At 49.7% G+C, this 57,671-nt stretch carries 39 protein-coding genes and 2 pseudogenes (1 of these 41 running past the window's edge); 19 read left to right on the forward strand and 22 right to left on the reverse strand.

The annotated features are described in order from the left end of the window. The 6 genes and pseudogenes from Q0R57_RS03640 to Q0R57_RS03665 all read left to right on the forward strand — a co-directional run. Positions 1–1,001: pseudogene (locus Q0R57_RS03640) on the forward strand (glutamine synthetase type III); the annotation flags it as partial. 355 nt (positions 1,002–1,356) lie between these two features. Continuing rightward, complete coding sequence (locus Q0R57_RS03645; protein WP_294744017.1) at positions 1,357–3,636, forward strand: endo-1,4-beta-xylanase; 2,280 nt, start codon at positions 1,357–1,359, stop codon at positions 3,634–3,636. Positions 3,637–3,826: 190 nt separating this feature from the next. After that, positions 3,827–5,167 carry a glycosyl hydrolase family 8 gene (locus Q0R57_RS03650; protein ID WP_294744019.1) on the forward strand — a complete coding sequence of 447 codons (1,341 nt, stop codon included), beginning with the start codon at positions 3,827–3,829 and terminating at the stop codon, positions 5,165–5,167. Positions 5,168–5,187: 20 nt separating this feature from the next. Further along, complete coding sequence (locus Q0R57_RS03655) at positions 5,188–6,705, forward strand: carboxylesterase family protein (protein ID WP_294744021.1); 1,518 nt, start codon at positions 5,188–5,190, stop codon at positions 6,703–6,705. A 79-nt stretch (positions 6,706–6,784) separates the two neighbouring features. Beyond that, the gene (locus Q0R57_RS03660; protein ID WP_294744023.1) at positions 6,785–8,248 is read left to right on the forward strand and encodes a methyl-accepting chemotaxis protein; all 1,464 of its coding nucleotides are present in this window, start codon (positions 6,785–6,787) and stop codon (positions 8,246–8,248) included. Then, complete coding sequence (locus Q0R57_RS03665) at positions 8,235–10,151, forward strand: ATP-binding protein (RefSeq protein WP_294744025.1); 1,917 nt, start codon at positions 8,235–8,237, stop codon at positions 10,149–10,151. The genes Q0R57_RS03660 and Q0R57_RS03665 overlap by 14 nt, the downstream gene beginning before the upstream one ends. Positions 10,152–10,155: 4 nt before the next feature. Here Q0R57_RS03665 and Q0R57_RS03670 read toward each other — a convergent pair whose 3' ends face one another. Then, a complete protein-coding gene (locus tag Q0R57_RS03670; protein ID WP_294744027.1) occupies positions 10,156–10,938 on the reverse strand; it encodes a radical SAM protein in 783 nt (260 codons plus the stop codon). A gap of 40 nt (positions 10,939–10,978) precedes the next feature. Continuing rightward, a complete protein-coding gene (gene pflB, locus Q0R57_RS03675) occupies positions 10,979–13,225 on the reverse strand; it encodes a formate C-acetyltransferase (RefSeq protein WP_294744029.1) in 2,247 nt (748 codons plus the stop codon). A gap of 356 nt (positions 13,226–13,581) precedes the next feature. On the opposite strand from pflB, the gene Q0R57_RS03680 reads away from it, so the two are divergent. Further along, complete coding sequence (locus tag Q0R57_RS03680) at positions 13,582–15,339, forward strand: glycoside hydrolase family 97 protein (protein WP_294744030.1); 1,758 nt, start codon at positions 13,582–13,584, stop codon at positions 15,337–15,339. 66 nt (positions 15,340–15,405) lie between these two features. Further along, the gene (locus Q0R57_RS03685) at positions 15,406–18,567 is read left to right on the forward strand and encodes a glycoside hydrolase family 98 domain-containing protein (RefSeq protein ID WP_294744032.1); all 3,162 of its coding nucleotides are present in this window, start codon (positions 15,406–15,408) and stop codon (positions 18,565–18,567) included. A gap of 92 nt (positions 18,568–18,659) precedes the next feature. On the opposite strand, the gene Q0R57_RS03690 is transcribed toward Q0R57_RS03685, so the two are convergent. From Q0R57_RS03690 to Q0R57_RS03750, 13 genes and pseudogenes are all read right to left on the reverse strand, one after another. Continuing rightward, on the reverse strand, positions 18,660–19,082 hold the full coding sequence (locus Q0R57_RS03690; protein ID WP_294744033.1) for a hypothetical protein: 423 nt from the start codon (positions 19,080–19,082) through the stop codon (positions 18,660–18,662). A 70-nt stretch (positions 19,083–19,152) separates the two neighbouring features. Then, positions 19,153–21,741: a BT4734/BF3469 family protein gene (locus Q0R57_RS03695; RefSeq protein ID WP_294744035.1), complete on the reverse strand. Its 2,589-nt coding sequence runs from the start codon at positions 21,739–21,741 to the stop codon at positions 19,153–19,155. Then, positions 21,726–22,268 (reverse strand): hypothetical protein, encoded by a 543-nt coding sequence (locus Q0R57_RS03700; protein ID WP_294744037.1) that lies wholly within the window; start codon positions 22,266–22,268, stop codon positions 21,726–21,728. The genes Q0R57_RS03695 and Q0R57_RS03700 overlap by 16 nt, the downstream gene beginning before the upstream one ends. Further along, positions 22,265–22,558 (reverse strand): hypothetical protein, encoded by a 294-nt coding sequence (locus Q0R57_RS03705; RefSeq protein ID WP_139261512.1) that lies wholly within the window; start codon positions 22,556–22,558, stop codon positions 22,265–22,267. Before Q0R57_RS03705 ends, Q0R57_RS03700 begins: the two co-directional genes overlap by 4 nt. A gap of 50 nt (positions 22,559–22,608) precedes the next feature. Beyond that, a complete protein-coding gene (locus Q0R57_RS03710; RefSeq protein ID WP_294744040.1) occupies positions 22,609–22,884 on the reverse strand; it encodes a hypothetical protein in 276 nt (91 codons plus the stop codon). After that, entirely contained in the window at positions 22,881–23,273 is a 393-nt protein-coding gene (locus Q0R57_RS03715) for a phage antirepressor KilAC domain-containing protein (RefSeq protein WP_294744042.1), read from the reverse strand. Before Q0R57_RS03715 ends, Q0R57_RS03710 begins: the two co-directional genes overlap by 4 nt. Positions 23,274–23,501: 228 nt before the next feature. Beyond that, positions 23,502–24,887, reverse strand: a complete 1,386-nt coding sequence (locus Q0R57_RS03720; RefSeq protein WP_294744044.1) for a hypothetical protein — start codon at positions 24,885–24,887, stop codon at positions 23,502–23,504. A 19-nt stretch (positions 24,888–24,906) separates the two neighbouring features. After that, positions 24,907–28,017, reverse strand: coding sequence for a type I restriction endonuclease subunit R (locus Q0R57_RS03725; protein WP_294744047.1), 3,111 nt, complete (start codon positions 28,015–28,017; stop codon positions 24,907–24,909). Beyond that, on the reverse strand, positions 28,014–29,243 hold the full coding sequence (locus Q0R57_RS03730; RefSeq protein ID WP_294744049.1) for a restriction endonuclease subunit S: 1,230 nt from the start codon (positions 29,241–29,243) through the stop codon (positions 28,014–28,016). The genes Q0R57_RS03725 and Q0R57_RS03730 overlap by 4 nt, the downstream gene beginning before the upstream one ends. Positions 29,244–29,689: 446 nt before the next feature. Continuing rightward, positions 29,690–31,201, reverse strand: a pseudogene (locus Q0R57_RS03735) (class I SAM-dependent DNA methyltransferase); the annotation flags it as partial. Positions 31,202–31,220: 19 nt separating this feature from the next. Then, on the reverse strand, positions 31,221–31,802 hold the full coding sequence (locus Q0R57_RS03740) for a hypothetical protein (RefSeq protein ID WP_294744051.1): 582 nt from the start codon (positions 31,800–31,802) through the stop codon (positions 31,221–31,223). 10 nt (positions 31,803–31,812) lie between these two features. Then, positions 31,813–31,995, reverse strand: coding sequence for a hypothetical protein (locus Q0R57_RS03745; RefSeq protein ID WP_294744054.1), 183 nt, complete (start codon positions 31,993–31,995; stop codon positions 31,813–31,815). A 20-nt stretch (positions 31,996–32,015) separates the two neighbouring features. Further along, positions 32,016–32,315 carry a hypothetical protein gene (locus tag Q0R57_RS03750; RefSeq protein ID WP_294744055.1) on the reverse strand — a complete coding sequence of 100 codons (300 nt, stop codon included), beginning with the start codon at positions 32,313–32,315 and terminating at the stop codon, positions 32,016–32,018. Between the two features lie 768 nt (positions 32,316–33,083). On the opposite strand from Q0R57_RS03750, the gene Q0R57_RS03755 reads away from it, so the two are divergent. Beyond that, positions 33,084–33,686: a DNA-binding protein gene (locus Q0R57_RS03755; RefSeq protein WP_294744057.1), complete on the forward strand. Its 603-nt coding sequence runs from the start codon at positions 33,084–33,086 to the stop codon at positions 33,684–33,686. 74 nt (positions 33,687–33,760) lie between these two features. After that, positions 33,761–33,862: a smalltalk protein gene (locus Q0R57_RS03760; RefSeq protein ID WP_294744059.1), complete on the forward strand. Its 102-nt coding sequence runs from the start codon at positions 33,761–33,763 to the stop codon at positions 33,860–33,862. A gap of 315 nt (positions 33,863–34,177) precedes the next feature. Here Q0R57_RS03760 and Q0R57_RS03765 read toward each other — a convergent pair whose 3' ends face one another. The 5 genes from Q0R57_RS03765 to Q0R57_RS03785 all read right to left on the reverse strand — a co-directional run bounded on the left by Q0R57_RS03765 (position 34,178) and on the right by Q0R57_RS03785 (position 38,195). After that, the gene (locus Q0R57_RS03765) at positions 34,178–35,713 is read right to left on the reverse strand and encodes a hypothetical protein (protein ID WP_294744062.1); all 1,536 of its coding nucleotides are present in this window, start codon (positions 35,711–35,713) and stop codon (positions 34,178–34,180) included. A gap of 47 nt (positions 35,714–35,760) precedes the next feature. After that, a complete protein-coding gene (locus Q0R57_RS03770) occupies positions 35,761–35,892 on the reverse strand; it encodes a hypothetical protein (protein WP_294744063.1) in 132 nt (43 codons plus the stop codon). A gap of 111 nt (positions 35,893–36,003) precedes the next feature. Beyond that, positions 36,004–37,728, reverse strand: a complete 1,725-nt coding sequence (locus tag Q0R57_RS03775) for a hypothetical protein (protein ID WP_294744065.1) — start codon at positions 37,726–37,728, stop codon at positions 36,004–36,006. Positions 37,729–37,775: 47 nt separating this feature from the next. Further along, positions 37,776–37,907 (reverse strand): hypothetical protein, encoded by a 132-nt coding sequence (locus Q0R57_RS03780; RefSeq protein WP_294744063.1) that lies wholly within the window; start codon positions 37,905–37,907, stop codon positions 37,776–37,778. A 144-nt stretch (positions 37,908–38,051) separates the two neighbouring features. Then, complete coding sequence (locus Q0R57_RS03785; protein WP_294744067.1) at positions 38,052–38,195, reverse strand: hypothetical protein; 144 nt, start codon at positions 38,193–38,195, stop codon at positions 38,052–38,054. 229 nt (positions 38,196–38,424) lie between these two features. On the opposite strand from Q0R57_RS03785, the gene Q0R57_RS03790 reads away from it, so the two are divergent. The 9 genes from Q0R57_RS03790 (at position 38,425) to Q0R57_RS03830 (ending at position 53,754) form a co-directional block, all read left to right on the forward strand. Beyond that, entirely contained in the window at positions 38,425–39,531 is a 1,107-nt protein-coding gene (locus tag Q0R57_RS03790) for a helix-turn-helix transcriptional regulator (protein ID WP_294744070.1), read from the forward strand. A gap of 108 nt (positions 39,532–39,639) precedes the next feature. Next, entirely contained in the window at positions 39,640–41,718 is a 2,079-nt protein-coding gene (locus tag Q0R57_RS03795) for a PP2C family protein-serine/threonine phosphatase (protein WP_294744072.1), read from the forward strand. A 334-nt stretch (positions 41,719–42,052) separates the two neighbouring features. Continuing rightward, positions 42,053–42,358 carry a 30S ribosomal protein S10 gene (gene rpsJ, locus Q0R57_RS03800; RefSeq protein ID WP_013064715.1) on the forward strand — a complete coding sequence of 102 codons (306 nt, stop codon included), beginning with the start codon at positions 42,053–42,055 and terminating at the stop codon, positions 42,356–42,358. Positions 42,359–42,538: 180 nt separating this feature from the next. Further along, positions 42,539–44,224 (forward strand): tetratricopeptide repeat protein, encoded by a 1,686-nt coding sequence (locus tag Q0R57_RS03805; RefSeq protein ID WP_294744076.1) that lies wholly within the window; start codon positions 42,539–42,541, stop codon positions 44,222–44,224. Next, positions 44,224–45,237, forward strand: a complete 1,014-nt coding sequence (locus Q0R57_RS03810; RefSeq protein ID WP_294744077.1) for a DUF4369 domain-containing protein — start codon at positions 44,224–44,226, stop codon at positions 45,235–45,237. The genes Q0R57_RS03805 and Q0R57_RS03810 overlap by 1 nt, the downstream gene beginning before the upstream one ends. A gap of 12 nt (positions 45,238–45,249) precedes the next feature. Next, a complete protein-coding gene (locus Q0R57_RS03815) occupies positions 45,250–46,794 on the forward strand; it encodes a YifB family Mg chelatase-like AAA ATPase (RefSeq protein WP_294744078.1) in 1,545 nt (514 codons plus the stop codon). A gap of 40 nt (positions 46,795–46,834) precedes the next feature. After that, entirely contained in the window at positions 46,835–48,670 is a 1,836-nt protein-coding gene (locus Q0R57_RS03820) for an ABC transporter ATP-binding protein (protein WP_294744079.1), read from the forward strand. A gap of 35 nt (positions 48,671–48,705) precedes the next feature. Continuing rightward, positions 48,706–51,237, forward strand: a complete 2,532-nt coding sequence (locus tag Q0R57_RS03825) for an endo-1,4-beta-xylanase (RefSeq protein WP_294744080.1) — start codon at positions 48,706–48,708, stop codon at positions 51,235–51,237. 6 nt (positions 51,238–51,243) lie between these two features. Continuing rightward, complete coding sequence (locus Q0R57_RS03830; protein ID WP_294744081.1) at positions 51,244–53,754, forward strand: glycoside hydrolase family 95 protein; 2,511 nt, start codon at positions 51,244–51,246, stop codon at positions 53,752–53,754. On the opposite strand, the gene Q0R57_RS03835 is transcribed toward Q0R57_RS03830, so the two are convergent. Both Q0R57_RS03835 and Q0R57_RS03840 read right to left on the reverse strand, forming a co-directional pair. After that, the gene (locus Q0R57_RS03835; protein WP_294744082.1) at positions 53,751–55,136 is read right to left on the reverse strand and encodes a prolyl oligopeptidase family serine peptidase; all 1,386 of its coding nucleotides are present in this window, start codon (positions 55,134–55,136) and stop codon (positions 53,751–53,753) included. The two genes, Q0R57_RS03830 and Q0R57_RS03835, sit on opposite strands and share 4 nt — an antisense overlap. Then, positions 55,133–57,671 carry the 3' portion of a glycoside hydrolase N-terminal domain-containing protein gene (locus Q0R57_RS03840; protein WP_294744083.1) on the reverse strand. The gene runs 125 nt beyond the window's last position, so 2,539 of the gene's 2,664 nt are visible here — the last part of the coding sequence; its start codon lies beyond the right edge, outside the window — the gene reads right to left on this strand; it ends in the stop codon at positions 55,133–55,135. The genes Q0R57_RS03835 and Q0R57_RS03840 overlap by 4 nt, the downstream gene beginning before the upstream one ends.

Raw genomic sequence — 57,671 nt, forward strand, 5'->3', positions numbered from 1 at the left:
CTCCAGCAATCGTATCTTCATTCCTGGGCAAGCAGGTTTCTGAGCTGCTCGACCACATCGAGACTGCCGATAAGGACTTCCTGGCTATGGCTGGCAAGCAGGGACTCAAGATGGATATCCCAGAGATTCCCGAACTGCTTATCGACAATACCGACCGTAACCGTACATCACCATTCGCATTCACAGGTAACCGCTTTGAGTTCCGTGCTGTAGGTTCTGAGGCTAACTGCGCATCGGCTATGATTGCCCTGAACAGTGCCGTTGCCGAGGCTCTGGTTAACTTCAAGAAGCGTGTTGACGCTCGCATTCCTGAGTTCGAGAAGAAGCTTGCTGGCACAGAGCACAGCGCCACCTTCCACGCCATCATCGATGTGCTGCGCGAGGATATCAAGACCTGTAAGCCCATCCGTTTCGATGGCAACGGCTATTCTGACGAGTGGGTGGTTGAAGCCGAGAAGCGTGGTTTGGACGTGGAGAAGAGCTGTCCGAAGATCTTCGAGCGCTATCTGGACAAGGAGAGCATCGCTATGTTCGAGAGTCTGGGTGTCATGACCAAGAAGGAACTGGAGGCTCGTAACGAGGTGAAATGGGAGACCTACACTAAGAAGATTCAGATCGAAGCCCGTGTGCTGGGTGACCTGTCGATGAACCATATCATCCCTGTGGCTACGCACTACCAGAGCGAGCTGCTGAAGAATGTTGGCAACATGGCCGTCATCTTCCCTGTCGACACCGCAGATAAGCTCTCTGCACGTAACAAGAAGATTATCGAGGAGATTGCTGAGCGCACCAGCGCCATTGAGAAGGGTGTTGAGGAACTGGTCGAGGCTCGTAAGAAGGCCAATAAGATTGACGATGAGCATAAGAAGGCTATCGCCTATCACGACAGCGTAGAACCTAAGCTCGACAGCATCCGCTATGAGATTGACAAGCTCGAACTCATTGTCGACGATGCCCTCTGGCCGCTGCCGAAATACCGTGAGCTGCTATTCATCAGATAAGAGAACTAAAGTTTATTGGGGGAATTTCGTAGGTTTTCGTGATGAAAACCTGCGAATTTCTCATTTTTATGTCCTTAAACAACTGTCCTATATCGTTTCGTTTAGAAATAATCTGGGTGTATTTCTGCTAGATATAGCGGAAGGATATCTTTCTTTGCGTTTCAAAAGGTTTTGAATTTGTCTTATGCGCGTCTGCCATTTCTTGTGGCGTCGCTGATTTTTTGGGGTGTTTGTCCCATTTTTATCGATGATGAAACATTTTTGAAAGAATGAGACACGAACGTAAATGCTTTTTGAATATAAAAGTTGTAATTTTGCACCCGATATAATAACTAAACCCCAAATTTAGCAAAAAATGAAGAAAGTTTTCAAGTCTGCCATCGTTGTGTTGCTGGCCATGAGCAGCACCTCCGTATGGGCACAAGGATTGAAGGACGTCTATAAAGACTACTTCATGATTGGTGTCGCTGTTAATCAGCGCAACGTGACAAATGCCGAACAGGCAGCTCTCGTAAAGAAAGAATTCAACAGTATGACTGCTGAAAACGACATGAAACCCGAGCCCACTGAGCCGCAGGAAGGCCAGTTCAATTGGGAGAATGCTGACCGCATTGCCAACTTTGCCCGTCAGAACGGCATCAAGTTGCGTGGCCACTGTCTGATGTGGCACTCGCAGATTGGCCGCTGGATGCTCGGCGACAACCCCACGAAGGAAGTTTTTTACGAGCGCATGAGAAAGCACATCCACGCCGTCGTTTCGCGATATAAGGATGTCATCTACTGCTGGGACGTGGTGAATGAGGCCATGGAAGACAATGTTAATGCCACCGACCCCTACCGCCAGAGCGCTATGTATAGACTCTGTGGTGACGAGTTTATTGAGAAAGCTTTCCAGTTTGCTCGAGAAGCCGACCCCAACGCTCTGTTATTCTATAACGACTACAGCACTGTTGATCCTCACAAGCGCGACCGTATATATAATATGGTAAAGAAGATGAAGGATAAGGGCGTGCCCATCGATGGTATCGGTATGCAGGCTCACTACAATATCTATTATCCTTCTGAGGCTCGCCTTGACTCTGCTATCACGCTGTTCAAGACCATCGTGAAACATATCCATATCACCGAGTTCGATATCCGTGTTAACGAAGAGATGGGTGGTGGCCTGCAGTTCAGCCGCGAAGGTGCTACCGTAACTGACTCTGTGAAGCAGCACCTGGCCGATCAGTATGCCCGTTGCTTCCGCGTGTTCCGCAAGCATAAGGATGTCATTGATTGTGTAACCTTCTGGAATCTGGGCGACCGCGACTCTTGGTTGGGCGCACGCAATTATCCTCTGCCTTGGGACGAGAACTATCAGCCTAAACTGGCTTATGAGTATATCAAGGATATGAAGGATCCTAAGTGGGATATGCCTAAGAAACCTGCTCGTCAGCCCCGTCCTCAGGGACAGTTTGGTCAGGGTGGCCAGCGTCAGGGCGGCTTCGGACAGGGTGGTCCTGGTCAGGGACAGCGTCGTCGTGGTCAGGGAGGCCCTGGTGGCTTCGGACAGCAGCGTCCTCAGTTTGACGCCAGCCGTGCATTCCCCGAGCAGCCTGGCATCAAGGAGGACTTTGTGCCTTCTGAGCTGAACCAGCCTGGTCAGCAGTATCCTCAGGTGAATTCTCAGGGCTATGCCCGCTTCCGTGTTGAGGCTCCCGATGCACAGGCCGTTAGCGTCAGCCTTGGTCTGGGCGGTCAGGGTGGCACCAAGCTGCAGAAGTCCTATGACGGTTCATGGGTAGGCACCACAGCCGGTCCTATGGACGAAGGTTTCCACTACTATCACCTCACCGTTGACGGTGGTACTCTCAACGACCCTGGCACCAACAACTACTATGGTTCTACCCGTTGGGAGAGTGGTATCGAGATTCCTGCTAAGGATAAGGACTTCTACGCTATGAAGAATGTGCCTCACGGAAAAGTGCAGCAGATTCTGTTCTGGAGTGAGAGCACTAAGCAGTGCCGTCGTGCATTCGTTTATACCCCGCCGACCTATGATAAGGATTCTAAGACCAAGTATCCCGTGCTTTATCTGCAGCATGGCTGGGGTGAGGACGAGACCGCTTGGATGAATCAGGGTCACGCCAACCTTATCATGGATAACCTGATTGCCGAGGGTAAGATCAAGCCCTTCATCATCGTGTGCACCTATGGTATGACCAACAACATCCAGTTTGGTGGTCTCGGTGGCTTCACTGCCCAGGATTTCGAGAAGGTGCTCTGTGATGAGCTCGTACCTTATGTCGATGCTAACTTCCGCACCATCGCCAAGAGAGACAGTCGTGCTATGGCAGGTCTTAGCATGGGTGGTATGGAGACCAAGACAATCACCTTGCGCCGTCCTGAGATGTTCGGCTCTTGGGGTTTGCTTAGCGGTGGCACCTATGCTCCCGAAGATATCAAGGACATCAAAGTGAAATACATCTTTGAGAGCTGTGGTTCGAAAGAGAACCCAGATGGAATTAAAACAAGTGTTGATGCATTGAAGGCTGCAGGCTTTAACGCTCAGGGTTATGTCAGTGATGGCACTGCCCATGAGTTCCTGACCTGGCGTCGTAGCCTTTATCAGATGGCACAGAGGCTTTTCCAATAAATCATTCAACCAGAGACTAACCTGTTTTAATGGTCGCCGGCTTAGGTCAAAGAGTATTATGACTTAAGCCGGCGAATTCTATTGTTTGGTGCAACAAAAAACAAACAGAACGAAACGAATGACACATAGGCTTATGGTGCTTTTTTCATATCTTTGCAACCAAAATAACTAAATTAAACAATATCATATCATGAATAAAAAAGTTCTTATTTGTATCTTGATGCTGACGACCAGCATGAGTGTAGTGGCACTGAACCCTTGGCGCAAGGGAGCCTTTGAAACCAATGAATACAGAAATGTGTTCGTAGAGATGGGATATGATGCCAGAACGGTGAATATCCGTCTGCAGCAGATATTTGCAGAAGTGTTCTATGGACCCAATAAGGTCTATTTTGAGGTAGGTGACTCAATGGGTTATATCTCCGATATTAAGAATCATGACGTGCGTACAGAAGGTATGAGCTATGGCATGATGATTGCCGTTCAGTTGGATAAGAAGGATATCTTCGACCGTCTATGGCGTTGGGGCAAGAAATATATGCAGCATCAGGATGGCAGTCGCAAGGGCTACTTTGCCTGGAGCTGTAAGACCGATGGCACGCAGAACTCGGCAGGTGCAGCTTCCGATGGTGAGCTGTATTACATTACGGCCCTGATTTTCGCATCTAACCGTTGGGGTGACGATACAGGCATCAACTACAAGGCAGAGGCACAGCATATCCTGAACTGTACGATGCCAAAAGAATATACTCCAGAGGCAAGACCTGGTTTTGGTGGCTTCGGAGGTTTTGGTGGCGGTCAGCGTCCTCAGCAGCAACAGGGACCTCAGAAAATGTTCCTCGTTGACCCTGAGACGAAGCTTATCACCTTTACCCCTGACGGCTTTGGACAGCGCTATACCGACCCCTCATACCATATCCCTGCCTTCTATGAGGTTTGGGCTAAGTGGGCTGACGACGGACGTTCTGACTATTGGAACGAATGTGCAGCCAAGAGTCGTGAGTTCCTGCATAAGTGCACCAACCCTGAGACGGGTCTGAATCCTGACATGTGCAACTACGATGGCACACTGATGGAAGGGTGGGGTGGCCGCAGAAACAGCAGCAACAACTTCCGTTACGACTCATGGCGCGTGCCTATGAACATCGCTTTGGACTATGAATGGAGCTGTGCCGATGGTGAGTGGCAGCGTCAGTATGGTGAGCGCATCCAGAACTTCTTCTATTCGCAGGGTGTGAACACTTTCGTTGACCAGTATCGTGTTGACGGCACGCTGCCTGAGGAGAACGAGATTCTGCAGGCTGGCGGTTTCCGCAAGCTGCGCCATAGCGTTGGTTTGGTGGCTACCACCGCTGCCGCCTCTGTGATGTGCTCTCACGATAAGAGCAAGGAGTTTGTCGATGCTTTCTGGAAAGCCGAGAACAAACCCTTTGAGGATGGCTATTTCGATGCATACTACGATGGTCTGCTCAGACTCTTCGCCTATATGCACTTAAGTGGAAACTATCGTGTAATTTTCCCTAATAAATAATAATTACCATTAACCATTTCATGATGAAAAAATTATTTGTATTATTGTTGCCGTTGATGGCAATGGTGGGATGCACTTCTAATGAGGAGCCTGCATGCCCTGTACTCAAAGTAGAAGGTGGTCAGATTCAAGGTGTTGCTGCCGAGAATCCTGGCGTGTTTGTCTATAAAGGCATTCCTTACGCCGCACCGCCTATTGGTGACCTGCGCTGGAAAGAACCACAGCCTGTGGTGGCTTGGGACAGCGTACGTCTCTGCGATAAGTTCGGACATCCGGGATATCAGTCTGTGCATTATCCTGGTGGCTATACCACAGAGTGGGGCTATGGCGACGAGGCACCCTATAGTGAGGACTGTCTCTATCTGAATGTGTGGACGAAAGCTGCTGGACAGTTGAATAAGAAGTTGCCTGTAGCACTATGGATACATGGTGGCGGTTATCGTGAAGGTTGGGGCTCTGAGCCTGAGTTCGACGGCCAGGAATGGGCCTCTAAGGATGTGGTGCTAGTGTCTATTAACTACCGTCTGGGCATCTTTGGCTTCATGACCTATCCGGAGTTATCGGAAGAGAGTCCAAACCATGTCAGTGGTAACTATGGCATCCTCGACCAGATCCAGGCGCTGAAATGGATCAATGAGAATATCACGCAGTTTGGTGGCGACCCCAACAACGTGACCATCTTTGGCCAGAGTGCTGGTGCTGGCAGCGTGCGTACCCTGTGCGAATCGCCATTGGCTCGTGGATTGTTCCATAAGGCCGTGATTATGAGTGGTGGCGGCATCAACGTGCCTGCTAAGGAGGGTGAGGAAGCCAAACCTGCCACACCGATGAATAAGTTCTTCACTTATAATCCTACCTTACAGGAGTCTGAGGCAGAGACCAAGATGGTGATGGACTGGGCTGGACTGACCAACTTGGAGCAGTTACGCCACGCCTCTACCGAGTTGCTCTACTCCATTCCTCAATTATATAATATGGTGAACAAGAGCGATGTGTTCCTCATGCAGCGTCCTATCGTCGACGGCTATGTGTCTAAGAAGAGCTTCGATGAGGCTACTCGTGAGGGTTCTATCGCCGATGTGCCCTATATGATTGGTTACACCCTCAACGATATGGGTAATATGTCTCCAGGCATTGCCGAGTTCTGTAAGGTACGTCAGGAGCAGGGAAACAAAGCTTGGGCCTATGAGTTTGCCCGTCCGTTACCTGATGACGGTAAGCACCCTGAGGTGACCAACCGTCTGAAAGGTGCCTTCCATTCGTCTGACCTTTGGTTTGTATTCAAGTCGCTGCAGCACTGCTGGCGTCCTTGGACACAGGGCGACTGGGACCTCTCTGAGAAGATGCTGACTGCTTGGACAAACTTTGCCAAGTATAGTGACCCCAATGGCGAGGGTGAGAACGCATTAGGATGGAATCCCTGCACTAGCGAGAGTCCACTGTTTATGCTTTTCAAGCTCGACGACAGCAACGCAGAGAAATCAGAGATGGGTGAGCCCATTATACCTGAACCGATGCCCTTGCCAGGAAGAGAGTAGAAGAAAGTGTAACAAAGACAACAATTTTGCGGAAAATCCTTTGTAATGTCAGATTAAATCATTACCTTTGCATCCGCAAATGAAAGAAAACTCATCCATAATCCGTCAGTCGCTCTCTACAAAGATGAGCTTCTGGTTGGTTGCATTTGTGGCAGTCATGTTGGTGACTGCCCTTTTTGTGATGTTTGTCTATGCAAGGAAAGCTGTGAAGTCGGAGGCATTGGCCAAGTCGGAAGCAGCACTCGACGGCATGGTGCAAAATATAGACAACAGGTTACGCGAGGTAGAGATAGCAGCCAGGAATTTCCATTGGTATGTAGAGCACCATCAGGACGATGCTCGTGCTCTGCAGGGACTCACACAAAGGATGCTCAACGAGAATCCCTCTGTCGTGGGTTGCGCTGTGGCTATTGATCCAGAGCTGTGGCAAGGCGAAGGCTCGCAGACATTGTTCTGTTCATACAGAGCAAAGGACTCTATAGCCGTATCCGACAACTTTGGCGATAAGCCCTATATTGAGCAGGAGTGGTACACGCATCCCATGACGACGGGTCAGACGGAGTGGAGTAATCCTACCATAGAACCGCTCAGGGGTGGCTATCCTATCATGGGTTATAGCATCCCCATCAAAAAGGATGGCCGTGTCATAGGTATCTTTGTCTCCGCCATCTCGCTGGAATGGCTGTCACGTGCTGTTGAGGCTACACGTCCGTTCCCTTCCACATTCTGCGCTTTGATGAATAAAAATGGCGATTTCATCGTACATCCTGATAGTACAAGTCTCTATTCCGGCAATATCTACGATCAGTTGCAGAACGATTATACTGACGAAGACTCCAAAAAACTGGCTCAGGCCATGTTGAGTGGTGAAAGCGGCTATATGTCGGTGAATATCTATGGCATGGATTGCTATGTGTTCTACCGTCCTTATAAGAACACAGGCTGGAGCGTCAATATCGTCAGTCCGAAGGATGAGGTCTTTGCTACCTATAACCGCTTGCTCAACTTTATGTTGGTCATCCTGGTGGTCAGCGTTCTGCTGTTGCTCATCTACTGCTTCCACGTCATCCACATCCTCTTCAAGCCTCTTCGCTATCTGGACCATTCCGTCCAGCGTCTTGCTGCGGGAAATTTCGATGAGCCCATTGCCGATAGTCTCCGTCATGATGAGATAGGTGGACTGCAGCGCAGCTTCAGGGCCATGCAGAACTCTTTAGTCAACTATATTGCCAAAATCCGTCAGCGCACCGCCATGCTTAGTGAGCAGACGGAAGCCCTAAACCATGCTCGTAAGAAAGCCCATGAGGCTGATTGCTTGGAAACAGCCTTTATCCATAATATGACTGACCAGATGGTAGTGCCTGTTAACCAGATTGTCTCAACGGTAGCAGTCATCCGCCAGAACTATGAGCATCTGGATCAGGTCGATGTCAACCAATTGACCAGCGACATGATGGACAATACAGAAAAAGTAACTACTTTACTCGACAAAATCATAGAAATATCAGTAAACAGGATATCTGAAGAAAATGACAATACGTAACCCTATCCATACCACAAACTACTCCCTCTCAACCAAAATCTGCCTCTTCCTGCTACCTTTTGTTGTGGGCGTCTTCGTCTATGCCCTTGGCGACCTCTTCCTTGAGTCGCGACGTATGGTACGTCAGGAGGCTATCGAGCGTGCCAATTGTGAATTAGAGAATACGGTGGCACGTGTGACAGGCTATCTGAAGGAAGCTGAGACCATATCGCGAAATACGAAATGGCAGGTGCTCGACAACCTGACTGCCGATTCCCTTCTGTCATATACACAGAGGGCTGTTGCGTTGAATCCCAATATTTCTGGCAGCTCCATCACGATGGAACCCGATATCTTCCCTCAGCAAGGCCATTTCTTCTCCGTTTATTCCTTGCGTTCTTCAAATACAATTCTGAATGAACGCGATACGGAGTATAGTTATTATGATAATGTATGGTATAAGACGGTCCGCAATACAGGCCGTGCAGCCTGGGTTGATCCTTACGATGACTATAACGAAGGTCATCTCTCCTCGCCCGAGATGCTTACTTCCTATTGCGACCCTATCTATACGGATGAAGGTGATTTCATAGGCGTCATCACCACCGATATTTCTCTGAACTGGCTCTCAAAGGTTATCACACAGGATATGCCTTACGAGAACTCCTACTGTATCATGTTGGGACAGGAAGGTCATATCTTTGTACACCCTGACTCTACACGACTGGTCCATAAGACTATCTTCGACGATGCCGACCCACTTACCCAGCCCGATATTATTGCTATGGGTCATGAGATGATGTCTCAGAAGAAAGGCTATATGCAGGTGGATCTTGATGGTGAGGTGTGCTATGTGTTCTATCAGCCTATGGTCCAAACCGGCTGGAGCATCGCCTTGGTATGTAAGGAGAGTGACATCTTCAGACGTTATAATAGGCTGGCGTTTGTCCTCTTCCCCTTGCTCACAGCGGGATTGGTGCTTATGTTTGTGCTCTGCAGAAAGATTGTGGCGATATTCATCAAGCCATTGGGACATTTGGAGCGTGAGACGCGCTGGATTGCTGATGGAAACTTCAATTTCTCTTTGCCCCATAGCAATCGCTCTGATGTGGTGGGACGTCTTCAGAACAGTTTCCTGGCTATGCAGCAGTCGTTGTCGCAACATATCCGTCACTTGGAAGATATGAATGTTGAGGCCGAGCTTCATAACACTGAGCTGGCACGTGCCAACAAGATAGCTGAGGAGGCTACTAAGCGTCAGACAGCATTCCTGCAGGATGTATTACATCAGATCCGCACGCCGCTCAACATCATGATGGGCTTTGTTCAGGTGCTTCGCGATGACTACACCATTATTCCTAAGGAAGAGATGGTGGAGATTGTCCACACCCTACAGCATAATGCCTCTACCATCACCCGTATCGTGGATATGCTCATGGCCTCGTCGGCTATCGATGGTAGGAAGACCATAGAGCTCGACGACGACGTCACATGTATAGGTGTTGTCACAGAGGCTGAGAAAATCTTCAACGAACGTCTGCCTCACATGTCCGACCTGCAGGTTGAGACCTTGGTCGATGACAGCCTGACTGTACTGACGCATAAGGATTATCTGATGAAGATACTGAACGAACTGCTCTATAATGCCAAGAAGTTCACCACCAACGGCTGGGTGAAGCTTAAGGTGCAGGATAATGGTGATGCTGTCTTGTTCAGTGTTGAGGATAAGGGTCCTGGCATTGCCGAATCCTATCGTCAGCAAATCTTCACCCAGTTTTCCAAGTTCAATACCTTTTCTGAGGGCTTGGGTCTGGGCTTGTCTATCTCCAAACAGTTTGCTCGTCTGTTGGGAGGTGACCTTTGGCTCGATACGGATTATACGCTTGGTGCCAGGTTCGTGCTGGAGATTCCTTTAAAGAGATAAGCCTTTAAAGCGAAAGAATCTCCTGTGCGCGCTTCACCTGTTCTGCGGTTGGGGTGGACACATCCTCCAATGTGTAGGGGATGCCCAGTTGTTTCCATTTGAAGGTGCCCAGTGTGTGATAGGGCAGCACCTCCACTTTCTTAATGTTTTTCAGTGTATCCAGCAGTTGGCGCAATTGCTTCAACTGTGCTTCGTCATCGGTGATGCCAGGCACCAGCACGTGACGAATCCATACGGGTTTCTCAATTTCTGAGAGATAGCGGGCGCAGTCAATGATATGCTCATTGCTGTGACCTGTCAGCCAGCGGTGCTTCTCTGCGTCGATATGCTTGATGTCGAGCAGCACCAAGTCTGTGCTCTTCATCAGTCTCTCGAACTTCGGGAAGAACGGGTCTTCGCGGGTAAAGGGCTGTGCGGCTGTGTCCAGACAGGTGTTGATGCCTCTGCGATGGGCCTCCTCAAACAGTTCAATGAGGAAGTCTATCTGTAGCAGTGCCTCACCGCCAGAAACGGTGATGCCGCCCTCTGGTCCCCAGTAGCTGCGATAGCGTTCTGCCTTGTTGAGGAGCTCTTCTACTGATGTGGCGGTGCCACATCCTACAGAACCACTTCCTACAGAACCATTTCTTGCAGAACCACTTCCAGCTGAAGCTACTTTCCAGGTGTCTGGGTTATGACAGTAACGGCAGCGCATGTGGCAGCCCTGCATGAAAATGAGAAACCGAATCCCAGGCCCGTCAACAGAGCCAAAGGATTCGGTGGAGTGTATATAGCCTTTAATTGCCATACAGTTTTCTAGTTATTCTAGAACATCTAGAGAATCTAGATTACAGACTCTCGTGAGACTGACGTGCAATCACGTCTTCCTGCTGCTCACGAGTCAGGTCGATGAACTTCACAGCATAGCCAGACACACGGATGGTGAAGTTAGCGTACTCGGGCTTTTCAGGATGCTCCATAGCGTCGCGCAACTTGTCAACACCAAACACGTTCACGTTCAGGTGGTGTGCACCCTTGGTGAAGTAGCCGTCCATCACGCGAACCAGCGTGTTGGCGCGCTCCTCGTCGTTGTGACCCAGTGCGTTGGGGCTGATGGTCTGGGTGTTCGAGATACCGTCGAGTGCATACTCGTAAGGAATCTTAGCCACAGAGTTCAGCGATGCTAACAGACCGTTCTTCTCAGCACCGTAGCTGGGGTTAGCACCAGGTGACAGAGGAGTGCCGGCACGACGTCCGTCGGGCAGGTTGCCAGTGTACTTACCATAAACCACGTTCGAGGTGATGGTGAGGATAGAGCAGGTAGGCTCTGAGTTACGATAGGTGTGGTGACGCTTGATCTTAGCGAGGAAGGTTTTCAGCACCCATACTGCCACCTCGTCGGCGCGGTCATCATCGTTACCATAGCGGGGGAAGTCACCCTCCACCTGATAGTCTACGTTGAAGCCGGTCTCGTCGCGGATAATCTTCACCTTAGCGTACTTCACGGCGCAGATAGAGTCGACCACATGAGAGAAACCGGCAATACCTGTTGCGAAGGTACGGCGCACGTCGGTATCGATGAGTGCCATCTCGGCTGCCTCATAGAAGTACTTGTCGTGCATATAGTGAATCAGGTTCAGTGTGTTCACATAGATGTCAGCCAGCCAGTCGAGCATATCGCGGAAGCGGGGCTCCAGCTCCTCCCAGGTGAGGTACTCGCTGGTGATGGGGCGGAACTTAGGACCGCACTGCTCGCGGGTCTTGGCATCCACACCGCCGTTGATGGCGTAGAGCAGGGTCTTGGCCATATTGGCACGAGCACCGAAGAACTGCATCTCCTTACCAGTCTGGGTAGCGCTCACGCAGCAGCAGATGCTGTAGTCGTCGCCCCAGATAGGACGCATCACGTCATCGTTCTCATACTGGATAGAGCTGGTCTTCACCGAGATCATCGAAGCGTAGTGCTTGAAGTTATCGGTAAGACGGGGAGAGTAGAGCACGGTGAGGTTGGGCTCGGGTGAGGGACCCATGTTCTCCAGAGTGTGGAGGAAACGGAAGTCGTTCTTGGTCACCATGTGACGGCCGTCCTGTCCCAGACCACCTACCTCCAGTGTAGCCCATACGGGGTCGCCAGAGAACAGCTGGTTGTAAGAAGGAATACGTGCGAACTTCACCATGCGGAACTTCATCACCAGATGGTCAATCAACTCCTGAGCCTCGCTCTCGGTCAGCGTGCCCTCAGCCAGGTCACGAGTAATATAGATATCGAGGAAGGTTGACACACGACCTACTGACATAGCAGCACCGTTCTGTGTCTTGATGGCTGCCAGGTAGCCGAAGTACAGCCACTGTACTGCCTCGCGGGCGTTCTGTGCGGGCTGTGAGATATCGAAACCGTAGATCTGAGCCATCTCCTTCATAGCCTTCAGGGCCTTAATCTGCATAGAGATCTCCTCACGCAGACGGATGATGTCCTCACTCATCTGGCGCTTTCCGCAGTTGTACTTGTCAATCTCCTTCTGCTCAATCAGGAAGTCGATACCATAGAGGGCCACACGACGGTAGTCACCCACGATACGTCCACGTCCATAAGTGTCGGGCAGACCGGTAAGGATGTGGTTATGACGCACACGCATCATCTCGTCGGTATAGGCATCGAACACGCCGTCGTTGTGAGTCTTGCAATATTTGGTGAAAATCTCGTGCAGCTTCTCTGAGGGCTTGTAGCCATAAGTGGTGCAGGCCTGCTCTGCCATCTTGATGCCACCGAAGGGCATGAAGGCACGCTTCAGAGGTTTGTCGGTCTGCAGACCAACCACCTTCTCCAGATCTTTCTTGTTTTCATCGATATAGGCAGGACCATAGGCGGTCATGCTTGAGACAATCTCTGTCTCCATGTCGAGCACACCACCTTTGGCACGCTCTTCTTTCTGTAACTCCTGCAGACGACCCCACAAAGTGTTTGTGGCATCGGTAGGTCCGGCCAGGAAGGACTCGTCGCCCTCATAAGCCGTGTAGTTGTTCTGAATAAAGTCTCTGAGATTGACCTCTTCGGTCCATTTGGTTCCTTTGAAACCACGCCATTCTTTACGCATACAAATATACTTTAATAATACCTATTAATAATTTCAAAAATAATACCTCGTTGGATACCTTTCTAATACCTTATTGTAAATTCGGGTGCAAAGGTACTACTTTTTTGTGATTCGTGCAACTTTTTCATTCAACATTTTGTTAATTAGGCATATAGAATAGATGCGATGAAATTATCCTTTGATAGGACAAAAGTGACATTTCCGACGTTCGTCTTTGCTAATAGAAATTATTTTCCTATCTTTGCACGCAAATTATAAGTAAAACTACGAAAATGATAATAAAAAGATTTTTTCTGCTTGCATTGACATTTATCTCATTGTCAGTGTCGGCTCAACAAAAAAGTCAGACCAACACAATGGTTTCTCCCGATGGTCACCTGTCTGTAACTACCCAGCAGCAGGGTATCACTATCTGCCGCGATGGTAGCGAGGCCTTGCAGATGCCTAAAATAGGTATCGAGGGTTGCGCTGCTACACCCCGTTTCACCTATGTTGGCAAGGTACAGTCCGACTATCAGATGCTGTCGGGCAAGCGCAGCCATTGCACCAACGAAGCCAATGAGTATCAGTGGGTTGTGGCCGACGGCAAGGTCATGAAGCTGCGTCTCTACAACGATGGTGTGGCTTTCCGCTATGAGTTCTCCAATATTACTGGCGACCTGCCTCGCGAGCTGTCAACCTATCGCATTGCCGAAGGCACCCGCCGCTGGATCATGCAGTGGGGCGATGGTGCCGAGGGCTTCTATCCTCTGACTACGTCGTATAAGACGAAGCCTGGCCAGTCGTTCAGCGGTGTGTGGAAGTCTGCCGATGGCTGGAACACCCGTTGGGGTTATCCTGCCCTCATCCAGTCTGCCGACAACGTGTTTGTGCTGATTTCCGAGGCTAATATCGAGCGTCAGCAGAGTGCTTCGTGTCTCTACAACGAGGGTGAGCTCTATCGTGTGGTTGCCGACCAGAACGAGTCAAAGGTATCAGGCGCCTGGCATACCCCTTGGCGTGTGGCCATCATTGGCAGTCTGGCCAATGTGGTGGAGTCAACGCTGATTACCGATGTCAGCGAGCCTTGTCAGCTGGCCGACACCAACTGGATTCACCCGGGTGTGGTGTCTTGGGTCTATTGGGCCTATAATCACGGCTCTAACGATATGAATATCATTCAGAAATATGTCGACCTCGCCGTAGCCCTGAAGTTGCCCTATGTCCTTATTGATGCCGAGTGGGATACGATGAAGGACGGCAAGACCGTTGAGGATGCTGTGAAGTATGCCCTCGACAGGGGCATCAAACCTATGATTTGGTACAACTCCTCGGTGGGTTGGATTGACGGCGCTCCCACGCCGAAGTTCCGTCTCAACAAACCCGAGGACCGTGAGAAAGAGTTTGCCTGGTGCGAGAAGATAGGTGTGGCCGGCGTGAAGATTGACTTCTTCTCTGGCGAGAACCTGAAGAACATGGATTTCTGCCTCGACCTGATGGAGAGTGCCGCCGCACATCATCTGCTGGTCAACTTCCACGGTGCCACTATTCCCCGCGGTTGGCAGCGCACCTATCCTAACCTGCTTTCTACCGAAGGCGTCTATGGTGCCGAGTGGTACAATAATGTAGGTACTTTCACCAAACAGGCCGCCAGCCACAACGCCACGCTGCCCTTCACCCGCAATGTCATCGGTCCGATGGACTATACCCCCTGCGCCTTCTCCGACTCGCAGCATCCGCATATCACCTCACATGGTCACGAGCTGGCGCTGACGGTGCTCTTCGAGAGTGGCCTGCAGCATCTGGCCGACCGTCCTGAGAGCTTCCTGGCACAGCCTAAGGAGGTGCAGCAGTTCTTGGGCAATCTGCCTGCCGCCTGGGACGAGACCCGCTTCGTCTCTGGCTATCCTGGCGAGAGCGTGGTGCTTGCCCGTCGCAGTGGCACTACCTGGTATGTGGCTGGCATCAACGGCAAGGATGAGGCCCAGACCCTGCAGCTGCCTCTTAGCTTCGTCAGTGGCAAGCAGATCCAGCTCTTTGCCGATGGCGAGCCTTGGAACATCACTACTCTGAAGAAGAAGCCTGCTTCGCTCAACTGCCAGCCCCGCGGTGGCTTCGTGATGATCATCAAGTAATTCAATCGTTATTTCGTTATCACGTTATTTCGAAAAATAGAAAAAAAACTCTGTAAATCCATAGCAATGAAAAAAGTAATCCAACAACTGCTTCTCGTGCTGTTCCTTTTGGCAACAGCCCAGACACTGACGGCCCAGCAGCGCCGTCCTATCGACAATGAGCACCCCCTGTGGATGGTACATGTCGACGTGTGGAACTCGGCCGATCCTCAGAAGATCATCGACCTCATACCCGAGGACCTGCGTCCTTTCGTGTGTATGAACCTCTCGCTGTCGTGCCAGTACGACAAGGATGCCAACATGTACCGCATGCCGCGCTGTGCTGTGCGCACCTATGAGTCGTGGGCCACGGTGTGTCAGCATAATAATATGTGGTTCACATGCCAGCCCGCATCAGGCGGTCATACCCATATCCAGGACTACGACCTCGAGACCTTCGAGTATTTCTTCAAGACCTATCCTAACTTCCTCGGCTGGAACTATGCCGAGCAGTTCTGGGGATTCGACGAGGCTGGCGACGAGAGCTCCAGCACACAGGCTTCACGTATCGCCCTGTTTGCCAAGTTGGTGCCCATGCACCATCAGTATGGTGGCGTGCTCACCATCTCGTTCTGCGGTAATATCTGGAGCCACCCGCTCAACCCTATGGGTATGATGAAGCGCAACAAGGACCTGCTCAACGCCTGTAAGCAGTATCCTGAGGCCATCCTCTGGCTCTATAAGTACACCACCAGCTCGTGCTTCTATAACAACGAGAGTGTTACCTTCGGTCCTTTCATCTCGGGTCTGGCCACCAACTACGGCGTGCGCTACGATAACTGTGGATGGAACGGTGCCCTCAGCGCCATCCTGGGCGATAATCACGGCAAGAAATACCCGGGTGCTGCAGGCATCGGCACGGTGATGGAGCAGACCTGCGTCAACGGTGGTGCCGTATGGGACGGTCCTGAGCTTATCTGGACCGAGGACTTCCAGAACCTCGACAACTCCACCGTCGATGGCTACACCCGTCGCAACTGGGGCATGTATCCTAACTTCAAGGGCATCTGGCTCGATATGTTCCGTCAGGTAGTCAACGGCACCATGTATATTCCTAGCCGTGAGGAGGTGGTGGCCAAACAGAAGATTGTGGTTATCAACAATGTCACCTCTGGTGGCGATGAAGAGAAGTATGCCGCCTGGGGCAACCTCTACGACGGTGTGTATAAGCAGACCGACCCGTTCAATCGCGGCAACGGACAGTGGATGGACAACTTCTGCTATTTCAAGAAGACGGGACGCTATGGTACCATTCCTATCGTCATCTCCCTCTACGACAGTATCGCCAAGACTATTCCCGTGCAGGTGAAGAAGTCCAACTATACCTCTCGCTGGAGCTCTATCACTAAGAAAACTGCCGATTTCAACGAGCAATATCCGCAAGTATCTACTGGCGACCTCTACGTCAACCGCTATCGCAACCGTATGGTCACCTACACCCCATACACCTATCTGAATAAGAAGAAGACGGCCTCTGCCGATATCCCCCTGCAGTATAACTCCTGCGACACGCTCAAGCTCACCTACGGCAAGCTGTCCAGCGGCTATATCCAGGAGTATGCCGATCATATCGACTTCTATCTCAACAACTACCGTAGCGACTCCACCGCTGCCCAGACCGACATCATCTCTATCGTGGGTGCTACGGCAAAGCCCACCTACGACCTGAAGAAACATACCACAGGTGCCAAGGGCTATTCGGCTTCGGCTACCGAGACCTACGACGAGACCACCCATCTCTACACCCTCAGCGTGAAGCACATGGGTCCCGTCGATGTCTCTATCGCCTGTGCCGGTGCCAACGACCGCTCTAATCCCGCCGAAGCAGCCATCGCACCGCAGCCTCTTGAGCAGCCTAAGCAGCCTGAGGCCTATGCCGGACGTGTCATCATTGAGGCCGAGAATATGGACTATAAGAATGTGCAGAGCGTGGCGCTGACCCACTCAGGCTGGTTTGCCTCCGACATGCAGGAGTTTGCCGGTATGGGCTATGTGCAGACCGGCACCAGCACCTCAGCCTCGCTGCGCCATCAGCTGAAGTTGGCTCAGGCAGGCGACTATAACATCTACATCCGCTATTGCGGCACGTCGAAGTCGGGCAATATCCGCGCCTCCGTCAATGGCACCAACCAGAACGTAGCCATCGAGAGCGCCAGCAAGAACACCTGGAAGAAAGCTGTGTTCCAGGCCTCGCTGAATGCAGGTACCAACGACCTCCGTCTCACCAACACCGGCGGCATCAACATGTATGTCGACCAGATCATCTACGAGCCCGTGGGCACGCCGGCCAGCAAGTACCATATCGCCATCCGCGATGCGGTCAACGGCAAGGTTACAGCCGATGTGGACTCTGCCGCTGAGGGACAGACCGTCACCCTGACCATCACCCCCGACGAGGGCTATGGCATCAAGGAGCTGCAGGTCATCAACTCCGTCTATTACACCATGGGCAAGAAGATCTCCGTGCAGAAGGGCGCCACCCAGGTCACCTTTAAGATGTGGGATTCTAACGTCACCATCCAGCCTGTGTTTGCCGACAACTCATCCGCTTATGTGCTCGACTTCACCAACGTGGTCAACGGCGCTATGCCAGAGGGATGGCGCACCACCGACGGCAGCGACGTACACGAGTATCCCAACACCTACGGCTCCGGCTCTCGCACCATGACGGGCTTCGGCGGCTATCAGGGCAAGGGTCTCTACTGGCGCACCACGTCGGCCGAGTATGGTCGTCAGACCAGCTATCCGCTCAACCTCGAGCCCGGCACCTATAAGCTGCAGTTCGCTATGGCAGCGTGGAAGGGCACGCCAGAGTATAAAGGTCGCATCCTCAATGCCTCGGGCAGTGTGCTCGCCGCCACCGACTTCCTCCAGGCCAAGCCTAATGCCAATGGCTCCAGCTCGGCTAACCTCTCTTCGGCAACCCTCGTCGAGCTGCCCTTCGAGGTCACCACTTCCGGCAAGCATATCATCAGTTTCATCAACAACGGTACGGGCTTCAGTGAGTTCCTGCTGCTGCATTGCCGCGTCATCCCCACCGGCACGCAGGGCATCAACAATCTCACAGCCACACCCACGCGTCCTGTTGGCATCTTTGCTCCTAACGGACAGCCTCGCCAGGCTATGCAGAAGGGTCTTAACATCGTCATTTTACCCGATGGAACCGTGAAAAAGATTATGCTGAAGTAATTTTTCCCCACGATAAAACTAAGGCGGACTCAACATCAGTTGGGCCCGCCTTTTCAATTACTAATTACTAATCTCCCTTCACCTTTCACCTCTCACCTCTCATCTCTCATCTCCCATCCACGGAGCATGGCGAAATAGTCGAAGACGTTGGTGCCGTTCTCCTGCACCGCCATAGCGGCGCCAAGCATCATCCAGCGGGCGGGACTCTCCGACGGTATGCCGAGTGGCTCGTCAGGACCGATGCCGGTGAGCTTCGACACATTGGCGATATACGCCGCCGTATCGTTATGGTCTGCTTCGGGTGCCCATCGACTCACGATGCCTCTGATGGTATAGAGACGGTACTTGTGATAGTAAGTCCGCGTCAGCAGATGGAAGGCGGCACGCCAACCATACTCTAATGATTTGAACTGGCAAAAGGCGCGGTCTGTCTGCACCTCTGCGAGACCTTTCCACTGATCCTTACTTCTCCGGATATTCAGTGGATTACAATTTCTAAATCCTCTTGGTAACATAACTTTAAACTTTAAACCTTAAACTTTAAACTATTAGGATGTCAGGTGTCAGGAGTTATAACTTTATAAGTTATGGCAACTCCTGCACCAATTTACGATAGAGACCGTACTTCACTTTCTCGACGATGCCCTCGCTGACAAAGCGGTTGATGGCCTTCCATGCCGTTGGCTGCGAAGTTCCGAAGCAGTCCACGAACTGCTGCGTCTTGAACTCATCAGGCAACTTACGGAAACACTCGTTATAGCGGGTACTGCGCTTCCTTACCACGAACTCCTTGTTCTGGTCGGCAAAGTAGTTGAAAGCCATCTCGCCGAAGAAGAACTGCTGGCACTTGTACTGTATCTCCATAGCCAGCCTACAGAGCCGCTTGTCGCGTTCATCCATTGTCAGCGTCTTCTTCTCCTGCCACTCATCCCAATGACGCATCAGGATAAACGGTAGAGAGATGCCAATTCCATAGTACGGAATACGCTTCAGCAGCGTTCTGTCTGCCTTATCGCCGTTAAACTCAGCAATCTCCAGGTGGCTTGTCTGCCACTCATAGGTCTCGTCATTTAGCGGTTCTATTGGCAATTCACCCTCCACCTTATCCAGGCGGTAAGCCCACGTCTTCAGCGTCTCGTTGGCATCGGGATCTACCTGCTGATGTCGCTTCGCCATACCCTTGTCGGGCAATGGGATGACAGCCAGTCGGGTGCTCATACCCGTACCGAAATTCCTTTGGTTCACCTTCCTGTGCAGGGCGTAGGGCGTACCCGTGTAGATGAAGTTCCAGAAAACGTTGAACATACCTGTAACAGACTCCTGATTGGCATACATCTGTCCGTCCTGCTCGTTGTGGAAAGCCTTCAACTCAAGGATTTCGCGGTCCTTCCAGTCGCCGCCCTTATTCTGCTTGGTGACGTTATCTAGCTCCGCATCGAACGAGAACATGTGCAGGTTCATAGGCTGGCCCTGAACCGACTCGATAGCCGCATTCATGTGGCGGATAAACTCACCAGTAGCGGTACGGGCTGGATGCACTCTGATGCCCACTACAGGCCTTTTCAAAGCCTCACCTTTCTGTGCCTTGGTAGAAGTGGTACGCTCTGTACGGCCCTCCTTGTAGCGGTTCACGGCATCAATCAGACACTGGTCAGCCTGAATCATCGGGTCGGCAATCTTTTTGTAGAATTTCTCCACAATGTTCTTACCGGCACCCGGGTCACCAATGATGAAGATGCAGTAGTTCAACCTACGTACCAACTCAGGCTCATACCAAAAATGGTAAAACGCCCTCGTCATCAGCGTCCCGAACAATGCCGCACTGGAGAACCACACCGCCGCCAGCTTATGAGGATGAACATTCAGGAACAACTCTTTCATGCAAGGGTAATACTCTGCCATCTCCAGCAGCTCTTTTGCCCATTCCTCCAAAGGCAGCACAGCGTAAACGTCGTTGTCATTCTGAGAGTTGAGAGTTGAGGGTTGAGAGTTTAGAGAAGCGTCTTGCGTTTCCGCCCCTGCTTTCCTCAAAGCCTCCATCACCTCGTCGGGCTTCTTCTGCTTGTACCGCCAGCCCATAATCGAACTCACGGTACCAGCCACATCCTCTCCCTCGGCAGCAAGGTCTTGCACCCAGGGCAACGTCATCACCACCTCGGTAATCTTGGTAGGGTTTTTCCCAATAAGATACCTCAAATGATCCGACAGCTCTACCAGCGTATCGTGCCGATGATTAGTGAGGTTCCTGCCCTCCATCCAAGCCTCGATGATTTTGGCGTATGGCACGCCGTTATACATCATAGACTCAGCATTTCGCAGGTTCTCTCCATCGCCTCCTGATACAGCAGGTTGGTTTTCTCCAGCACCTTGAACAGCGGCCAGATGAGTATTACCAGTACTATTCTCAGCAAAGTTAAGAGTAGGCTGAGACTTACCATGATGGTATTGTTCATTATACTTCTTACCAAATTCTTCATTCTCATACGTAAACAGTCTTTCGTTGTCAATAAATAAAATATCGTCACTCGTAGTCAGGAACGCACCCCTGCTGGCATCTTTGCAAGATTCATCGGGGTTAAGTCCCAGTTTCAGGGAAAACTCCTTTTGATTATCGATCAGGTTGCCTTTCACATCAGCTATGAAAATCACCTTCAATCCATGCCCCGAAGGAGTTACGAACACAAAGAGAATACGACGCTTATCCTCGTCGGACAGCTTCTCGTATGCCTCTTGCCACACCTTGCGGACATCGCCCTCGATGTGGTCAAAGTCTATCACACAGAGTCCATTCAACTGGCATGCCGCCTGTTTCCTCCAAGCCCCCCTCTTCTGACCCTTCGTAGAAGGAGTCTCGGCGTATGTGGCAATGAAAATCACAAACGGCAGACTCTTCTTCAGCGAGTCGCAGTAGGTCTGCATCTTCTTCACCAAAGGCAGGGCCTCGAAAGCCTCGGCCTTCTTCTTGCCGTCCTTCTGCTTACGCAGACGTGCCGGCTCGTTGATGCAAAACTTCTGAAACTCTTCATCCTTGGCCCACTCCTCCTGCAAGGCAGAATCCGCAACGATGGAGGGCATGGCGTCCCTCCATCTGCGGTGTTCCTGGGTGAGCCAACGAGTCTGTGGGCTGCCTACCAACTGGTAAAGCAATTGTTGCGTCACTACTTCAGTTGGCAAACCGAAGCTTCGTTGAAAGCTAAACATTTGTCTATCTTACTTATTAGAGTGTACATATCTCTCCTTACGTCTATCAGTCCTTTAGCCTCGAAGGTGAGCCACGCCACCACTTTCTGTTCTTTTGCCGCAAATTTCACCTTCACGTTGGTTTCGTTCAGCAGGAACTCACCCTCCGGCATCTGCGGCTCCTCAATCTCCATGTCCTTAGTCAACTTAGCCAGCTCCTTGTGAAAGAAAGCCGCCTTGTCAGGCACGTTGTCGGGACACTTCAACTCAATGCAAGTCAGCGGATTCTTACCCGATGTAATATACCGCTTCGACTTACCCACCTTCTTCACGTCTTTTTGTGACGGCTCTCCCTGAGCCTGTGGGTCAACCTCAATCGAACCGTCATCATAGATACGGGTGTTCGACTTAAACGACTTCTGCAACTTCCTACGAGTCGTAGAAGGAGTGGCAGAGGTCTGCTCTGCCATCTCCTGGGTCTTCTTAACGTCTTCCATAATCTCAAGATACTCTAAAGTCATACCATCCCGATCTTATCCACGTAAATCGTAGTAGCCTGCATAGCCTCGCCGGTCTGCTGCGAGTTCCACTCACGAACCACCATAGAGCACTGCACCTTGTACTGGTGCTGGGGGTCGAACTTAGGACAATTCACAGCCCTCTCGCCGGTAATCTCTCCGAGGAAAGAATCCGTTCCGTCCGTCAACTTGAGCATCACAGAGTTGATAACCTTCTGCTCGCCCGTTTTCTTGTCGGTGTACTGACGTGTAATCAGACCCGACTGATTCAAAATTCTTACTGTTGCTTCCATTCTTTTAAACAGCTTTTTGAATTTAAAAACCTTATCCTTAATCTTCTTTCTTACTTCTTCAAACTCTCCATCATCACCTTAGCTTGGATTTCAGCCTCCAGCAGGGTTATGAACTTTTCCATTGCGTCCTTATGACCTGCTGCCGTCTGAGCGTCCACCACGTCGAACACCGTCTTAGCCAGCGCATACAGCGCCACCATTGCCGATTCCTCACCAGTGCATTCCTCCACTATCTTCAGCGACAGCTTGCGGCTCAGATCGTCACTCTTAGTCATAATCGCATTCACACGATGGTACATTGCCATCATTTTCTTGTCTTTCTTCATATTGCTTTTGTTGTTTTTAAATTCCTTGCCTTTTCCTTATGTCGATTTCCTTGAATCAAGTTTTTAATGAACTCTTGCCCCTTCTTAGTCCACACAGGGAAGCGCGTCTCAATGAGGTCGCCCTTCGAGTTGTAGCGGAAGTGGCTTCGAGTCTTTGCATATCCAAGCCCTGCATATTCCTTGCAAAGCTTCAGTTCGTAAGTTGAACGCTCACGAAAGAGGAACCCCACATCTATCAGATAGTGGTGCAGATCCAGGGCGGTGATTCCCATATCCCTCCCCAAGTCGCTGGAGAGCATACAGTCCTCAGTGCCCGCATTACGTTTCTGTTGCAGCTTGCGTATGTATTCCTGCGCGGGCTGCATCATCCTTTTCTCTTCGGTAGTCATATTCCTTTATTTTTATTAGAATGTACGTGCGTATGGGTGCATGTGCGTGTGGCGCGTATGCGTTTGGAAGTTGTGTATGTAAACATTTCAAAGAGCACTGTCGGTTGTCCTTTCGAACTTTCGACAGTGCAAATTTAGATATATAAAATGAAAGCATCCCTCAGTCGCAAGTGCGGTACTGAAGAATGCTAATCCTTACTGAAGAATACTGAAAAACGTACTGAAAATCTACTCTTTTTTGTAGATTTCGTCGATGGTATCTTCTAAGTCTGAATACTTTCTGTAAATGTTGTCAATGGAGTTTTTAGAGGCTCTATTTCCTGTTGGCTTAAACTTCACATCCCAGATATCAGGTGACTTGTCGGTTAAAAAACCATAGGTATTGATTTCATTGGCGCTACACTTCTTATCAACGTTAGCGAACCATTCCTCATCATTCATCTGCTTCACAAAATCCTCCGTTGTACAATTCGTGAGGACACCAACCTTTCTGAGGATATAATACAAAGCATACCATTCATAGATAAACATCTTCTCTGTAATGAATCGGTCTTTTATAAAATAATAGAGAAGAAGGATATCTACTTTATATTTTGATTTAGAGGGCTCCAAATTAAACACCTTATTCGTTTTTAATAGCCTCTCTCTCTTCTGCTTGTCCTCGTCTGATTCTGGCGGGTTTCGCAACTCTTCTATCCAACGGTCATACTCATCTAATTCAAAAATTGTTTTAAAGAAGTATTTCCATTGTTCTTCATCCAGTTTTTGCTCCTTCATTTGAACACCCAGCTGACCTATATCTTCAGAATAATCACGCCAAATCTTCCCAGAGGGAGTTTTATATTCAAACTCATGAGCTGCTTCATCTCTCAAACGTTCAAGCCCGTTAATTTCTACACGACCTCTCAACCTCTTTCGCTCAATATGTGAGCGGAAATGTTCTGCGTGTGCTGGCCAATAGTTTTTTGCATAGAGCAAATAATTACGATTATAGATGTCTGGCAATGATGATGTGTCTTGACTATAAGAGATATTCTTCAATTTACTAAGACTGCCCCTGAAATCATCCATCAACTTCCAAATGCAAATTAGAAGCTCGGCGCCATTCATTTTTTCAACTTCTATTTCATTAATAAATATCGTACCTGTAGGAGAATTCTTTTTTGTATAATCTATGTTACCTTCTTCATAGTACATATTTGCGATTGTCATAGCCTCATCAGGCATTTCTACTCCGAAAATATTGCTTTCTTGAAGACTATTTGACAACTTTTGTATTCTCTGACTACATTCTATAAAACGCGACCAATAATCATGATTTTTTTCATAGCGTTCATCCATCAAATACTTTTCCATCGCATAATAATAATCTGTCACAGACTTGCACATTTGCTGCAGGATTAGGGTGAGGTTAAGAGTTATTCGGCAGATGACATTTACATTCATTTTATGCTCCAAGACAAACTTAACATCCTCTTCGAACTGCTTCAAGCGCACGAACATGTAATCCATATCTTTATCAAAATCTGCAATTATACGACGGCGATCTTCCAAGTCGTACAACAACTCAGATTCTTTGTATTCAGCTTCCAGTTCTGCTACTATGTCCTTCAACGGTCTGCACATACTTCTCTTATGCTAAATGACTTTCATCCTCAGCCCACCTTTCACATTGCTGCATTACGGTTGCTAATGCTTTCTCATAACCCTCTGGTGGATAATGATATTCTCGTAACAGACGTTTAATGATTCTGCGCATAGATGCTTGAGCAGATTTTTTCTTATTCCAATCTATTGTACGATTCTTACGCAATTGCTCAGTCAGGGCTACTGTTAGCGCTTTAAACTGCTCACTGCTGTATGCTTCTTTAATGCCTTCTGGTGAAGAAAGAGCATCATAGAACGCCTTTTCTTCTGCTGTCAATCCAAGTGCATTACCTTCCTCTTCATTCTGTTTGATAGCTTGTGCCATCTTCAAGAGTTCTTCTATCACTTCTTCGTTAGTTAGCATTCCTTTCAGATAATTGGATAATGCATTATTCATTAGGTCACTGAATCGCTGACTCTGAACAACATTTATATGTTCATAGTTCCTGATACGCTCTTTCAGCAGTTTCTCCAATAACTGAACAGCAATATTCCTTTCCTTCATATTGCGGATTTCCTTAATAAATCCCTCATCAAACAGGGAGAATTCTCTCTCATCCGCAAACAAGTTGATTACACCATCACTCTGAATACTCTGCTCTAACAAAGTGGAAATGCGCTCATTGATTTCCTTCTTGCTAATCTTGCCTTTCTGTGTATAGCGCACCAACAGAGTTCTTACAGCATCCATAAAAGCTACCTCTCTCTTCTGCTCTGAAGCTAAGAGTGAACGACACAGCGTCATCGCATTATGCAGTAACTGGCTTTCTTTTAAAAAGTCTTTTCGTTTCTGCTCCATAATAGGTGACAACATGAAGTTAACACCTCCTGTGATTATTGAGCCTCGTTCTGCATCTGTACCATTTATGAATTTCTGATAATCGTATCCGTGCATTAAATCCTGACATATTTCCAACTTCTCCTTAAACTTATTCAAGGCTGCCTCACGGATGTCTGGATTTCCAAAACGCTGGCGGTCACGATTGGTATAATCTTGCATTGCCTGTTTTAAGGCGCTTGCAATACCCACATAGTCAATAATCAAACCACCTTCTTTCTCTGGGAAAACTCGATTCACTCGCGCTATAGCTTGCATCAGGTTGTGTCCTTTCATCGGTTTATAGACATACATCGTTGCCAAAGATGGTACATCAAATCCTGTCAGCCACATATCAACAACAATAGCTATCTTCATTGGACTGTTATCGTCTTTGAATAGCGTAGCAAACTCTTTGTCTGTCCAGTAATGCACACCGTCCTCCTTCTTGGGCCTGATAACGTCAGCCCAGTCGGGATTATCTTTGTTGCTGCTGCTTACAACAACATGCATCATATCTTTCCATGAAGGACGCAGCTTCAATATCTGGCGATATATCTTCACAGCAGCCTCTTTGTCAAGAGCAACTATCATCGCCTTACCAGTAGTTATATGTTGGCGGTTTTCTTCATAGTGAGTAACAATATCTTTGCAAAGGCTTTCTATTGTTTTGTCGTTGTTCAATATGCCACGAATACCACTATTTGTACGCTTTGCATCTTCTATTTGTTCTGGCGTGGCTCCTTCCTCAGCTAATTTGTCAAACTCTATGTCGAGTTGCTTTAACGTATCATCATCAAGGTTTAGCTTGATAACTCTACTTTCATAATATACAGGACGTGTTGCTCCATCAGCAACTGCCTGAGTCATATCATAGACATCAATGTAATCACCAAATACTTCTTCGGTATCTCTGTCTCTTTCTGAAATAGGTGTGCCTGTGAAGCCGATAAACATTGCATGAGGCAAAGCCTCACGCATAATCAAGGCAAAACCCTTCTTCGTCTTCTGTGCTTTATTGTCAAAGTGTTCATCACCATATTGAGAACGATGCGCTTCGTCTGTTATAACAATGATATTCTTTCTGTCACTCAATAATCCTGTTCCTTCTCTAAACTTCTGAATAGTGGTAAATATTAAACCACCAGTTTGTAAATCTGTGAGTTTGTTTTTCAAATCAAGGTTTCCGCCACCTTCTGCTGCAACCAGCTTGCCGTTTTCGTTTAAGGCATAGCCTACACGTTGTGGTGACATTCGCAAGAACTTCTCGCAACCACAAAATTGTTCATAAAGTTGCAGGTCTAAGTCGTTTCGGTCAGTTACTACCATGATGGTACATGTTGGAAACTCCTGTATCAGTTTGTGAGCATAGAACACCATCGAGAGACTCTTACCGCTTCCCTGAGTGTGCCAGAAAACTCCTATCTTTCCGTCACTCTCTTGTGCTTTATGTGTTCTGGCAACAGCCTTGTTGACCGCAAAGTATTGATGATAGGCAGACATTATCTTGGCTGTCTTACCGTCCTTGTGGTCAAAGCAGATATAATTCTTGATGAGGTCACACATTCGCTTGTGACCAAATATACCCTCAAAGAATGTTTCGTAGTCTGCAACTGCTGTGCTCTCATTTGCTCCATCTTTTGTCTTCCATTCCATGAAGCGTTTCTCTGGTGCAGTGATAGTTCCTGCCTTTGTTGTCAGCATATCACTTGTAACGCAGAAAGCGTTATAGGCGAATAGCGAAGGACATTTCTGCATATATTTTTGCAGTTGATTGTAGGCATCATCCTCTTCTACATCTTCATTAGATGGTGACTTCAACTCTATTACCACTAAGGGTAATCCATTCACCATTACCACTATATCGCAGCGGATGGGTTCTATATCCTCTACGCGCCATTGATTTACTATCTTCCAAGTGTTTGCATCAGGATGTTCATAATCCATCAGATAGACGGTATCCGTTACCTCACGCCCTTCTACAACGTGAGGTACATTTATTCCATCTTGCAACCATTCAGTGAATGTTTCGTTACGCTGCACATATCCACCATCATTATTGCTGGTAAGCATCCTGATAGCTTCATCAATAACATTTGGGGATAGCTGAGGGTTAAGCCACTTAATCGATTTCTCCAAGTCATCACGATGAAAAGGCTCGCGATAATCACGTTCAACATCATAGCCACACTCATATTCATATCCTAATCTTTCAGTAAAAAGATGGATAAGAGTCTGCTCGTAGCTATCTTCTATGTATTTATCATTTTCGTTGCTCATAGAATATCGTCTATTTCATTAACTATTAACTCTCCCGACATCAGTTTGGGAAGGAGTGTGTCGCGAATCTCTGCAAGGCGACGGGATTCTTGTTCGAGAATTCTTTTTTTTTCGTACATTACATTTATTCGCGGTCTTATATTATCGACAATGTCTTTAGGCGGTATTGGTAAAGAGATTTTCTGCATATTCGCTTGACTTAACTTTGCCTGAACAGCACCTGTGACAAGATGTTGGATATTTGTCATTGATAGAAAGACATGAATCATTTCCGTACTAAATCCATTTTTACCTTGCAAAATATGTGCATGATTGTTAACCCAGAATTTACCCCAAACATATTGCATGTATGGGAAGCCGTTCTCTTTTGCAACACTGCCGTCTTCACCAATTAAAGTATATATACCATCAAACAGATAATTATCGACATAATCCATACAAGATGTGGCACCATAGTATGGATATATTTTATCCATATTTTCCCTCTCTTTGCCAGATAGTGGTTTTCTTTTTTTATCAAAAATTTCAGCAACATCAAAAAGACTTCCCACTCTCCACCCTTTAGGGATCATTCCCAATTCTGACTCCACAAACTCTCCATTTTTGAAGGGCTCAAAATCTACGAACCAAGACTTAAACAAAGTCTGCGCCTGCTGATCCAAATTCTCGTTTATCTTTCGATTTTCCTCAATCTTATCATCAAGGGATGATAGAATGGCAGCTATTTGATTCTGGGTTGACAGTGGCGGTAGTGTAATATTGTAATCATAAACCACATCAGGGGAAATGTTTGCCTGTCCACCAGAACTGTTTGAATGGTTTACAAAATATAATTGTGCATCCCAACAAGATAGGAGATATGCTAAGAAATGATAGTCAACAACATCTTTTCTCTTAACTCTTATAGCACTTACTCTTTGATTTAACATATATCTGCCATTTTGGTTAAATAGCGCAACTTTTCCTACCCAACTATCTGCTCCTCCGTCTTTCCTGTTTCCAGTCATTGTAATCAATATATCCGAAGGAAGGAGGTCAAAGCATTTTTTATTCTGTGCAGATTCTTCAGAAATGTAGCTCAAATCATCAAGAAGGATTCGGTTGGGTTTAACATTCTTTATTTTTATAACAGGAATACCGCTTACCACGAATTCGCCACTTTTAAAAGCAATTCCGTTTTTGAGTTCAACCAACTCCCCCAATCTATATTCTTTCCACTCTTCCATAAATGAGAATTTATTTATCGGTGATAAGATTCCATTTCCTCTGATGAATAATGTTCATCCAACATCTGGTAGAATATATTCTGAACTTTCACGAGAACATCTTTCTCCTCGTAATAATCAGAGTAACGAATAAAGAACTTTTCTTCAGCAGTAGCCTTCTCATATTCGGTTTTTAGGGCAGACAAAATATGTTCTTCAAGTCCGGGATGTATTTCATCATAAGTGTACGCACTACCTATTGCTTCTAAACTTAGTTTGTCGAAGAAAGTAAGATGCTGGGGATTATCATCAGCAAAGAAGGCAATGCCAGATTCTTTCTCAAATTTGTTCAGATCCTCAATTGCACATTCACATATACGGCGTAAAGCCCTATCAGAAAACTTGTCACATTCCCTGAGTATATTTCTCAATAGGCTTTCCTGTTCTTCTTGGAACGTAGGTATGTGAATATTAAATCCAATAGACTTCAGGTTGTTATTTACCTTTTCTTCTAAATAACGCCCTTCTTCAAACAACGCACCCAGCTCCTTTGTTAGGCGCTCCATCTTCTCATCAAATGGCTCGCCATCATCTTCTTGCTCAGCAATGCCTACATAGCGGCCTGGAGTTAGGATGAAATCTTGTGAAGCAATATCGTCTAATGTCTTTACTGCGCAGAAACCTTTTTCATCTTCAAGAATACCATTACGGAAACTCTCAAAGGTGTCGGCAATCTTCGAGATGTCTTCTTGCATCAGTTCACGGACAGCACGAGTCACCATAGTACCCATGTTACGAGCATCTATAAAGAGCACCTTGCCTGGTTGTTGTTTCTTGCGTGATAGGAACCAAAGCGATACGGGAATACCTGTACTGTAGAATAATTGCGAAGGTAAAGCAATAATGCCTTCTACAAGATCATTCTCCACTATTCGCTGACGAATAACTCCTTCACCGCCTGTTTGTGAACTAAGGGCACCATTGGCAAGCACCAGACCTATGCGGCCTGTAGGTGACAGGTGGTGTATCATGTGCTGCATCCAAGCAAAGTTGGCGTTGCCTGCTGGAGGCATTCCAAATTTCCAACGTACATCATTAGCCAACTTGTCTGCACCCCAGTCGCTGAGATTAAACGGTGGGTTAGCCATGATGAAATCTGCCTTCAATGTGGGATGCTGGTCATCAAAGAAAGTGTCTGCGTATGTTTGTCCTAAGTTTGCTTCCATTCCACGAATGGCAACATTCATGTGGGCCATCTTCCAAGTGCTGCTGTTGGCTTCTTGTCCATAAACGCTGATATCACGGAGTTCTTTCTGATGCTGATCTATAAACTTAGCACTCTGTACAAACATACCGCCAGAACCACAGCAAGGGTCGTAAACACGTCCTTTGAAGGGCTTGATAATTTCAACTATTGTGCGGACAATGCAACTTGGTGTATAGAATTCTCCTGCATTCTTACCTTCCATAGAGGCAAATTTCTGCAAGCAGTATTCATAGACTCTGCCTAACAAATCTTTTTCATCAGCAGAAGAATGCATCTTGATGTTTGAGAATAGGTCAACCACATCACCTAATCTACGCTTATCCAGTTCTGGACGGTTATAGTTATTGGGAAGAATACCTTTCAATGTAGGATTTTCTTTCTCAATCAACAAAAGGGCATCGTCTATCGTTTTTCCTATCTCAGGAGTATGTGCCTTCTGAAGAATATCACTCCAACGAGCACCTTGCGGAACGAAGAAAATACGTCCTTCTTCAGCACCTTCATATTCGTCTTTATCTTCAGGGTCAGCATATTCATCCTCCTTCAGTTCGTTATACTTTGCCTCAAACTTATCGCTGATATACTTCAGGAATATCAATCCAAGCACTACACCTTCATATTCTGATGCGCTCAGGTTACCACGCAGTTTGTCTGCTGCTCTCCAGATGATTTCCTCAAATCCTATCGAGGTCGTATTTTCTTTCTTTGCCATTGTATCTTATTTTTATTTATTATCGTTTATTCCCCATGGGGGTGTATATGATGTGTACCCAAGGCCTGTGCCCCTTAGTACTCTTGGGTTTTGCTTTCTTCTTCTCAACCTGCTTTGGGTGGGGATGTATTCTCTCGGTCTCACTCTTAGCCAAAGTTTTAGAAACCGTAGGTTTGGCAGCGTTAGCCTCTTTTCTTTTCTCCTGCTCTTGGATAACATCCTCCATGAATCTTTCACTAAGATATTTCCTTGCTATAAGCTTATATCTTCTGTGTTTGATTTGCTTTGTCTGGATGGCTTTGGTTAAGACAGATAGTACAATTGTCGTGATGCAGACATAGTAAATGACTTCTGGAGTTTTGTCGATATTTCTGTACAAAATGCAGGGGTCATCTACCTTTGTTGAGATACGCAGGTCTTTCATTGAAAAGACATAATCGTCGCCAAAGATGGGACTCAAATCCTTATAGAATCGCCTTTGGTGAATGCTATGCTCATATAGGGCATTAAGGGTAGAGATAGCAGTCCTGATAGACAGCTCCGTTGTCATCGCTTCTGCTATTCTTCCTTCATCGTATGCCTCTACAACCTTATTTGCCATATCTCTTACTTTATTCTTCAAACAACTTATAGTCTTCTGGGTAGAGCATATCCCAATCCTCCAGGGCCTCGATGGGACTGAGGCGGTGGCGGCGTGCCAACTTGTATTCGTAGGTCAAGCCGGAGCGGGCCGCAAGGCGCATGGCGATGCGGTCTTGATGGTAGAACTTGTTCTTTTTGCGTAAAGTGAACATCGATAGCTCCTCCCTCAAGGTTAGAATGTGATAAAGATTTCGCCATCCCATTCATCGTTAATGGTGATGCCGGTGGTGACAGTAGTTACCTTGATGTCGTAGCCATGCAGGGCGGCAGCGGCGCGGATGTTCTGAATGGTGGGGTCGAAATATTCGTCCTGTTGGCTCTGGGGGTGCTGATTGATGTAGCCGCTGAACTTGGTGCAGAAGTTAGAGATGCTATCCATTTGCACCTTCGTCAGATTGGCACTCTCGTTGTACATCTGGTGCATCGGCGTCAGGGGCGCTACATCAGCATCGTCCTGGCTGCAACTACCCATAAAGAGGGGCAGCGCGGCGAGGCATAGACATAAAAGAGCCCTGCCGACACGGGTATAAGCCGTGTGCAGCAGGGCGTAGGGGGTAGCCTTACTGGTAGACGAAGAATTTATGTTAACATACGTTAATGGGGGGGGGTAATTTTTGACCCTTTACCGTTGTGTTATGTTTGCTATACATGATGCCTTAAGTTATTAATATGCTGCAAAGATACGAATTTCCTGCGAAAAAGTTTCTTTAAGAAAGAAAAATCACCTTATTATATGTGTAAAAGAAAGGTTTTTTAACAGATTGTTCCTTGGAATGGCGAAATATGGGAGGTTATAAAGTTATAACTTATAACTCCTGACATTTATACATTTCGTAAGTTATGGGATGCCTTGGACGGTGATGAAGAGAGGTATGGGTAGAGAGAATCATAATTATATAATTTATTATTATATATTATATATAATATATAATAATAAAAATTACTGTTTCAAGTAAAACGCTGGAATTAAGATGTCAGGTGTCAGGAGTTATAAGTTTATAACCTGCATTTTTTTGAAAAATAATTGCCGTTTTTCTTGCACAATTCAGGAAAAATTTGTACCTTTGCAACATAGTTGCAACAATGACATTAGCGACTAAAATTTGCGGCATAGCCAACGGGAAAATTTTTGTTAACCATGGAGCAAGTTTTTCATAGGCAAAGCGCATTTCTAAGGAAGCAAGGAATAGGTTTTAAGGAAGAGGAAAAATTTTTACAACCCTTAAAATTTATAACAATTATGGCACTTAAGGTAAAGGCAGTGGAAAGACTGCTGAAGTTTGACAAGGAATCGGCGGGCAAGTACCGCTATGTGATGAAGCCTGAGATGTACTCTACGCTGACCCAGGCTAAGGTCATCAAGGAGGCTGCCCTTCGCAGCGGCGTGAGTCAGGGCGTGATGAAGGCTTGCTGGGATGCAGCCGGCGAGGTAATCAAGGCATGGGCTACGGAAGGCCACTCAGTGGCTCTGCCCGGACTGGGAAGCATGCGCTTCGGACTGCGAAGCAAGGCTGTGGAGAACGTCAACGACGTGAAGACCAGTCTGATCTCAAGCCGTCGCATCATCTTCACCCCCAGCGTGGATCTGAAGGACGAGCTGGCCAACACCGCCATCCAGATTTCCTGCATCGACCGCAACGGCAAGGAAGTGAAGCGTGTGACCTCAACCTCTGGCGAGGTGGAAGACCCCGAGGAGAACGGTTCTACGGAATCTGGGAACAACGGATCTACGGAGAACGGAGGCACCCAGAACGGTGGCGACAACTCAAACACGAATCCCTCGAATCCCACGAATGGTGACAACACCGGAGGTGGTGGTGACAACGGCGATGGGTACAATTAAACGAAGTACGAGGGCTGAGGTCTGACGGCTGAGGCCCTCTTACTTCTAACAATAACCATTAATATTAATAAGCTATGAAAAAAGAAACTTGGAAGACAGTTATTCAGATCATCGTATCGATACTGACAGCAGCGCTGACGGCGCTGGGAACGACCTCCTGCATGGAATGCATGTAAGGTGAAACTTGAAAGTTGAAACTTGAAAGGTGGAAAGAGGAAGGATGCGAGTAAGCGAGAGGAGAGCCAAGCTCGCTTGAGCTCTACCGAGTGTGAGCAGACTAGACCGGAGGTCAAAGTGGATAGACTCTTTCCTACCCGTCCGCTTCACTAGAACAGAACGAAGGCACCGACTCAGAAATGGGTTGGTGTCTTTGATGTATAGAAAAGAATTCACCTAATTATTTAAGGAAAATCTATGAGGTCGGAGAATTTGATTACTTTCTCCGACCTCATTAGTATTTCACTTTTGTCGCTTATACGTTACCTAACAGATTAGAAAGCGAGGCAGGGACGGACACGGTTGGTGCCGGTCTTAGTAGTGTTAGCAAAGTAGCCAGTTTCGTTGAAGAAGTAGAATATCCACGCGCTGCCAGCACACTCCGTGGATGTCCAATAGCGACGCGCCATAATATCCGTGCCCCCGACACTGCTGAATCCGTCGCGCAGAGCGGTATAGCTTCCTGCAGTGGTAATCATCTTATCCAACTGACCGGCGCTCGGCAAGAACCATTCACTTGTACCCGTGGGATGAGTACCACTGTTGTAGCTTCTTGCTTTAGTGGCTGCATCATGGGTATGCGAACCATGATTTACAAGCGCATCGGTATTGGCAATGCCTGCCATGTCAGTCGTCTCGTTATTATCATACCATTTGGGCAGACATTGACCACCATTAATAGTACACCACTCAAAATAGTTATCGCGATCATCAAGGTTACCGGCATTGACCAATGCGTCCGTCAACGCCAGGGCAAGACCCTTATACGATGCGCTGCTGGCATCGGCACTGCCGGCTGCACCCACATAGGTTATCATGGCCACTGCGGTCTTGCTGGCGGCGGTCGCATCGGATACCGTAGCATATACATTGCCGTCGGTAGTGATGACGCTGCCGACATAGGCACTTGTCACAGAACTGAGGGCGATGGGGTAAGTGAGGGGTCTGTTGATATTATACACATGACCTGCTTCGAGCGTTTTACTGCTTCTCAAGAGGGTGTAATCATTTCCGCCCACTGTCAGGGAGAGAGAATTCAAATTAGTACCACGACTTACAGCCATAGCAAATGACGCTTCGCCAGAAGCATTAGTTGTTACATCTCCACTAATCGTAAGTGAACCTCCATTTGTTAATGTTGCTGTGACCTCAGTGCTGGGTGTCAGTCCGCTGATGGTGAAGTTTAGAATGGCATTAAGAGGGTGAAGGGCAAAACCGCTGGAATATGTAGATGCTTCCTCTAAGCTGAACTGCTCTACAGCCGTAGCCTTCGAGGTGGCAAAAGCTTTGGCACTAGCAGTATTAAGAACATCGTCATAACCGTTACCACCAGTTGTTTGAATATAGATAAAACGATAGTCTTCGTGGTCGGCAGGCAGCAAGTCGGCTGTGAGATATTCACCGCTCGAGCTGGTCGCCGTGAAAAGTGCGTCGGCAGTGCCAGTGTACACTTTCTGGGTAGTAATGATGCCGGTGAATTGTCCTGACGCAGGCACATAATCCAGCGTGCCCGCAAAGTAACCTGCTCCTCCGTCAACCCTGGTATCATTACCCCACACAAACAACTTGTCGCCCGAGCTGAAGGAGAGTTTCATGGTCGATTCGTTATACGTGGCGCGGGTAATGCGGCTATTGGCTGCCTCGTCGCCCTCGCGGGTTACGTTGACGGTTACGGGAATGGTGTAGCCTTTCTTAGCGGTCGGTTCGTTGTTAACGATAGCGTCGTCGTCGCTGCTGCAAGCGGTGGTCAGCAGCATGGCTGGCATCAGCAGGGCCATTGCCAGCATCTTGAAGATATTCTTTGTTTTCATTGTTCTTCTTCTGTTTTTGTTGTTAATACTCGAATCGCTGCGGGGCATTAGATTTCCTCCTCTTCAAACGTGTCATTCATTGTGGCACCCACATTGTCGCCGCCGCTCACCATGAGCATCCCGGTGTGTTGTAACTTGACGACCTTCATCGTCGGTTTCTGATAATCTTTTTTGTTCATTTCCTTTTTGATTTTTAATTTGTTAATGAATAATATGTTTGCAAATTATTGTACACAGAAGTACACAAAAGGAACCGTCCCTTCTGTGTACTTCTGTGTACACATTCTTTCTTATTCCACGTCCTTCACCAAGCGCACGGCGTGCCCGTTACAGCGGTAATCGCCGATATTCGACAGAAACAGTAATTGATTGCTAAACATTAATCTGATGGCTTTGGTCTCTTCATTATTCGCGGGTGTTGACGACCAATAGTGGCCTACATACGTGGCTTGTTCAACCGTTGTACCGCTACGGTAGCCAGTAATTGGCAGGAACACGCAACCTTTGGCAGCAAGAGCAGTCCACTGGGTCGTGGTACACTTCGTTGCGTCGTTCCATTGGCTGACGCTGTTGAGAGCGCCCCACGAGGTAGCCTCGCCATTAGCAATAGTCACACCGTCGGGGAACAGGATGGCACCTCTCACACCTCCACTACCGTTATTGGTGTTGATGGTGGCAAGGGTGTAGCGGACATTGCTGGTGCCTTTAACGGTAGCACCGCTGCGGGTATTGAACAAGTAATCCCACTCACTGCTGGTCAGCGTGCGCCAGCCAGAGTTAGCTGTGTTGCCGCCATTGCTGATGGCCAGCGTACCCCAGTCGTTCCTCAGAGTTTCGCTGGCGCTATTGGAGCCGTAATAAGAATGACTTGTGACTTGATTATTATTGTTGGTGACAAAAGTGCAGAGGCCATACGTGTTGTAAGCGGCGGTATAGCCTACCCAGCCGAAGAGGTCGACCGTAGAGCCTGCGGCAAACGAGGTATTACCAGCAGCATTGCCGATGAAGTCCCACTGGTGCTCGGCAAACTGCCACGAAGAGGCCGCGTAGTTGTATGTGTTGGTAGGACCGCCATCCGCAATCACTGCCTGGAGGTTGCCCTGCGAGAAGCGCACTTTGTGGCCGCCAGCGTTGATGGCGAACTTGCCAGGGAGTGCACCCTCGGGCAGATCTACAGCACTTCTGTTGATGTTATAAATCTTGCCAGATACGAGCGTTTTACTGCCGCTGCCGAGGACGATAGCATTACCGCCCACTGTCAGGGAGAGAGAATTCAAATTAGTACCATATGGTACAGCAACTGCAAATGTAGCATTACCTGAACCGTCAGTAGTGACATTTCCACTAATCGTAAGTGAACCTCCATCGGTTAATGTTGCTGTAACCTCAGTGCTGGGTGTCAAGCCAGTGATGGTGAAGTTGAGAATGGCATTACAGGGACTCAGCTCAAAGCCATCGGAATATGAACCTGCCCACTCCATGCAGAATTGCTCTACAGCTAAAGCCTTCGTGGTGGCAAAAGCGTTGTTATTATTATAAGCCAATTCAGCGTTATAACCTTTATTTTCAGTAATAGAGAAATAGCCATAGGTTCCATAGTCGTTTGGCAGCAACGAGGCCGCAACAGTTTCAGCAGAGCTGAAAAGTGCAGCGGCAGTGCCAGAATATGGATTCTTGGTAGTAATGGTACCGCTGAATGTTGTGCCACCATCATATGTCAGCGTGCCACCAAACAGGCCTGCATCATTATGTGCACCAATCACAAACAACTTGTCGCCCGAGCTGAAGGAGAGTTTCATGGTCGATTCGTTATACGTGGCGCGGGTAATGCGGCTATTGGCTGCCTCGTCGCCCTCGCGGGTTACGTTGACGGTTACGGGAATGGTGTAGCCTTTCTTAGCGGTCGGTTCGTTGTTAACGATAGCGTCGTCGTCGCTGCTGCAAGCGGTGGTCAGCAGCATGGCTGGCATCAGCAGGGCCATTGCCAGCATCTTGAAGATATTCTTTGTTTTCATTGTTCTTCTTCTGTTTTTGTTGTTAATACTCGAATCGCTGCGGGGCATTAGATTTCCTCCTCTTCAAACGTGTCATTCATTGTGGCACCCACATTGTCGCCGCCGCTCACCATGAGCATCCCGGTGTGTTGTAACTTGACGACCTTCATCGTCGGTTTCTGATAATCTTTTTTGTTCATTTCTTTTTTGATTTTTAATTTGTTAATGAATAATATGTTTGCAAATTATTGTATTGTCCAGCACGTGGTGATGTAGAACATGGCTGCTACTCCATAATAATAATACTCATTCATAGTCTTTCCTCGTAATATCTTTGTGTTTGTTTATTTCTTGTTGTTTTTGTTAAGTCTGCGCTGTCTCCAATTGCTGTGGTAATAAATGGTGTAGATGAACCCCGCCCACGCTAGGATATAGGTGACGGCGAGGGGGATGGAGAGCCACAGGGGCATGTCGAGAAATTGCTTCATGTGCGTCTGTTTTCTAATTTGGCGCGAAGGTACAAAAAATAATGCAATCGGGGCCCGATTTTTGGTGGGTAGGTGTCTCACAACTTGATTTTGATATATTTTTTGTTGTCTCAAAACCAAGTTGTGAGATTTTTTTTTGCCCATTTCATCGGAAATATATACTTTTGCAGGCGAAAATGAAAAAACCTCATCGATTCATCGTTCGATAGGCTGTGTAAAGGGAAAGGAAATGATTGGAATATCGGAAATGCAATGTGGCGGAATGCTGACGATGGTGCTGCTGGCACTGACGGTGGCTTTCCAGCTGCCCCGACGAGCGATGAGAAACAAGGTGTTTGGCAGGGCACGCTGGCTGATGGCGGGCGGACTGGCGCTGATAGCGGCGCAGTTTCTGCTGCAGTACATAGGCGGCTACCGACAGATGGGCGTGACGCAGGCCGTGTTCTGGAACCTGATATTCTTCATACCTTGTACTGTTACCATCAATCTGGCTTTGCTCTACGTACAGCAGAAAGGGCGCATTGCCCTTTTGAACTGGTGTTTCGGCCCCGTGCTGTATGTCATAGCGCTGATTCAGCTGGTGGCTACGGCGCTGGCCGACGGCATTCCCTTTGAACAGGAGTCGCAGGCGCTGAGAATAGCGGAATATGTGGGGTCTGGCCTGCTTCTGCTGATACAGAGTCATTATTTCCTGTCGCTATACAAGGGCTACCGCCGTATGCAGCGTGCGGTGGACGAGTATTTTGACCACGAACGTAAGGACCTGTTAGGATGGATGGGACGTAGTGTGACGATGCTGGCCGTCATCACCCTGTTCGTGCCTGTCGTGATATTCCAGGAGGGCTGGATGCTCTCTGCCTTTGCCTGCACGTTCTTCGCTATCATCTATTATTGCGCCAGCTGTTTCCATAGCTACGGCATCAGTCAGGACTTGCAGCGTGTGGAGGAGGCTGAGGCTATCATGGAGGAGAATGATGGCGACACAACGCTGAGCGATGAAGACTTACAACGCGTAGAGCAGGCCATCGAGAAATGGGTGGAAGCAGGTAACTACCGCAAGTCGAACCTCACGCTGACCATCGTGGCCAACGAGATGGATGTGCAGCGCTATCTGCTGAAGGCGTGGCTCCAGAAGTCGGAGTATGGCAGGTTGACACAATGGCTGAACCACCTGCGCGTGGAGGAGGCGCAGCGTCTGATGAAGGAGCACCCGGGATGGTCGGTAGATGCGGTGGCCGACCAGTGTGGCTTCAGTCTCTCCAGCTTCCATCGTGTGTTCCGGCAATATACAGGTATGACGCCCTCGCACTTCCAGCGCTCCTGCGCCAAGTCGTAAGAGATAGCGCATCTCCTCCGTTAAGAAACATAAAAATTATGAATTATGCATTATGCATTATGAATTATTTTGTATCTTTGCACACGGACAATCTCCAAAAATGGATATATGAACACAATCAGACTTCGCTATTTGACGCTGGTGGTGACGCTCGCTGCCGTCATTTTCCTGTCTGGATGTGGAGGCAGCTCCAAAGAACGGGAAAGGCTAAACAGAGAAGCAGAGGACATGATCTACGAGGCCTATATGGCCAAGGACTATCCGCGTATCATAGAACTGGTGGACAGTTTCAAGCTGCAGGGATGTCTTTCCGAAGGTAAAGCCTGCTACTGGCTGGGCTACGCCTATGACCGTATGATGCAGAAACGCATGGCCGAACTGTACTGGAAGACGGGTATCGCCGCTGTAGAGAACTCTACTGACGACGAGGACGTGCGGGTGTATGCCGGCATTGCCAACCGTTTGACGGGTCTTCTGAGTACATGGACTGAATATGAAGACGCCCTGAAAGTGGCCATACCCGCTACAGAACGGTTGAAAAGCCTTGGGCGTGACACACTCAGCGAATACACCAACATGCTCATCTATATCGGCTGTAGTCAGAGCCGTCTGGGGTTGAGTGATGACAAGACCGACAATCGTCTGGAAGAGGCTTATCGCGCCCATCTCGACAATATCAGGAGACACCCGAATGCCATCAGCTACCGCGATGCTATCGTGGGCGTGATTAACATCAGCTACAACTATCTGGAAATAGCCGACTATAAGAAGGCTGTATTATGGCTTGAGCGCCTGAACCAGTTGATCGACGGATATGAGAAGCAGGCTGACGCGCGACCTGACTATAGCAACAAACAGCGGGCTCGCTACAACATCTATTTAGCCAGAGCCTTAGAGGGTATGGGGCGCAAGGACGAAGCCGCCGAGGCCTACAGGCTGTTTTGCCAGACAGATTTCTTCCAGACGGCAGAAGGCAAGATACTGGCCAGCGACTATCTGCGACTGGCAGGACGTTGGCAGGATGCTGCCGACAACTTCGGAAGCCTGGATGAAATGATGAAAGAGTTCGGCACCAGCTATTCGTTGGAGAACATACAGAAAATGCTCCTAAAGAAGTATGAAGTCAATAAGAAGGCCGGACGAATCGACACGGCCCGTGCCGTGAGCTTAAGTATCACCGAACGGCTCGACTCGGCCATCACCCTCTCGCGCATCGCCGAAGCCCGTGAAGAGGCGGCTGTACACCAGAAGGAACTGGAGATGACAGCCGAGAATGAGCGTTACGTTCGCCAGCGCCACATCGGACGAGTGATTGGTATGGCGGCAACCATTCTGTTCCTCCTCGTCTACATCATCGTGCGCCACCGCATGGGAGTCCGTCTGAGAAAGGCCCACAACGACCTGAAGACGGCCTACGACCAGCTCGAAGAGACCACCAGCGCCAAGGAGCGCATGGAGAGTGAGCTGCGCATTGCCCGCGACATACAGATGTCGATGGTGCCCAGCGTGTTCCCCAACGTAGAGGGTCTCGATATGTATGCCTCGATGACACCCGCCAAGGAGGTGGGTGGCGACCTGTACAACTTCCTCTGGAAAGGCGACATGCTCTATTTCTGCATCGGCGATGTCAGCGGCAAGGGTGTGCCCGCATCGCTCTTCATGGCCATCGTCACACGCGGATTCCGCACACTGGCATTGACAGGAAGAACACCAGCGGAGATAGCCACCCGATTGAACTCCGAACTGACCGAGAGCAACGAGGAAGGCATGTTTGTCACCATGTTCATCTGCAGGTACGACCTGAAACAGCATCGGATAGAATACTGTAATGCCGGGCACAATCCGCCCGTCATCGGCAATGCCGAAGGACAATTCGCCTTCCTCGATGTCAAGGAGACCAATGCCCCCATCGGGCTTTGGCCCGATCTGGAATATGTGGGCGAAGAGATGGAGCTATCCAGCGGCAGTATAATGCTGCTCTACACCGACGGCCTGAACGAAGCCGAGAACCGCCAGCAGGAACAGTATGGCGAAGACCGTATCATCCAGTTGATGACGTCGCACGCTTCTCTAAGTATGCGCGACATCATCGAGGCCCTCAAGGCCGACACCGACCAGTTCCGCGACGGCGCCGAGCAGAACGACGACCTCACCATGCTCGCCTTCCGCATCACCAACAGACAATAGAACTCATCCAATGCAAAAAAAAATAATATGAGAAAGAACGGGTCACCAGCAAAACCCTGTGTCCTTTCAAGTTTGTCTTCTTCCTGCCATTTTACAGGTAGTGGAAAAAGCATTCAGGGTCAGCAAAGGGAATCTGGAGATGCGCCCCATAGGAATCTTGTTGGAAGAGTATTAAATAATCTTAAATTTTGAAAGGCGCGTATATAAGAAGTTGTGTATGTCGTGGAATATACGTACCTTTGCAGCCCGGAAATGAGAAAAGGCTTGCCGCTGAGCAAATGACTCTTTAGCGGCAGCAAATAGTAAAATTCAAAATTCAAAAATTTAAATTACAATGAGTCAAAAAATTCGTATCAAGCTGAAGAGCTACGACCACAAGTTGGTTGACAAGTCAGCAGAGAAGATTGTGAAGGCCGTGAAGGCTACAGGTGCTATCATCAGCGGTCCTATTCCCCTTCCCACCCACAAGCGTATCTACACCGTGAACCGTTCTACCTTCGTTAACAAGAAGGCTCGTGAGCAGTTCCAGTTGTCAGACTACAAGCGTCTGATTGACATCTACAGCTCTACTGCAAAGACTGTTGATGCCCTGATGAAGCTCGAGCTCCCCAGCGGTGTTGAGGTTGAGATCAAGGTGTAGTTTCTGATTGAAACCATCGGATAAGAAGAAAAATGCGGTGCTTTCCTTTGTGGAGGCACCGCTTCTTTTTATTTTATCTTAATAAAACAAAAAAAGGGCGGCAAAGGCGATGTGGTATAGTTTTTTATCACTATCTTTGCAGATTAATAGGAATACATAACATTTTAATAAACAACAACAATGAAAAAAATCACATCACTACTCTTGGTGGGTGCTGCCGTGCTGATGACTGCATGCTCGGGCAAGCTGGCACCGCTGACACCTGACAACTTCAACGTGACTCCCAAACCCCTGGAGGCTCAGGCCGGACAGGTAGAGGCTACCGTCAACGGTATGTTCCCCGAGAAATATATGAAGAAAAAGGCTGTGGTAAAGGTAACACCACAGCTGCGCTTCCAGACCGCACAGGGCGAGAAGGTGCTGAACGGCAGCACCGCTGCCTTCCAGGGCGAGAAGGTGCTGGGCAACGACCAGGTGATATCGTATCTGGTGGGTGGCCGCTACACGATGAAGAGCACCTTCGACTATCAGCCTGAGATGCAGAACGGTCAGCTGTATATGACCTTCGACGCCAAGGTGGGCAAGAAGAAGGTGCAGATTCCCGATGTGCTCGTGGCTAACGGCATCGTTGCCACCTCGGAGCTCTATCGCCGCACCATCCTCACCGCCAATGCCGCTCTGGCACAGGACGAGTTCCAGCGTGTGTCGCAGCAGAAGCAGGAGGCTAACATCAAGTTCCTCATCGGTCAGGCTCAGTTGCGCAAGAGCGAGCTGCAGAACAATTCCGTGCAGGAGTTTGTGAGACTGCTGAAGGATATCGTGAACAACCAGGAGACGATGGTGTTCGACAACCTCGAGGTGTCGGCATACGCTTCGCCTGATGGCGGCTACGACCTGAACGAGAAGCTGGCAAACAAACGTCAGGACGTGACCAGCGACTATGTGTCGGGTGAGATGAAGAAGGTGAAGGCTAAGGCCCCCGTAGATACGAAATACACCGCTGAGGACTGGGAGGGATTCCAGCAGCTGGTGGCTGCCAGCGACATTCAGGACAAGGACGTGATTCTGCGCGTGCTGTCAATGTATCAGGACCCCGAGGAGCGTGAGCAGCAGATCAAGAACATCTCTGCCGCCTTCCGCGAGCTCACCGACGGTATCCTGCCTCAGCTGCGCCGTTCGCGCATCACCATCAACTACGAGCTGATTGGTCGTGACGACGAGCAGATCATGCAGCAGCTGAAGGACGACGCCTCACAGCTCTCGGTAGAGGAGCTGCTCTATGCCGGTACACTCTATGACGACCTGGCAGGACAGGAGAACGCCTATAAGAAGGCCACACAGCTGTATCCCAGCGACCCACGCGCCTTTAACAACCTGGCCCGCATCGCGTTGGCTCAGGGTAAGGACAGCGAGGCTAAGGAGTGGGCACAGAAGGCCCTCAACATAGACCGCAACCAGGCTGAGGCTAATGTCAACATGGGCCTGATGGCTCTGAAGCAGGGCGACATGCTGGCTGCCGAGAACTATATCGCCAAGGGTGCTACCGCCAATGGTGTGAACGAGGTGCTGGGTAACCTGCATCTGGCACAGGGTAAGTACGCACAGGCTGAGCAGGACTTCGCCAAGGTGCAGTCGAACTCTGCCGCCCTGGCTCAGATACTTAACAAGAACTACCAGGCTGCCGCCAACACGCTGAAGGCTGTGAAGAACCAGGATGCCACCACCGATTATCTGCGTGCCATCCTCCTGGCTCGCACCGGCAACAATGCAGAGGCTGCCAACGCCCTGAAGCAGGCTGTGGCCAAAGATCCGTCGCTGGCTACCTATGCCGCCAACGACCTGGAACTCACAAAGGTTCAGAAATAATGAAGCGAGCCCACATCTTCCGCTCGTCGGTAACAATTCTCTATCCCCTCTTTCTGCTGTTCCTAACGGCCTGCGGAGAGAGGGGTGGTGACTGTCTGGTGGAAGGTAAGTTTAAGAATATCAATCAGGGCGAGTTCTATATCTATAGCTTCGAGACGGGACAGAAAGACACGATAGCCGTGCGCGAGGGTAAGTTCATCTACAGAACGCCCGCCAACGACACCACCGTGCTGTTACTGCTCTTCCCCAACTTCTCGGAGTTGCCCATCGTCACCGAGCCTGGCGGCAAGGTGAAGATTGAGGGCGACGTATCGCACCTGAAAGAGACAGAGGTCACTGGTACCGACTATAACGAAGAGATGACCGCCTTCCGCCTGCAGTCTAACGAGATGATGCCACCCGAGGTCAAGAAAATGGCCAAGGACTATATCATGGAGCATCCGAAGTCGGCGCTGGCGCCCTATCTCCTGCGTCGTTATTTCATCCTGGCTGTCGATGCCGACCTGAACGAGGCCTTTGAGTTGTGCGGCCTGATGATGAAGGCCAAGCCCAACGACGTGCCGATGATTCAGCTCTATAACCGACTGAAGAACGTGGCGAAGATAGGCGACAACAAGAAGTTGCCGCATTTCGAAGCCGTAGATACCAAGGGCAAGAAGGTGACTGACAGTCTGCTGAATGCCAAATACAACGTCATCACCGTCTGGGGCTCGTGGAATAGTGACTCGCAGACCATCATGCGTCGTCTGCGCACCTTGCAGAAGGACCATCCCCAAGACCTGAAGATTATCTCCATAGCCCTTGATACCGACTCGTGCGAAGGCAAGAGGATACTGAAGCGTGACAGCATAGAGTGGCAGAACATCTGCGACGGCAAGCTGTGGGACTCACCCCTGCTGGGTACGCTCGGTCTGGCCTTCGTGCCTGATAATATCGTGACCGACGCCAAGGGCAACATCAAAGGTCGCTCGATGAAGTTTGAAGATATCAAGAAAATAGTGGAAACGCCATAATTATTCATACCGATGCTTGTAAACACGCATTCCGCAGCCGTCATGGGTCTTGAGGCCGTTCACGTCACCATCGAGGTCAACATCGCCAGAGGTACCATGCTTCACATGTCGGGACTGGCCGATGCCGCTGTGCGTGAGAGTATCGACCGCATCAAGGCCGCCCTGGGCAACAACGGGTTTAAGTTCCCTGTGGCTGACATCACGGTGAACATGGCTCCTGCCGACATCAAGAAAGAGGGTAGCGCCTACGACCTGCCCCTGGCCATCGGCATCCTGGCTGCCAACACGAAGGTGAGCACCGAGATGCTGAACGACTATATGATGGTGGGCGAGCTGGGACTCGACGGCAGGCTGTTGCCTGTGCGTGGTGCCCTGCCCATAGCTATCATGGCACGGGCCCAGAAGTACAAGGGACTGATAGTGCCTTCGCAGAACGTGCGCGAGGCGGCGGTGGTGAACAACCTGCAGGTCTATGGTATGGACTCGCTGTTGGATGTCATCAAGTTCTTCAACGACGGTCCTATCTTTGAGCCTACCGTTGTCGACACCCGTAAGGAGTTCTACGAGCAGCAGACACACTTCGACTTCGACTTTGAGGATGTGAGAGGGCAGGAGAGCGTGAAGCGTGCCCTGGAGGTGGCTGCCGCTGGTGGTCATAACCTGATTATGATTGGTCCGCCAGGAAGTGGTAAGTCGATGATGGCCAAGCGTCTGCCGTCGATACTGCCGCCGCTGTCGCTCAGCGAGAGTCTGGAGACCACACAGATTCATTCCGTAGCAGGCAAGCTGAGTCGTGAGACCAGCCTGATCAGTCAGCGTCCGTTCCGTTCGCCGCATCATACCGTGTCGCAGGTGGCCCTCGTGGGTGGCGGTAACAACCCTCAGCCTGGCGAGATATCACTGGCGCATAATGGTGTGCTGTTCCTCGACGAGCTGCCTGAGTTCAGCCGTAGTGTGCTGGAGGTGCTGCGTCAGCCGTTGGAAGACCGCACCATCACCATTGCCCGTGCCAAATACAATGTGATGTATCCCTGCTCGTTTATGTTTGTCGCCTCGATGAACCCCTGTCCTTGTGGCTATTACGGCGACCCCACGCACCACTGTGTGTGTACCCCAGGGCAGATACAACGTTATATGAACAAGATCAGCGGTCCGCTGCTGGACCGTATCGACATACACTGCGAGATTCAGGCAGTACCCTTTGCCCAGCTCTCGCAGTTGCAGCCTGGTGAACCCAGTGCCGTTATCCGTGAACGTGTCATCAAGGCACGAAAGATTCAGGAGGAGCGCTTCAAGGATCAGAAAGGTATTCATTGTAATGCGATGATGACCGAGAAGATGGTGCACCAATATGCCGAACCCGATGCTGCCAGCTTGGATATGCTCCGTATGGCAATGGAGCGTCTGAAACTATCGGCTCGTGCCTATAGTCGCATCCTGAAGGTGGCTCGTACCATTGCCGACCTCGACGGCTCGGAGAAGGTGCAGAGCAACCATATCGCCGAGGCTATCGGCTACAGGAACCTAGATAGAGGTGATTGGTCGGAGAGAGGATGAAAATTGAAAGGTCAAAGTTGAAAGGATAAATAAAGAATAGATGCTGAAACAGTTTTTATCAGTGATGGGGCGCTACTTGAAGCCCTACAGGAAATACCTCGCAGGGAGTGTCGTCCTGAACTTCCTGGCGCAGTGGTTGAACGTGTTTTCATTTGTGGTGTTGATACCTATCCTCAACATCCTGTTTAAGATAGATACGCAGGTGTACACGATGCAGCCTATTGACTGGAGTCATCTGAGCAAGGATGTGCTGCAGAACAACGGCTATGCCTATGTGCAGGAGCTGATTGCTGCCCACGGAGAGTTTACGACGTTGGTGATGATGGGTCTGACGCTGATTATCATGACGGGTCTGAAGACCTTCTTCTACTTCGCCTCGTCAGCCGTGATGGTGCCGCTGCGTACAGGTATCGTGAGAGACATCCGTGTGGAGGTGTACCGTAAGGTGCTGAGTCTGCCGCTGAGCTTCTTCTCTGAGGAACGTAAGGGTGATATCATAGCCCGTATGTCGGCCGACGTGCAGGTGGTGGAGAACTCTATCACCAGCAGTGTGGATATGCTGATACGTCACCCGATAGCTATCATCGTGTGTTTCGTCACCCTGTTTGCCGTCAGCTGGCAGATGACCATCTTCGTGTTGGTGGTGGCACCGCTGGCAGGCTGGATCATGGGTAGCGTGGGACGTAAGCTGAAGAGCCAGAGTGCCGCTGTGCAGAGCCAGTGGGGTAACCTCATTGCCCAGTTGGACGAGACGCTGGGTGGTCTGCGTATCATCAAGGCGTTCATCGCAGAGAAGAAGATGGAGAAGCGCTTTGCCGATGTGAACGAGGAATATCGTAAGGGCATGAATGCGATGGTGATTCGTCAGAGTGCCGCACACCCCATGAGTGAGTTCTTAGGAACTGTGATCATCGTGGTGGTGCTGTGGTTTGGCGGTTCGCTGATTCTGAGTGAGTCGAACCTCATCGATGCCTCTACGTTTATCTTCTATATGGTGATTCTCTACAGCGTCATCAACCCCCTGAAGGACCTGTCGAAGGCTACCTATCAGATTGGTCCGGGTCTGGCCTCGATGGACCGTATCGACTTCATCCTGAAGGCTGAGAACCCCATCCAGGAGCCTGAGCATCCTGTGGAGAACTTCCAGTTTGAGCAGGAGATAGAGCTGCGCGATGTGGACTTCAGCTATATTGCCGAGCGTCCCGTGCTGAAGCATATCAACCTGAAGGTGCCCAAGGGCAAGACCATCGCCCTGGTGGGACAGTCGGGATCGGGTAAGTCAACGCTGGTGGACCTGATACCGCGCTATCACGACGTGACGGGTGGTGAGGTGCTCATCGACGGTAAGAATATCAAGGGTCTGCGTATCTCCGACCTGCGAGCGCTGATAGGTAACGTCAACCAGGAGGCTATCCTGTTTAACGACACCTTCTATAATAATATCACCTTCGGCGTGGATAATGCCACGATGGAGCAGGTTGTCGAGGCCGCGAAGATTGCCAATGCCCATGAGTTTATCATGGAGAGCGAGAACGGCTACGACACGATGATTGGTGATAGGGGAGGCAGACTGTCTGGCGGTCAGCGTCAGCGTGTGTCTATAGCCCGTGCCATCCTGAAGAACCCGCCTATCCTGATTCTCGATGAGGCTACCTCGGCCCTCGACACGGAGAGTGAGCGTCTGGTGCAGGAGGCTCTGGAGCGTCTGATGAAGAGTCGTACCACCATCGCCATCGCCCACCGTCTGTCGACTATCAAGAATGCCGACGAGATCTGTGTGCTCTATGAGGGTGAGATTGTGGAGCGTGGTCAGCATGAGGAACTGATTGCGAAGAACGGATACTATAAGCGGCTTTATGACATGCAGCAGCTGTAAAATTGGTGAAAGGTGAATGGTCAATGGTGAATGATATGATAAGATGGATATTTACGAGCTTACTGGTGATGTTGAGTGCAACAGCTGCGAATGCACAGGTGGATACAATCGATATCAGCGGTAATAACAAGTCTGACAATTACGTGACCTATAGTCAGAATATTTCGTTGCCTGCTGGGAAGACGGTCAACGTGATGATGGCGCGCTACTGCTATTTCTCGTCAAAGATTACGGGTAGCGGCGTGCTGAATCTCTATGCAGGTGGCGAACGAAGCTATCTGGGAACTTCCAAGGGTGCTGCTTGGCCTGTCTGGACGGGCTATAGTGGCGATATCCACATCTATCCCTTTAAGGCGAATGCCCCTAATGCGGGCTTCTGGGGTGTGGTGCTGGCTCATGGCGGCAAGTCCTCGTCGCCAGAGAATGCCCTCGATGATGCGAAGTCGGGTAAGGTGAACCCCTCAATGGCTAATAATAAGGTGACATTGCACAGCGATGCCACCATGTGTTGCGAGGCCAATACCAGTGGTGCTGGCTTCCGCATTGGCGAGCTGCAGACGGAGGAAGGCTCTACGCTGCTGGGATATATGAAGAACCAACGTGCAGCCTACTATCTGCTGGGCGGCTTGAATACCGATGCTACGCTGGCAGGTACCATCAAACCCTCTGACTATCGCGATGACACGTCATTAAGTATCGTCAAGGAAGGTACTGGCACCTTGCGTATCACGGGCAACCAGAATTACCTGAGTGGTGCGTTGCGTGTGCTGGAGGGTAGGGTGATGATTAATAACAATCGTGCTGAGGCCGAGAAAAAGAAATGGCGTGGTGGTCTTGGTGCCCGTCCTAATGTTAACGAGCCCGTGGCCTATGTCTTTAGCAAGGGCGTGCTGGGTGGCACAGGCAGTATTGGTGGCGCGGTAGATAACTATGGTACCATTGAGCCAGGCGACGATGCTATTGACACGCTGACGCTGAAGAATTACGTCTCGCTCTCCAAGAATGCCAATCTTATCTTGCATCCTGCTTCTGTGCTGCGTTTCAAGGTGGCCTCTGCCAACAGCTGCGACCTGTTGAACGTGGCTGGTGTGCTGAGCTATTCGAATATGTGCGAGGACTTCAGTACCAGCGACGTGATGCCCATTATCGAACTGAAGGTTGAGGGCAATGCCCTCGAGGTAGGGCAGGAGTTTACGCTGCTCACTGCCAAGAGCAAGAGCGGCGACTGGCAGTTTAAGTTGAAAGTGCCTAAGAAATATACCTGGAAACTGGAGGAGCGTACAGACAACGGATATGCTTTGGTGCTGGTGCTGACATCGCTGGAGAATCAGGACCCAGACGATCCTGACAACCCCGATATCCCTGACCCAGAGGATATGATGGGACCCTTCTATGATGACGGCATCGATGATAATACCGACAATAACACGCTGCGCTACTATGCCGAGAAGAACGGCAAGAAGATTGGTGTGGCCATGAGTACCTATAAGGGTCTGCAGAGCGATCGTGATGAGGCTGGCAGGCAGTTTAACATGATGGTGGCTGAGAACGAGATGAAGATGGAGACTCTTCAACCTTCACAGGGAACCTTCTCGTACGGCAGTGCCGACCAGCTGGTGACCTTTGCCAAGAACAATAATATGACGGTCAGGGGCCACTGTCTCGTATGGCACACCCAGCAGCCCACCTGGCTGAGTAGCGACGGCAAGAAGAACGATAAAAACTGGAGTCGTCAGCAGGCCCTCAAAATTATGAAGGATCATATCACCAACGTGATGCAGCACTTCAAAGGTAAAGTAGTGGAATGGGATGTGGTGAACGAGTGTCTCGATGATGACCAGAGTGCCATCCGTACCAATCCTGAGGGCTACAAGCTTCGTGAGAGCGTGTGGCAGCGTGCCATTGGCGACGACTATATCGACTCGGCCTTCGTCTATGCCCATAGGGCTGACCCTAACGCCATCCTCTATCTGAACGACTACGATGTAGAGCTGCAGGGCAAGGCCAAGGCGGTGGCGTTCTATAACCTCGCCATGCGTCTGAAGAACAGCGGAATACCCATCGATGGTGTGGGTCTGCAATGCCACTTCTCCATTGGTGAGGTCGACTCTGTGAAGCTCGAGTCTACCATCCGTCGTTTTGGTGCGGCTAACATGAAGTGTATTGTTACTGAACTTGATATGGGTATCCCATCGACCAGTGCTGCCGACCTGCTGGAGCAGGCGCGTAACTATCGTGTGATAACAGATATCGTGCTGAACAACGACAACTGTCCCAATATGTTGATATGGGGCATCAAGGACAACGACAGCTGGCGCACAGCCTCTAACCCGCTGCTCTATACTTCTGGCTTGGGTAAGAAGAAGGCATGGTATGCCGTACGCTCTGCCCTGCGCCACAGATCGTTGCAGACGACGTCTGTTAACCCTTCACCACTCACCCTTCACCACTCACCCTTCACCACTCACCCTTCACCAATATTTGACCTGAGTGGCCGACAGGTGAATGAGGAGAGTCTGCGTCCAGGACTCTATATCCGTAATGGTAAGAAATTTATCAAAAACTAAATAGAAATGAGAAACAGATTATTAACCATCGTGCTGCTCGCTGCAACAGCGTTGACAGCATCTGCACAGAACCATCGTTTGTGGTACGCCCAGCCTGCCAAGCATTGGCTGGAGGCTCTCCCAGTAGGTAACAGTCACATGGGCGCCATGATTTATGGTGGAACTGAGACCGAAGAAATCCAGTTGAACGAAGAGACGTTTTGGAGCGGACAGCCCCATAACAACAACAGCAACGAGTCGCTGGACAAACTGCAAGAGGTGCGCCGCCTGATCTTCCAGGGTAAGGAACGTGAGGCTGAGAAGATCATCGACAAGGCTTTTGTGAAAGGGCCTCACGGCATGCGTTTCCTGCCGCTGGGTAGTGTGAAGCTGAAACTGGGACATAAGGATGTGACGAACTATCGCCGTGAGTTGAGTCTGGGTGATGCCCTGGCCACCACATCGTATGTCTATAATGGCGTGAAATACGACCGCACGGTGTTTGCCTCGCAGGCCGACAGTGTAATCGTTATCCATATTGAAGCCAGCAAAAGGAAAGCGTTGGCGTTTGAGATGTATTTCGATAGCCAGTTGAAGTACGAAACAGATGCAGTGTTAGGTACGATGGTACCAGGTCCCCCTGAACAGGATCTTTGGGCCACGGTGCATGGCGTTGATCAGGAAGGTATCAATGCAGGACTGACTGCAGAATGCCATTTTCATGTTGAATCGGATGGATGGCTGACGGCCTATGATACAAAGTCGATTTCGCTGAAGAATGCGTCATGGGCTACAATAATTATATCTGCCGCCACTAATTTCGTCAACTACCACGATGTGAGTGGAGACCCTCGCAAGAAGAACAATGCGCGGATAGCCGCTGTGAGGGGCAAATCATACAAGAGTTTGCTGGCCAGCCACATCAAGAAGTATCAGGAACAGTATAACCGTGTTGCTCTCAACCTGCCTAAGTCGGCCAACTCTGGTCTGGAGACGGACAAGCGTGTGGCTGCCTTCGAGAAGGATGCTACCGACCTTGACCTTGTTGGACTGATGATGCAGTATGGTCGCTACCTGCTCATCTCGTCGAGTCAGCCTGGTGGTCAGGCTGCTAACCTGCAGGGTGTATGGAACGATAATTACAATGCCCCTTGGGACTCAAAATACACAATTAATATCAATGCTGAGATGAACTACTGGCCTGCCCTCATCGGTAATATCGCCGAGACGCAGGAGCCTTTGTTCTCGATGGTTAAAGACCTGAGTGAGACAGGTGCTGTGACAGCTCGTCAGATGTATGGCTGTCGTGGATGGTTAGCCCATCACAACACGGATATCTGGCGCATCGCAGGTCCTGTGGATGGTACACCCTGGGGTATGTTCCCCACTGGTGGTGCCTGGCTCACCACTCATATCTGGCAGCATTACCTCTATACTGGCGACAAGGCCTTCCTGGCCCAGTATTATCCCGTTCTCAAGGGCGCTGCCGAGTTCTTGCTCGACTATATGCAGGTCTATCCTTCTAATGGTGAGGTGAAGCAGGCTGCTGGCTGGCTGGTCACCGTGCCTACGGTGTCACCAGAGCATGGACCTATGGGTAAGCGCACCAACGTTACTGCTGGCTCTACGATGGATAATCAGATTGCTTTCGATGTGCTCAGTCAGACGCTGCAGGCCGCAAAGGTCTTAGGTCAGGACAGCCTGTTTGCTGAGGAGCTGAAGTTCCAGATGGAGAATATCGCTCCTATGCAGATTGGTCGTCATGGACAGCTGCAGGAGTGGATTATCGATGGTGATGATCCTCGCGACGAACATCGTCATATTTCGCAGCTCTATGGCCTCTATCCCTCTAATCAGGTGTCGCCTTACAGTCATCCTGACCTCTTTACTGCTGCTGCCAACACGCTGAAGCAGCGTGGCGATATGGCTACAGGTTGGAGCTTGGGTTGGAAGACCAATTTCTGGGCACGTATGCTCGATGGCAATCATGCCTTCACGATTATCAAGAATATGCTGCACCTGTTGCCAGATGACCGCTCGGCTCGTCAGCATCCTCTTGGACGCACCTATCCTAACCTGTTCGATGCCCATCCCCCCTTCCAGATTGATGGTAACTTTGGCGTCTCTGCAGGTATCTGTGAGATGTTGCTGCAGAGTCACGATGGCGCTGTTCATCTGTTGCCTGCCCTGCCTGATGACTGGAAAGATGGTGAGGTGAAGGGTCTCCGCTCTCGTGGAGGCTTCGTGGTTGATGAGCAATGGAAGGGTGGTGAGCTGCAGACTGTTACAGTACAGTCAACCATTGGTGGCACGCTGCGTCTGCGTTCCTATGTGCCCCTCTCGCTGGCTAAGGCTCCCAAGGGCGTGGTGCTGAAAGAGGCTCAAGGCGCATGTCCCAACGCGCTGCTGGCTCCTGCTGAGATACGCACACCATTAAAATCGGCAGAACTGAAAGATTTCCAGTTGCTGCCGATACGAAAGGTCTACGAATATGATGTCGAGACCGAGGCTGGAACGTCTTATACGTTTAAGCGTTAATGCCTCGACGTGATTTTCTTGCCGTCCTTGACAACGATTCCCTTGCGGGGCTGATGTTTTAAGATTCTGCCCTGCAAATCAGAAAGATAAGTGTTTCGTCCCTGTTTCACAGCGGGCGAAACATTTTTTATAGCCGTCACAGCATCGTTGCTGCTGTGAATCTGGATGTCTGAGATAGTGATCTCGTCAGTAGTGGCGAAGCGGGTGATGGTCAGCTTATACTCGCCCCATCCGTCTTCCACCACGAAGGGGAGGTTAATCTCGCCGCCAACATTCACTTGCGTGTTCAGCACCATGGTCCTAGGACTGGTCAGCTTCTGAATCTGCACCTTTATCTGCTTGCTGGCATCGCCCTCAGCCTTGAAGTGCAAGGTGTAGCCGCCTGTCTCGAACTGCAACGAGCGATACACGTTCTGGTTGTCGTTGGTTTTCTGTGTGCCACCAAACCTCAGCAGCGTCGTACTATTGTTCATGGTCCAGCCGTGCTTTATGGGCTCGTAGCCCTCAGTCTCTATGCGAGGACGCCATTTTAGCGTGGTGTCGCAGGGGCTGTCGAGGGTGTACTGCTTGAAGAAGTTCCACATGGTTTGCGACGAGCTGCTATCCTCGGTCTTGTTGGTGAAGGCCTCGTGTCCCATGCCGTCAATCTCATAGAAGATAACGGGGAAGCCTCCCTCGCCAGCCTCGTAGATGCTCTTCTTATAGCTGCCGCTCTGGGTGGTCACCTGAGGCACAGGGTTAGCACCATTGCGTGCTACCATATTGTCGATGATATTTGGCACGAGTGAATATTTCACGAAGTCGTCGCTCTTGCCGTGGATATGCAGGAAGGGCACAGGACGCCAGCTGGTGTGGTGCAGGTGGAACTCGTTGATAGGATAGCCGCTGATGGCTGCGAAGGCCGCAAAGATGTGGCTGTTGGTATTGGCCATCGTATAGGTCATCATGCCGCCATTCGAGAAGCCGCAGCAGTAGATGCGCTGACGGTCAATGGTATATTTCTCTGCAATCTTTTCCAATACAGCCAGCAGGAAGTGCGTGTCGAAGTTCTCCTCGCCGTAAGCACTCCAGCCTGGAGCCGTCATGCCACCAAGGCCAGGAAACACGGTGTCGAGTCCCTGAGGATAGACCACGATAAAGCTGTCCTTATCGGCGATGGGGTTGAAGTTGGGGTCGTGCGACGATGTAGAGACCACGCCACCAGCGCCGTGTAGCGAGAAGACCACAGGTGCGTTCTCCTTCACTTTGTTAGGCACATAGAGCAGGTACTTGCGTGCCTTGCCGTCGACTGTGATGTTGTAGAACTTGTTCTCCTTGGCCGCCATCAGCTTCGTGGAAGCAAGCAGGACCAGGGTGAACATGCATAATAAAAGCTTTTTCATTGCAATTTAGTGTTTATGATTTTTCTATAGGTATTCTTACCGTCTATCGTACGTCGCTCAATAACGATGCCCTTGGCGTCTTTTGTCGTGGGGCGACCCTGGAGATCGTAGTAAGTTGAAAGTTGAGAATTGAAAGTTGAAAGTTCTTTGCTGCGCAAAGCGGCAGAGCCGAGCGGAGAGTTGATGCCAGTCATCGTACCTTTCTTATAGAAACGGTATTCGCCGCCCTCAGTAGTCTGCACGTCGTATTCATATACCTCTTTTACTGTTGCCTTTGGCTTCGTGGTGAGGTTCTTGGCCAACAGTGGTTCTTTGATCTGTGCAGGTGCATAGAGCATATTGGGACAGTCGCCTTCTGCCACCTGCAGTCCGTCACCCTCTAACTCAACATACGAACGGAGACGTGCTGTGCCGCCTATCGTTGAACGTAGGGTGACGACAGAAAGGCTGTTGTCTGCCCATTCCATATCCACCTCGAAGCCTCCGCGTGATCTCAGTCCCGTTATGCTGCCTGTTTTCCAAGAGGCAGGCAGGGCAGGCAACAGGTGGATGGCGCCGTCGTGGCTCTGCAGCAGCATCTCGGCGATGCCTGCCGTAGCACCAAAGTTACCGTCAATCTGGAAGGGTGGGTGAGCATCGAACAGATTGGGGAAGGTACGTCCGTTGGGATACTGGCCTGTGGCATCCTCCGAAGGCAGGAGCTTCAGCATATTCCTGATGATGGTGAGGGCATGGTTGCCGTTGAGCATACGTGCCCAGAAGCATATCTTCCAGCCTAAACTCCATCCAGTAGCCTCGTCGCCTCTGTCTGTGAGTGTCTGCTTGGCTGCGGCAAAGAGCTCGTTATGGCTATAGGGAGAGATTTGGTTCGAGGGGAACAAGCCATAGAGGTGCGAGATATGACGATGGTGCGTATCGCTGCCGTCAGCGTCGATGAGCCACTCCTGCAACTGCTTCCTGCTGCCTATCTGCATGGGAGGAATCTGTTCCAAGGCTGATGTGAGTTGGCTGATATATGCTGAGTCTTCGCCCAGAATCTCTGCGGCTTTCAGCGTGTTCGAAAGGGCATCGAACACAATCTGGTTATCCATCGTACAGCCTGCTGTGATAGGTGTCGACTTACCAGCAGGACCCTGCTCAGGACTTACTGACGGCACCACCACGAGCCAGTTGTTGTACTTGGGGTGGGGCACCATGAAGTCGAGATAGAAGTCGGCAGTACCTTTGATGACAGGATACCACTCACGCAGGAACTCCACGTCGCCAGTATAAAGATAGTGCTGCCACAGATGTGTGGCCAGCCAGGCGCCGCCATTAGGATACATGCCCCAGAAGGCACCGTCCACAGGTCCTGCTATGCGCCAGATATCCGTGTTATGATGGGCCATCCATCCGCTGCAGTCATACATCACCTGGGCTGTCTTGGCGCCTGTCTCACTCAGGTCGCGAATCATCTGGAAGAAGGGCACGTTGGTCTCTGTGAGGTTACACACCTCAGACGGCCAGTAGTTCATCTCAGCATTGATGTTAATGGTGTATTTCGAGTCCCATGGTGCGTCTTTCTTGTCGTTCCACAGTCCTTGCAGATTGGCAGCCTGACCACCAGCCTGCGATGACGAGATAAGCAGGTAGCGTCCGTAGTTGAACAGCAATGCCACCATGCCCCAGTCTGTGCTGCTTGCAAATTTCTGTAGGCGTTTCTCTGTGGTGAGCTTGGCGTTGGCTGGCGTCGATGGCATATAAAGATGTACGCGACAGTACTGTTCTTGATAGGCAGCCAGATGACGGCTCAGCAGTTCTGCGTAGTCGTGCTGGCGTGCGTTGGTCAGGTATGACAGACTCCTTGCGGCTTGCTTACCCGTTACGTTCTTGTAGTTTACATAGTTGGTGGCAGCAGAGATATAGACCACAGCCCAAGTGTAGTTCTTTACCTGCACGTTGCCGCCTGTGTTATAGGTCACGTCACCGTCGCTCTCCACCTGGTAGCGCAGCGAAGCCTTCAGCTTGGCAGCGATACCTTCATGGTCCACGCCCTGAATGGTGGCAGCTATGCCGTCGTCACTCTTGGCATACGAGGTGGAGTAGGGGGCCGAGTGCTTGATGGTAAACGTACTCAGCGTGTCGGCCTCAAGTCTCATCACGATGATGCTGTCAGGCATCGAGGCAAAGGTGGTGCGACTATAGTGATGTCCGTTGTAATCGAAGCTGACACTCGACAAGGCCGTGGTAAGGTCGAGTTCGCGATGGTAGTTGCTCACCTCACTGGTGTTAATGCCTGTATGGGTCATCTTCAGACTGCCCAGCGTGAGATACTTCATGCCGTGAGGTCCCTTGATGAACTTCTGGTTTATCAGGTCCTCAGCCTCCTGTTCCTTGCCGTTGAAGATGAGGCTGCGCACCTGTTCCAGATTTGCTTTTGCTGTGGTGCTGTTGTTATTATGTGGACCTCCGCTCCAGAACGAGTCTTCGTTCAGCTGAATCTCTTCTGTCTGCGTGCCGCCATAGACCATTCCTCCCAGTCGGCCGTTGCCTATG

The organism is uncultured Prevotella sp., assembly GCF_946407605.1.
Lineage (GTDB): Bacteria > Bacteroidota > Bacteroidia > Bacteroidales > Bacteroidaceae > Prevotella.

What these genes read in the sequence shown, in the direction of transcription:
- Q0R57_RS03690 (WP_294744033.1), bottom strand. Translation starts at nt 19,082, where the DNA reads ATGTTACCAAGAGGATTTAGAAATTGTAATCCACTGAATATCCGGAGA.
- Q0R57_RS03825 (WP_294744080.1), top strand. Translation starts at nt 48,706, where the DNA reads ATGATAAGATGGATATTTACGAGCTTACTGGTGATGTTGAGTGCAACA.
- Q0R57_RS03820 (WP_294744079.1), top strand. Translation starts at nt 46,835, where the DNA reads ATGCTGAAACAGTTTTTATCAGTGATGGGGCGCTACTTGAAGCCCTAC.
- Q0R57_RS03750 (WP_294744055.1), bottom strand. Translation starts at nt 32,315, where the DNA reads ATGGGTAGTTGCAGCCAGGACGATGCTGATGTAGCGCCCCTGACGCCG.
- Q0R57_RS03815 (WP_294744078.1), top strand. Translation starts at nt 45,250, where the DNA reads ATGCTTGTAAACACGCATTCCGCAGCCGTCATGGGTCTTGAGGCCGTT.
- Q0R57_RS03655 (WP_294744021.1), top strand. Translation starts at nt 5,188, where the DNA reads ATGATGAAAAAATTATTTGTATTATTGTTGCCGTTGATGGCAATGGTG.
- Q0R57_RS03780 (WP_294744063.1), bottom strand. Translation starts at nt 37,907, where the DNA reads ATGAACAAAAAAGATTATCAGAAACCGACGATGAAGGTCGTCAAGTTA.
- Q0R57_RS03760 (WP_294744059.1), top strand. Translation starts at nt 33,761, where the DNA reads ATGAAAAAAGAAACTTGGAAGACAGTTATTCAGATCATCGTATCGATA.
- Q0R57_RS03805 (WP_294744076.1), top strand. Translation starts at nt 42,539, where the DNA reads ATGAAAAAAATCACATCACTACTCTTGGTGGGTGCTGCCGTGCTGATG.
- Q0R57_RS03770 (WP_294744063.1), bottom strand. Translation starts at nt 35,892, where the DNA reads ATGAACAAAAAAGATTATCAGAAACCGACGATGAAGGTCGTCAAGTTA.
- Q0R57_RS03745 (WP_294744054.1), bottom strand. Translation starts at nt 31,995, where the DNA reads ATGTTCACTTTACGCAAAAAGAACAAGTTCTACCATCAAGACCGCATC.
- Q0R57_RS03660 (WP_294744023.1), top strand. Translation starts at nt 6,785, where the DNA reads ATGAAAGAAAACTCATCCATAATCCGTCAGTCGCTCTCTACAAAGATG.
- Q0R57_RS03810 (WP_294744077.1), top strand. Translation starts at nt 44,224, where the DNA reads ATGAAGCGAGCCCACATCTTCCGCTCGTCGGTAACAATTCTCTATCCC.
- Q0R57_RS03680 (WP_294744030.1), top strand. Translation starts at nt 13,582, where the DNA reads ATGGTTTCTCCCGATGGTCACCTGTCTGTAACTACCCAGCAGCAGGGT.
- Q0R57_RS03645 (WP_294744017.1), top strand. Translation starts at nt 1,357, where the DNA reads ATGAAGAAAGTTTTCAAGTCTGCCATCGTTGTGTTGCTGGCCATGAGC.
- Q0R57_RS03830 (WP_294744081.1), top strand. Translation starts at nt 51,244, where the DNA reads ATGAGAAACAGATTATTAACCATCGTGCTGCTCGCTGCAACAGCGTTG.
- Q0R57_RS03785 (WP_294744067.1), bottom strand. Translation starts at nt 38,195, where the DNA reads ATGAAGCAATTTCTCGACATGCCCCTGTGGCTCTCCATCCCCCTCGCC.
- Q0R57_RS03705 (WP_139261512.1), bottom strand. Translation starts at nt 22,558, where the DNA reads ATGGAAGCAACAGTAAGAATTTTGAATCAGTCGGGTCTGATTACACGT.
- Q0R57_RS03670 (WP_294744027.1), bottom strand. Translation starts at nt 10,938, where the DNA reads ATGGCAATTAAAGGCTATATACACTCCACCGAATCCTTTGGCTCTGTT.
- Q0R57_RS03765 (WP_294744062.1), bottom strand. Translation starts at nt 35,713, where the DNA reads ATGAAAACAAAGAATATCTTCAAGATGCTGGCAATGGCCCTGCTGATG.
- Q0R57_RS03725 (WP_294744047.1), bottom strand. Translation starts at nt 28,017, where the DNA reads ATGAGCAACGAAAATGATAAATACATAGAAGATAGCTACGAGCAGACT.
- pflB (WP_294744029.1), bottom strand. Translation starts at nt 13,225, where the DNA reads ATGCGTAAAGAATGGCGTGGTTTCAAAGGAACCAAATGGACCGAAGAG.
- Q0R57_RS03790 (WP_294744070.1), top strand. Translation starts at nt 38,425, where the DNA reads ATGATTGGAATATCGGAAATGCAATGTGGCGGAATGCTGACGATGGTG.
- Q0R57_RS03665 (WP_294744025.1), top strand. Translation starts at nt 8,235, where the DNA reads ATGACAATACGTAACCCTATCCATACCACAAACTACTCCCTCTCAACC.
- Q0R57_RS03730 (WP_294744049.1), bottom strand. Translation starts at nt 29,243, where the DNA reads ATGGAAGAGTGGAAAGAATATAGATTGGGGGAGTTGGTTGAACTCAAA.
- Q0R57_RS03650 (WP_294744019.1), top strand. Translation starts at nt 3,827, where the DNA reads ATGAATAAAAAAGTTCTTATTTGTATCTTGATGCTGACGACCAGCATG.
- Q0R57_RS03740 (WP_294744051.1), bottom strand. Translation starts at nt 31,802, where the DNA reads ATGGCAAATAAGGTTGTAGAGGCATACGATGAAGGAAGAATAGCAGAA.
- Q0R57_RS03715 (WP_294744042.1), bottom strand. Translation starts at nt 23,273, where the DNA reads ATGACTACCGAAGAGAAAAGGATGATGCAGCCCGCGCAGGAATACATA.
- Q0R57_RS03755 (WP_294744057.1), top strand. Translation starts at nt 33,084, where the DNA reads ATGGCACTTAAGGTAAAGGCAGTGGAAAGACTGCTGAAGTTTGACAAG.
- Q0R57_RS03710 (WP_294744040.1), bottom strand. Translation starts at nt 22,884, where the DNA reads ATGAAGAAAGACAAGAAAATGATGGCAATGTACCATCGTGTGAATGCG.
- Q0R57_RS03685 (WP_294744032.1), top strand. Translation starts at nt 15,406, where the DNA reads ATGAAAAAAGTAATCCAACAACTGCTTCTCGTGCTGTTCCTTTTGGCA.
- Q0R57_RS03795 (WP_294744072.1), top strand. Translation starts at nt 39,640, where the DNA reads ATGAACACAATCAGACTTCGCTATTTGACGCTGGTGGTGACGCTCGCT.
- Q0R57_RS03775 (WP_294744065.1), bottom strand. Translation starts at nt 37,728, where the DNA reads ATGAAAACAAAGAATATCTTCAAGATGCTGGCAATGGCCCTGCTGATG.
- Q0R57_RS03700 (WP_294744037.1), bottom strand. Translation starts at nt 22,268, where the DNA reads ATGACTTTAGAGTATCTTGAGATTATGGAAGACGTTAAGAAGACCCAG.
- rpsJ (WP_013064715.1), top strand. Translation starts at nt 42,053, where the DNA reads ATGAGTCAAAAAATTCGTATCAAGCTGAAGAGCTACGACCACAAGTTG.
- Q0R57_RS03835 (WP_294744082.1), bottom strand. Translation starts at nt 55,136, where the DNA reads ATGAAAAAGCTTTTATTATGCATGTTCACCCTGGTCCTGCTTGCTTCC.